This is a genomic window from Pseudomonas sp. FME51 (genome assembly GCF_014897305.1).
The window spans coordinates 1-51,754 of sequence record NZ_JABUYN010000019.1; the positions used below are offsets into that span (position 1 = coordinate 1).

At 59.3% G+C, this 51,754-nt stretch carries 21 protein-coding genes and 3 pseudogenes; 7 read left to right on the forward strand and 17 right to left on the reverse strand.

Going from position 1 to position 51,754, the window contains the following annotated elements:
- Both INT39_RS21185 and INT39_RS21190 read right to left on the reverse strand, forming a co-directional pair.
- A partial coding sequence (locus INT39_RS21185) for a non-ribosomal peptide synthetase (RefSeq protein ID WP_193075958.1) occupies nt 1-6,268 on the reverse strand: 6,268 nt, incomplete at its 3' end.
- A gap of 11 nt (nt 6,269-6,279) precedes the next feature.
- Entirely contained in the window at nt 6,280-17,328 is an 11,049-nt protein-coding gene (locus INT39_RS21190) for a non-ribosomal peptide synthetase (protein ID WP_193075959.1), read from the reverse strand.
- Nucleotides 17,329-17,473: 145 nt separating this feature from the next.
- Between INT39_RS21190 and INT39_RS21195 the strand changes: the two genes are divergently transcribed.
- Complete coding sequence (locus tag INT39_RS21195) at nt 17,474-18,427, forward strand: siderophore-interacting protein (RefSeq protein ID WP_193075960.1); 954 nt, start codon at nt 17,474-17,476, stop codon at nt 18,425-18,427.
- Nucleotides 18,428-18,558: 131 nt separating this feature from the next.
- On the opposite strand, the gene INT39_RS21200 is transcribed toward INT39_RS21195, so the two are convergent.
- The 12 genes from INT39_RS21200 to INT39_RS21255 form a co-directional block, all read right to left on the reverse strand.
- Nucleotides 18,559-19,968 carry an efflux transporter outer membrane subunit gene (locus INT39_RS21200; RefSeq protein WP_193075961.1) on the reverse strand — a complete coding sequence of 470 codons (1,410 nt, stop codon included), beginning with the start codon at nt 19,966-19,968 and terminating at the stop codon, nt 18,559-18,561.
- Nucleotides 19,969-19,983: 15 nt separating this feature from the next.
- Nucleotides 19,984-21,939 carry an ABC transporter permease gene (locus INT39_RS21205; protein WP_193075979.1) on the reverse strand — a complete coding sequence of 652 codons (1,956 nt, stop codon included), beginning with the start codon at nt 21,937-21,939 and terminating at the stop codon, nt 19,984-19,986.
- Nucleotides 21,933-23,063, reverse strand: coding sequence for an efflux RND transporter periplasmic adaptor subunit (locus INT39_RS21210; protein WP_193075962.1), 1,131 nt, complete (start codon nt 23,061-23,063; stop codon nt 21,933-21,935). Before INT39_RS21210 ends, INT39_RS21205 begins: the two co-directional genes overlap by 7 nt.
- Before the next feature lie 13 nt (nt 23,064-23,076).
- Nucleotides 23,077-23,436, reverse strand: coding sequence for a hypothetical protein (locus INT39_RS21215; protein WP_193075963.1), 360 nt, complete (start codon nt 23,434-23,436; stop codon nt 23,077-23,079).
- Nucleotides 23,433-24,239 (reverse strand): DUF3325 domain-containing protein, encoded by an 807-nt coding sequence (locus tag INT39_RS21220; protein ID WP_193075964.1) that lies wholly within the window; start codon nt 24,237-24,239, stop codon nt 23,433-23,435. The genes INT39_RS21215 and INT39_RS21220 overlap by 4 nt, the downstream gene beginning before the upstream one ends.
- On the reverse strand, nt 24,236-24,538 hold the full coding sequence (locus tag INT39_RS21225) for an iron transporter (RefSeq protein ID WP_193075965.1): 303 nt from the start codon (nt 24,536-24,538) through the stop codon (nt 24,236-24,238). The genes INT39_RS21220 and INT39_RS21225 overlap by 4 nt, the downstream gene beginning before the upstream one ends.
- Complete coding sequence (locus INT39_RS21230; protein WP_193075966.1) at nt 24,538-26,169, reverse strand: PepSY-associated TM helix domain-containing protein; 1,632 nt, start codon at nt 26,167-26,169, stop codon at nt 24,538-24,540. Before INT39_RS21230 ends, INT39_RS21225 begins: the two co-directional genes overlap by 1 nt.
- Nucleotides 26,170-26,293: 124 nt before the next feature.
- Entirely contained in the window at nt 26,294-27,286 is a 993-nt protein-coding gene (locus tag INT39_RS21235; RefSeq protein ID WP_193075967.1) for a TauD/TfdA family dioxygenase, read from the reverse strand.
- Between the two features lie 8 nt (nt 27,287-27,294).
- Nucleotides 27,295-28,056, reverse strand: a complete 762-nt coding sequence (locus INT39_RS21240; RefSeq protein WP_226944954.1) for an alpha/beta fold hydrolase — start codon at nt 28,054-28,056, stop codon at nt 27,295-27,297.
- A 5-nt stretch (nt 28,057-28,061) separates the two neighbouring features.
- On the reverse strand, nt 28,062-28,304 hold the full coding sequence (locus INT39_RS21245; protein WP_193075969.1) for an MbtH family protein: 243 nt from the start codon (nt 28,302-28,304) through the stop codon (nt 28,062-28,064).
- 65 nt (nt 28,305-28,369) lie between these two features.
- Nucleotides 28,370-29,779, reverse strand: coding sequence for an aspartate aminotransferase family protein (locus tag INT39_RS21250; RefSeq protein WP_193075970.1), 1,410 nt, complete (start codon nt 29,777-29,779; stop codon nt 28,370-28,372).
- Between the two features lie 55 nt (nt 29,780-29,834).
- Nucleotides 29,835-42,791, reverse strand: coding sequence for a non-ribosomal peptide synthase/polyketide synthase (locus tag INT39_RS21255; RefSeq protein WP_193075971.1), 12,957 nt, complete (start codon nt 42,789-42,791; stop codon nt 29,835-29,837).
- A 324-nt stretch (nt 42,792-43,115) separates the two neighbouring features.
- Here INT39_RS21255 and INT39_RS21260 point away from each other — a divergent pair, with 324 nt between their 5' ends.
- On the forward strand, nt 43,116-43,595 hold the full coding sequence (locus INT39_RS21260) for an RNA polymerase factor sigma-70 (RefSeq protein WP_413468959.1): 480 nt from the start codon (nt 43,116-43,118) through the stop codon (nt 43,593-43,595).
- Nucleotides 43,562-44,320, forward strand: a complete 759-nt coding sequence (locus tag INT39_RS21265; protein ID WP_193075973.1) for a 4'-phosphopantetheinyl transferase family protein — start codon at nt 43,562-43,564, stop codon at nt 44,318-44,320. Before INT39_RS21260 ends, INT39_RS21265 begins: the two co-directional genes overlap by 34 nt.
- An 11-nt stretch (nt 44,321-44,331) precedes the next feature.
- Here the strand turns inward: INT39_RS21265 and INT39_RS21270 are convergent.
- Nucleotides 44,332-44,697 (reverse strand): annotated as a pseudogene (locus tag INT39_RS21270) (conjugal transfer nickase/helicase domain-containing protein); the annotation flags it as partial.
- Between the two features lie 63 nt (nt 44,698-44,760).
- On the opposite strand from INT39_RS21270, the pseudogene INT39_RS21275 reads away from it, so the two are divergent.
- Nucleotides 44,761-45,913: pseudogene (locus INT39_RS21275) on the forward strand (IS3 family transposase).
- Between the two features lie 45 nt (nt 45,914-45,958).
- Nucleotides 45,959-49,186 carry a hypothetical protein gene (locus INT39_RS21280; RefSeq protein WP_193075975.1) on the forward strand — a complete coding sequence of 1,076 codons (3,228 nt, stop codon included), beginning with the start codon at nt 45,959-45,961 and terminating at the stop codon, nt 49,184-49,186.
- A 187-nt stretch (nt 49,187-49,373) separates the two neighbouring features.
- On the opposite strand, the pseudogene INT39_RS22605 reads toward INT39_RS21280, so the two are convergent.
- Nucleotides 49,374-49,535: pseudogene (locus tag INT39_RS22605) on the reverse strand (PLP-dependent aminotransferase family protein); the annotation flags it as partial.
- Nucleotides 49,536-49,588: 53 nt separating this feature from the next.
- Between INT39_RS22605 and INT39_RS21285 the strand changes: the two are divergent.
- Nucleotides 49,589-49,897 (forward strand): DUF1153 domain-containing protein, encoded by a 309-nt coding sequence (locus INT39_RS21285; protein ID WP_193075976.1) that lies wholly within the window; start codon nt 49,589-49,591, stop codon nt 49,895-49,897.
- A gap of 11 nt (nt 49,898-49,908) precedes the next feature.
- On the forward strand, nt 49,909-50,721 hold the full coding sequence (locus INT39_RS21290) for an IS3 family transposase (protein WP_193075977.1): 813 nt from the start codon (nt 49,909-49,911) through the stop codon (nt 50,719-50,721).
- Between the two features lie 201 nt (nt 50,722-50,922).
- On the opposite strand, the gene INT39_RS21295 is transcribed toward INT39_RS21290, so the two are convergent.
- Nucleotides 50,923-51,754 (reverse strand): hypothetical protein (locus INT39_RS21295; RefSeq protein WP_226944955.1); only part of this gene is annotated, 832 nt, incomplete at its 5' end.

A 51,754-nucleotide genomic window follows, 5' to 3' on the forward strand; every position in this document is an offset into this window, starting at 1 on the left:
GGATGGCCAGCAGACCAACCACCATCTCCAGGCTGCGCTCTACGGCGATGCCGACTAGTACGTCCGGGGCCACGCCCAACTCACGCAGCTTGTGTGCCAACTGGTTGGAGCGTTGATTCAACTGTTGATAGTTCAGCTCTTGAGTACCGAATACCACTGCTACTGCATCCGGTGTCTTCTCGGCCTGGGCTTCGATCAACTGGTGAATGCATCTGTCGCTGGGGTAATTCGCCTCGGTGCGGTTCCAGTCGTAGATAATCTGCTGTTGTTCTTCTGAGCTCAGCAGTGGTAGCTCACCAACACATTGCTGCGGTCTTTCTGTAAGGGACTGAAGCAGATTGCCAAAGTGCTCGGCGATCTTCTGGATCGTAGTTTGGCAGAAGTGTCTTTGATCGTAGCTGTAGTGAATCGACAGCTCACTACCCAAACCAATCGCCAGAGTCAGCGGATAGTTGGTCTGTTCCTGACTGGCTACCACTCCAAAGCGGAGCCCATCTGGCGCACCCTGCTGCAATGCCTCGGAAACCGGGTAATTCTCGAACACCAGAATACTGTCGAACAGGCTTTCGCCACCCAATCCAGCCCAGCGCTGCACTTCATACAGCGGCGTATGTTCGTGTTCACGTAGAGCCAGGTTTTGGGCCTGCACCTGATCAAGCCACTGAGTCACACTCTGCTGCGGTTTGGGGCTGGCGATGACTGGCAGGGTGTTGATAAACAGCCCCAGTTGCTGCTCCACATCTTTTAGTTCGGCGGGCCGGCCTGCCACTGTCGCACCGAAGGTTACGGTGTCCTGGCCAGTGTAGCGCTGCAGCAACAGGAACCAGGCAGCTTGTACCAAGGTGTTAACTGTTACCTTTTGCTGGCGTGCAAACTCGCTAAGCTGTCGGGTTTGCGATTGATCCAGCGCCTGATAATGGTCGCCGTAGCCAGTGCCAAGGTCTGCCTTGTTCTGACGGAGGGCCTGGGCCAGGCGGGTTGGCTCTTGCAGGTCACTGAGTTGGGTACGCCAGAAGGCTTCGGTTTGCACTTTGTCCTGGCGCTGCAGCCAGTCGATATAGTCACGGTAACGGCCAGCTTGGCTGCTGACAGGCGATCCCGCATAGATTTGTAATACCTCCCCCAGCAACTGCGAGTTGCTCCAGCCATCCATCAGGATATGGTGACTGGTATAGATCAGGTGGTGGCTGTTCTCGCCGGTGCGGATCACTGCGAGGCGCAACAGGGGATCCTTCAGCAGATCAAAACCTTTCTGCCGGTCGGCTTCTGCCCAGGTGTCCAGGCTGCTCTGAAGGTCAGACTGAGCATGCCAGTCCAGGCTGACGAAAGGGATATCGACCTGTCTGCGGATCACCTGCAGCGGTTGTTCGAACTGGGTAATAACGTTGGCGCGCAGTACTTCATGACGATCCACAGCGCTCTGCCAGGCCTGTTGGAAGCGCTCGACATCCAAGCCTTCAACACCCACCCGCATTTGGTTGATATAGTCGCCGCCGTCCTGTTCGTACAGGGCGTGGAACAGCATGCCTTGCTGCATCGGAGACAGTGGGTAGATATCCTCGATGTCCTTTGCAGCTATCGGCAGGATGTCCAGTTGTTCCTGGGTCAAGCCGGCCAGCGATACATCTGATGGAGTCAGGCCAGCACTGTCCCCCGCGACGCAATGCGCAATCAAGCTTTTCAGTTCTTCGGTGTATGAATCAGCCAAGCGCTGGATGGTTGCTTCCTTGAACATCTCGCAGCTGAAACTCCAGGATAGGTTCAGTTCGCCACCATAGACCTGGCCGTTGATCGACAGCCAGTTGCCCTGCGGAGCCTGCTCGCTTTGGCTTTGTCCGGAACTTTCTGCAGCTGGCGTCAGGAATGCGCTTTTGCTTCCTTCCTGCTCTGCAGCAAAACTGCCATCAAACTGCCCCAGGTAATTGAAGGTGATACGAGGCACAGGAAGGATGGTCATGGCCTGTTGCACTTGCTTGTCACCTAAATAACGCAAGGCACCAAAACCAATTCCTTTATCTGGAATTGCCCGCAGCTGTTCCTTGATTCGTTTGATCGAACCGTCCAGAGAATCTGCAGGGCTCAACTTCACCGGGAACATGCTGGTAAACCAGCCTACTGTTCTTGTCAGATCAATATCATCGAACAGGTCTTCTCGGCCATGGCCTTCCAGTTGGATCAGCACCTCATCGTTCTGTGTCCAGCGGGATATCACTCGGGCCAGCGCTGTCAGTAGCAGGTCGTTGATCTGGGTGCGGTAAGCTGATGGTGCGTGTTGTACCAGTTGGCGAGTCCAGGTCTGGCCCAGACGGGTCTGAGTACTGGCTGCGTATCGATTCTGTAACGAGCCTTCAGGGTTATCACAGGGCAGTTCGGCATTCACAGCGGCTAGCTGGCCTTGCCAATAGGCAAGCTCCTGCTGAAGTACTTCACTATTGGCATAGGTCTGCAGATGTTCAGCCCAATCCTTGGTTGAGCTGGTCTTGGCCGGCAGTTTGATTTCCTGACCAGACACCAACTGCTCATAAGCCGTTTGCAAATCCTCCAGCAGGATGCGCCAGGACACACCGTCTACCACCAGATGGTGAATTGCCAGTAACAGTCGCTGACTGCCATCGGCCAGTTTTGCCAGCACCGCCCGAACCAGCGGGCCATCCTGTAGGCTCAAACTGCTCTGAGCTTCGCTGCATAGGGCTTCCAGTTCTGCTTCATTCCGTACTTCGGACTGCCACAGAGTCGGTTTTTGCTCGGTAGTCGAGCGATAATGAGCGGTCCAGACCTGGTTGGCATCCTGGATAAAGCTCAGACGCAGTGCATCGTGGTGACTGATGAGTGCCTGAAGTGCCTGCTCAATGTGTACCGCGCTCAGTGCCTTACCCGGTTTGAGCAGCAATGCCTGGTTCCAGTGGTGGCGTTCGGGAATATCTTCTTCAAAGAAGTATTGCTGGATCGGTAGCAATAGCGTTTCACCTGTCACCGGTCCCTGATCAATGTGCAACACATCTGCTTCACCGTATTTCGCTACCGAAGCCAGACCCTGTACCGTTTGGTGCTGGAACAGTTCCTTGGGGGTAAAACGGATACCTGATTGCCGAGCACGGCTGACGACCTGGATCGAGATAATCGAGTCGCCGCCCAGCTCGAAGAAGTTATCGGTGAGACCGACCTTTTCCACCTTCAACACATCAGCCCAGATGGCGGCTATTTGCTGCTCAAGATCGCTCTGCGGTGCAACGTACTCTTGCTGCAACTGGCTGACATCCGGTATGGGTAGTGCCTTGCGATCCAGCTTGCCGTTGGGCGTCAGCGGCAGTTGCTCAATGAAAAGCAGATGGGCCGGGACCATATAGTCCGGCAAGGCTTCTTTCAGGTGGTCGCGCAGCGTAATGCGCAGGGCTGCCTGTTGCCCCGGGTCGTTCGACAAGTCGGTATCGGTAACCAAATAGCTAACCAACTGCTTGCCGCCTGGCCCGTCGATATCAATGACCACCGCCTCACAAACAGCCTTGTGCCCCTGCAATCTGGCCTCGATCTCGCCTAGCTCAATGCGGAAGCCACGGATCTTCACCTGGTGGTCGATACGACCGGCGTATTCGATCACGCCATCGTTGTGGTAACGAGCCAGATCGCCGGTGCGATAGAGGCGACCACCGCCCTGCCCACTATTGTCAAAGGGATCGGGAATGAAGCGCTCAGCGGTCAGTCCAGGTCGGTTCAGGTAGCCACGAGCTAGAAGTTCTCCCGCGACCAGAAGCTCCCCAGAACAACCAATCGGGCAAGCACCCATGTGCCCATCCACGATATGAACTCTGCCATTACTGATAGGCCGACCTATTGCAGGGACTTCATCGGGTGCACACACATGACAACATGTATCGATGGTAGCCTCGGTTGGGCCATACAGATTGACTAATGGTCCTTCCCAACTCGACGACAACTGCCGCACCAACCGCTCGCTTAACGCTTCGCCACCACAACACAGCAGTCTCAGGGACGCCATGCGCTGGCTACTGGCATACGGTAACAATGCCTGAAGTATAGAGGGGACCAGTTGCAAGATGGTTATCTTCTGCCGTTCTACTTCATCCCATACCCCCGACAGATCTTCCATCAGAGTGGGAGGCGCCATATGCAATTGTGCACCCGAGAGCAATGGCAACCAGAACTCCCACACCGCAGCATCGAAACTGAAAGCGGTCTTTTGCAAAACCCTATCTGATGCCTCGATTTCAAAGCGCTCCCGCATCCAGCACATATGGTTCAGCAATGAGCGCCGGCGCACTGCCACCCCTTTGGGTAGCCCTGTAGATCCAGAGGTGTAGATCACGTAGGCCAGGTTTTCTGGCTGGGTAAAGTTGCCAGGATTGGCTTGACTGTAGTTGTCCAGCCATTCGTTAACCGCGTCCAGATTCAGGCTTTGAACATTACTAGATACCGGCAGCTGGCCAGACAGACTCGATTGGGTCAGCAGCAGCTTGATCCCACTGTCTTCCATCATATGGGCCAGCCGGTCTTGCGGGTATTCCGGATCCAACGGCACATAGGCACCACCAGCCTTGAGAATCGCCAGCAGCCCAACCACCATTTCCAGGCTGCGCTCCACGGCGATGCCGACCAGTACATCCAGGCCTACGCCCAGTTCTCTGAGTTTGTGTGCCAACTGGTTGGAGCGTTGATTCAACTGTTGATAGGTCAGCTCTTGAGCACCGAATACCACCGCTACTGCATCCGGTGCTATCTCGGCCTGGGCTTCGATCAACTGGTGGATGCATTGGTCGCTTGGGTAACTGGCCTCGGTGCGGTTCCAGTCATGGAGAACCTTTTGCTGTTCCTCTGGGCTCAACAGCAGCAATTCAGCAATACGTTGTGAGGGTGTCTTGACTATGCCCTCCAGGAGATTGAGCCAGTGACTGGCCAGCCGTTCGATGGTCGACTTGTCGAACAGCGCCGTGGCATAGATCAGCGATGCACCAATACCTTGATCACTCTCATGGGTATCAAGAGTCAGATCGAACTGGGCTGTGCCCTGCTCCCAGAACAATCCCTCGACCGTCAGCCCCGGCAGTCCATGATTCCCACCTTTTACCTGGGCCTGATGATTGAACATCACCTGGAACAACGGACTGTGGCTGAGACTACGTTCCGGCTGCAGCGCCTCGACCAGCTGCTCGAAAGGCAGATCCTGATGAGCCTGTGCGCCCAATGCGGTTTGCTGCACCTGGTTGAGCAGATCGCTGAAAGTGGTGTGCAGATCGAACTCCGCCTTGAGCACCTGAGTGTTGACGAAGAAGCCGATCAGTCGCTCGGTTTCCACCCGGTTGCGGTTGGCGATCGGCACACCCACGCGGATATCGTCCTGTCCTGAGTAGCGATGCAGCAGGGTCTGGAAACTGGCCAACAGCAGCATGAACAGGGTCACGCCCTGTTGCTGGGCCAGTTGCTTCAGAGAGCAGGATAACTCTGGAGCTATCTCGATGGGAAAGCTCGCACCCACATGGTTTCGTACCGCCGACCGAGGATGATCGACAGGCAACTCAAGTACCGGCTGCTCGTCACCGAGTTGCTCTTTCCAGTAGGCCAACTGGTGCTCCTGCTCGCCCGCTTCCATCCACTGGCGTTGCCAGATAGCGTAGTCGGCGTACTGGATTGGCAGCTCCGGCAGACTGGTAGTGGCACCATTGCGATAGCCTTCATAAGACTGGATCAGCTCATCGACCATGATCGGCATCGACCAACCGTCGGAGACGATATGGTGCATTGTCAGCACCAGGACATGGTCATCCTCGGCTAGGCGCAACAATTTTACGCGAAGCAGTGGACCGTGCTCCAGGTCGAACGGCTTGGCGACCTCTTCCTCGACCCTGGACTGGATCAGCACTTCATCAGCCGCCTCCAGAGCTTCCTGAGCCAGCTCAAAGTCGATCTGTGGGTGAATGATCTGCAGCGCCTGCTCCCCGTCCTGACGGAAGGTGGTGCGCAGGGTCTCGTGACGCGCGACCAGGCTCTCGAAGCTCAAGCGCAGCGCCTCGATATCCAGCTCGCCCTTGAGCCGCAGCGCGGCTGGCATATTGTAGGCGGCACTTTCCGGCTCCAGCTGCCAGAGAAACCACTGGCGCTGTTGAGCATAGGACAAGGCCAGTGGCTCTCCCGGGTCTCTTGGCGAGATCGGCGCGACCCCGTACAAGTTGATGCCTTGGCGCTTGAGCAGAACTGCCAAAGCCTTACGTTCCTTGCTGGACAAGGACTTGACGGAGTCGAGCAACTCTTGCACTGGTTTATCTCCTATGAAGTCAGTTCATCGATTTCCTCTGAAGTAAGACGTTTAAGGGCCTCCAGCGATTTAGTCAGTTCCGCCTGTAACAGCTCTGTCTGGCTGGATTTATTTGCAAGAACTCTGGAAAAGTCGACCAGGCGGGGGGACTCGAACAGCTCCCGCAGGGTCACATCGACTCCTACCTGGTTCTGGAGTCGTACCACCGCTTGGGTAACTAGCAGGGAATGACCGCCCAGCTCGAAGAAGTTATCGTGCAGGCCGATCTTCTCCACCTTCAGCACATCGGCCCAGATAGCGGCAATCTGTTGTTCCAACTCGCTCTGCGGTGCGACATACTCCTGCTGCACCTGGCTGACGTCCGGTATGGGTAGGGCCTTGCGGTCCAGCTTGCCGTTGGGCGTCAACGGCATTTCCTCAAGGAAAACCAGATAGGTCGGAACCATGTAGTCTGGCAAGGTTTCCTTCAGGTGATCGCGCAAGCTGGTACGTAGATCAGCTTGCTGTTCCGGCTCGGCATCGGCCACCAGATAGGCCACCAGTTGCTTGCCGCTTGGCCCATCGATATCAATGACCACTGCTTCACGAACAGAATCATGCCCCTGCAGCCTGGACTCGATCTCGCCCAGTTCGATGCGGAAACCACGGATTTTCACTTGGTGGTCGATACGCCCCAGGTAATCCAACAGCCCGTCAGAACGAGCACGGGTCAGGTCACCACTGCGATACATCCGTCCCCCCTCCAAACCGAACGGGTCGGGAACGAAGCGCTCCGCCGTCAAGGCAGGTCGCGCCAGATAGCCACGAGCGACTCCCTCGCCACCCAGATAGAGCTCACCGGCGATGCCGACCGGCAACAGACCGAGATCGACACCCAGTACATACGCACAACGGTTGCCCACCAGCGTGCCGATAGGCGCATAGGCTGCTTCGCAAGCATCGCCTTCTCTGGTACTCCACAACAGCGGAGTCACCACCGTTTCGGTAGGCCCGTAGCCATTGAAAATGCGTTGCGGGCGCAATGCCTTCCACGCCAGTTCATAGGCTGCCTGGGGCACGGCATCCCCACCAAAGCAATACACCCGTACCGCGGGTGGATTCCCGGCAAGTTGCGCATGCTCAGCCAGTTGTTGCAGGTAAGCCGGTGGCAATGCCGTCACTGTCACCGCGCAGCGTTGCAGGACCTCGTACAATTCATCGGGACTCCATAATTCGTCGCCACGCAACAGCAGATGTGCCCCATGACTCAAGGTAGTCAGCCAGCGCTCGTGGGCACCGTCGAACGCCAGGGACATGAACTGCAACTCGCAATCGTTCGGGCTCATCTCATAGCGCTCGCCGATGGCCAAGCAGTGCATGAAAATCTGTCCATGGGCAACGGCCACTCCCTTGGGTTGCCCGGTGGAGCCGGAGGTATAGATCACGTAGGCCAGGTTCTCGGCGGACAGCGCCACCTGCGGATTGCTGAGCGGATAATCAGCCCAGAGTTCCCGTTGGTCAACCGCCAACGCCTGTATGCCATGGGGTAACGGCAGGCGATCGAGCAAGTCGCTCTGAGTCAGCACCAGGCCCGCAGCGCAGTCTTCCATCATGTACAGCAGGCGCTCCTGGGGATACGTCATGTCCAGCGGCACATAGACTCCACCAGCCTTGAGCACGGCCAGGAACGCAACAATAGTATCGAGCGAACGACCCAGCGCAACCGCCACCCGTGCTTCAGGCCCCACACCCAGCTCACACAGCCTGTGCGCCATCTGATTGGCACGCTGCTCAAGCTCGCGATAACTCAGTTTCTGTTCACCACACGTCACCGCAACGGCATCCGGCGTTTTCTCCGCCCAATGTTGAATCAACTCGTGGATCAACCTGTCCTGCGGATAAGCAGTATCGAGCTGACTCCAGGCAGCAACCATCTGCTGGCTTTGCATCTCATCCAGCAGCGACAGTCGTGCCAACGGCAGTTGAGCATTACCGATCACGGCCTGTAGAAGATTGCTGAAATGACCGGCGATGCGCTGTACGATTTCATCGCTGAAAGAACTGCGCTCGTAGTTGTAGTGAATGGTCAGCCCGCTGTCATCCACGACGATCCCCAAGCTCAGCGGATAGTTGGTCTGCTCGTGGTTGGCAAGGCCCGAGAACACCAGCCCCTGTGGTGTGCTCTGCTGGAGCGCCTCTGCGACCGGGTAGTTTTCAAAGACCAGCAGGGTGTCAAACAGGTCTTCGCCACCCCACCCGGCCCAGCGTTGAACCTCGTACAGTGGCGTATGTTCATGCTCGCGGAGCTGAAGGTTCTGCTCCTGAATCTGCTGAATCCACTCGGCCAGCGACTGATCGGGGCGCGAACGGGCCACCACCGGCAAGGTATTGATGAACAGGCCAATTTGCTTTTCTACCCCAGCCAGCTCTGTTGGCCGCCCCGCGACGGTCGCACCGAAGGCAACACATTCCTGGCCGGTATAGCGTTGCAGCAACAGTAGCCAGGTCGCCTGGACCAGAGAGTTGGTCGTTACCCGCAGTTGCCGGGCAAACTCAACCATGGCGTCGGTGAAGCGGGCATCCATATAGGATGAATGCGTAGCACGCCCACTTCGAGTTTCAGCGGCAGGCATGAGCGCATGGCTCAGGCGGGTCGGGCCAGCCAGTTCGCCCAATTGATCTTTCCAGAACGCCTCGCTGACCACCCCATCCTGGTGTTGTAGCCAGGCGATGTAATCCCGATAACTGCCGATCGCTGGCGGCACGGACTGACCCGAGTAGCGCTGCAGCACCTCGCCCAGCATCTGGGAGTTGCTCCAGCCGTCCATCAGAATGTGATGGCTGGTAAAAATCAGGTGATGGCAATGCTCCGATACACGAATAAGCGTCAGACGCAGCAGCGGCTCACCGAACAGATCAAAGCCTCTGCGCAGCTCTTTTTGCGCTCTTTCATCGAGCCTGCTTTCAAACCCGCTTATATCACGCCAGTCCTCAACTACGAATGGCAGTTGGACATGCCTGATTATGGCTTGCAGTGGTATCGCCAGGCTGGTGATGAAGTTGGCACGCAGCACCTCATGATTGTCGACCGTTGCCTGCCAGGCCTGGCGGAACCTTTCCACGTCCAGGCCTTCGACATCCACCCGCATTTGGTTGATGTAGTCACCGGCCTCCCGCTCGTACAGGCTGTGAAACAGCATTCCCTGCTGCATCGGTGACAGAGGATAGAGATCGGCGATCTGCGCTGAATCAACCGGCAGGCTATCCAGTTGTTCCTGGCTCAGTCCAGCCAGCGGGAAGTCCGATGGCGTCACGCCACGGTGCCGCTCGTCACAACAATGGGCAATTAGCGCCTTGAGCTCCTCGCCATAGGCCTGGGCCAGGTTGTGGATGGTTTGCTCGTCGAATAATTCACGGCTGAACGTCCAGTCCAGACTCAGTTCACCCTCATACACCTGACCGTTCAGGCTCAACAAAGCATCCAGTGGCGCCTCATCACTCTGCTCCAGCCCGCCACGCTCTTTGGCAGGCACGAACAGAGAGTTCTCGCCGTCAAAACTATCGTCGAAGCGCCCCAGGTAATTGAACACGATCTCACCCTGAGCCAAGTCACTCAGCGCCTGCTGCGTATCAGCGTTGCCCAGATAACGCAACAGCCCATAGCCGATGCCCTTGTTCGGAACAGCGCGCAACTGCTCCTTGATCCGCTTGATCGAAGCTGCCAGCTCTGGCTGCGGACTGAGCTTGACCGGGTACATGCTGGTGAACCAGCCCACGGTACGGGTCAGATCGAGATCATCGAATAACTCCTCGCGGCCATGCCCTTCCAGGCGGATCAATACCTCGGCCTGGCCGCTCCAGCGGCAGATTACTCTGGACAGTGCAGTCAGCAACAAGTCGTTGATCTGGGTACGGTAGGCCGCCGGTGCGTCCTGCAGGAGGCGGGAAGTCAACTCACGATCCAGACGTGTATTCGCGTAGGCGGCATGCTTGCGCTGGCATCCACCTGCAGCATGGTCACAAGGCAATGCATCCGAGACGTCATGCAACTGCTCCTGCCAGTACGGCAGCTCCGCTTCGCAGACGTCACTGGTCGCGTAGTCTTGCAGATGCTCGGCCCAAGCCTTGAACGAGCTGGTCTTGGCCGGCAGCTTGAGTGCCTGCCCGGCATGCAGTTGGCTATAAGCGGTCTGCAGATCCTCCAACAGCACCCGCCACGATACGCCGTCCACCACCAAGTGATGGATCACCAGCAGCAGACGCTGGCTACCATCGGCCATATCCGCCAATACGGCACGCAACAGCGGCCCTTGCTCCAGCGAAAGACTGCGTTGCGCTTCGTTACCCAGTCGCTGCAGCTCCTCGGCACCACTCACCGAACGAACCCATAGCACCTCACCCGACTCAACAGGCTGGTACTCAGCCTGCTGCTGCACGAAACGCAGGCGCAAGGCATCATGGTGGAGCATCAAGGCTTGCAAAGCGGTCTGCAATGGCTCCACTAACAACATCTGCCCCGGTTCCAGCAGTATCGACTGGTTCCAGTGATGAGGCTCGGGTATTACTGCTTCGAAGAACCATTGCTGTATCGGTACCAGCGGCAAAATACCGGTCACGGCTCCCTGGTCGATCACCAGTCCTCCGCTACGCTTCGCCACCAAGGCCAGAGCCTGTACCGTCTGGTGCTGGAACAGATCTTTGGGTGTCAGCTGGATACCAACCTGGCGGGCACGACTGACAACTTGCAGGGAAATGATCGAATCACCGCCCAGCTCGAAGAAGTTGTCGGTGAGACCGACTTTCTCCACCTTGAGTACATTAGCCCAGATGGTGGCGATCTCCCGTTCCAGTTCGGTTTGCGGGGCCAGGTAAGCCTGCTGCAGGCCGTCTTCCGGTGCGGGCAGCGCCTTGCGATCCAGCTTGCCGTTGGGGCTCAGTGGCATCGAGTCCAGGAAGATAAGGTGCGTCGGCACCATGTAGTCCGGCAGGCTGGCTTTGAGATGGTCACGAAAGGCTGTGCGCAGTTCGGCTTGCTGTTCCGATTCGACCTCAGTCACCAGATACGCAGCCAGCTGCTTGCCGTTTGGTCCGTCAATGTCGACCACCAGCGTGTCGCAAATCGCAGCATGCTCCTGCAGCTTGGCCTCGATCTCGCCCAGTTCGATACGGAAGCCACGAATCTTCACCTGATGGTCGATACGGCCTGCATATTCAATCACACCGTCATTGCGGTATCGGGCCAGGTCACCGGTACGGTACAAACGCCCCCCACCTTGTTCGCTGTTGTCAAAAGGATCAGGAACAAAGCGCTCGGCAGTCAGGGTTGGGCGTTTGAAGTAGCCTCGCGCCAAACACCCCGTACCCCCTATAAAAAGCTCCCCATCAACCCGGACAGGAGTAGGTGCAAGGCCGTCATCCAATATATGTACTGTTCTTCCTGCAAGCACATTGCCAATCGGCACTCCTGCTGCTGGCAGGCTATCCAGAGATATTGGAGTGCAGTCATACATTGTCGCCACAACAGTGGCTTCCGTCGGGCCATAGGTGTTCAGCAACCGAACATCTGCCATTCCTGATTCAAGCCAGGCCTTCAAGCCATCAAGGGGCAGTGCTTCACCGCCAACATGCACTTGCCGCAAGGATGCGCAAGGAGCCTCAGTTGCAGCATCCATGGCCATCAGCCGCCAATAAGCTGCTGGCAGGTCGGCCAAGGTGATGCCGTGCTTGCGGATATTTGTGTATAGCGCGGTACTGTCCCACAACTCTGTATCACGCAGAATGACTTGAGCCCCGACGCACAGTGCCGGATAGAGTTGTTCTACAAACCCATCGAAGCTGACGGTGGCAAACTGCAGCACTCGGTCGGCACACGACAGCCTGGAGTATTCGCAAGCAACGGCGCAAAAGGTAGCCAGCGCATCATGGTCAATGGCTACACCTTTTGGCTTGCCTGTAGAACCCGATGTGTACATCACATAAGCCAGGTTCTCAGGTTGCGTGATGTTGGCTGGGTCGGTTGTGCTGTAGCCTTCCAACCAACCACCATCCTGATCGATGTTCAGACTCTGAACATCAGCTGGTATCGGCAATTGTTCTTGCAGGTGGCTCTGAGTCAATAACAGCCGGATACCACTGTCTTCCATCATGTAGCTCAGCCGCTCTTGCGGATACTCAGGATCCAGCGGCACATAGGCACCACCCGCCTTGAGAATGCCGAGCAGGCCGATCACCATACCCATACTGCGCTCTACAGCGATGCCGACCAGTACATCCGGGCCCACTCCCAGCTCACGGAGTTTGTGAGCCAACTGGTTGGAGCGCTGGTTCAGCTCCTGATAGGTCAGTTGCTGGTCGCCAAACACTACCGCTACCGCAGACAATGCTTTTTCGGCCTGCTCCTCTATCAACTGATGGATGCGCTGCTCTTGTGGGAAAGCCGGCTCAGTACGATTCCACTCATAAACAACCCGCTGATACTCCGGCTCATCCAGCAGCGGCAGCTCGGAAACAGATTGCCGAGGTTGCTCAGCAACGACTTGCAACAGATTGAGCCAGTGCTGGGCCAGTTGCTCTATCCGCTCGGCCTCGAACAGGTCGGAGGCATAGCTGAAAAAGGCCGTTACACCCTCGGTGCCTTCCATGGTGTCCAGGGACAGGTCGAACTGGGCGCTGCGTTCCGGCAGCTCCACCTCCTCGACCCGCAACCCCCGCAAACTATCCGCCGATACCTGCTCGCCAACATCGCGCAGGTGGTTGTACATCACCTGGAACAGCGGGTTATACCCCAGGCCACGTTCAGGCCTGAGTTCCTCGACCAGGACATCGAAGGGAATATCCTTGTTGGCCTGGGCTTCCAGCGCCGTTTCCTTCACCGTATCGAGCAGTTGCGCAAAGCTCGTGACCGGATCTACGCCGATCCGCGCTACCACGGTATTGACGAAGAAGCCGATCAGCCCTTCCAGCTCCAGGCGGTTGCGGTTGGTGATGGGTACGCCGATATTGATCTTGTCCTTGCCGCTGTAGCGCGACAGCAGGATGGCGAAGGCGGCCAGGAAGACGTGGAACAGGGTGGCATTGGCTTCGACCGCTAGACGGCGCAGGTTTGCCGTCAGCTCATCGGGCAGGCGGATATCGATACGTCCGCCCTGGTAGCTCTGTACCTGCGGCCTGATGCGGTCGGCGGGCAGTTCGAGCACCTCGAAGTCATCTTCCAGTTTGGCTTTCCAGTAAGTGAGTTGGGTCTGCATCTGACCGTCTTCCAGACGCTGGCGTTGCCAGGCGGCATAGTCCGCGTACTGCACCGGCAAGGGCTGCAGCTGCTGTATCTGGCCAGCGGCCTGGGCGTTGTAGGCCGCAGCAAACTCGCGCACCATGACGCTCATCGACCAGCCGTCGGAGACGATATGGTGGAGTGTCACGGCCAGCAGGTGTTCATCTTCCCGGGTCTTGAACAGGCTGGTCCGGATCAGCGGGCCCTGTTCGAGATCGAAGGGCGTGAAGGCCTCCTCTTCCAGCTTCCGGGACAACAGCTGTTCATCCTGGCCGGTCAGATCCTCGTAGCCGATGGGCACGGTGGTCGCTGGCAATATCCGTTGCCAGGGCAGTCCGTTTTCCTCATGGAAGACGGTACGCAGCGACTCGTGGCGGGCGACCAGTGCATCCAGCGCCACCTGCAATGCCTGTCGGTCCAGGTTGCCTTGCATCCTCACCGCCAGTGGCGTGTTGTAGGCGGTGCTCTGCGGGTTGAGTTTCCAGAACAACCATTGCCGGTGCTGGGCATAGGAGACGGCCAGGGGTTGATCCCGCGCTACCCACTTGATCTCGGCATCCAGCTCCCGGTCACTGGCCTGTGCTGCTTCGGCGAAGCCTTGCAGATCCGCGGTATCGAATACAGCACGCAAGGGGATATCGGGGCCCAGACGCTTCCTCGCCCGGGAAATGACCTGGGTCGCCAACAGGGAATGCCCACCCAGCGCAAAGAAGTTGTCGGTGAGCCCTACCCGCTCCACCTGCAGCACTTCGGCCCAGATCTCGGCCAAGTGTTCTTGCAGGGGCGTGGTCGGTGCAACGTAGGCTGCCGCGCTGGCAACAGGCTCAGGCAGGGCCTTGAGGTCGACCTTGCCGTTGGCGGTTACCGGCAAGTGCTCCAGCAACAACAGGTACGAGGGCAGCATATGTTCCGGCAATGTCCGCTTCAGGGCGGCGCGCACGCCATCGAGGAATGCCGGCTGTGCCTGTTCCTCCAGCACCGCCGTCGGTACCAGATAGGCAGCCAGTTGCCTGGCCGACTCGTCACCCAGCACACGCACCAGCGCGTTGCTGATATCCGGCAACTGGCGCAGGCGGCTTTCGATCTCCGCCAGCTCGACACGGTAGCCACGGATCTTGACCTGGCCGTCCATGCGCCCGGCGAACAGCAGTTGCTCATCCCTATCGCGGCGTACCCAGTCGCCGGTGCGGTACATCCGGCTGCCGGGGATACCCTCAGGGTCGGGTACAAAGCATTCTGCGGTCAGTGCCGGTTGCCCCAGGTACCCCCGGGCCAGGCCCGTACCGGTGATATGCAGCTCGCCCCGGGCTGCTCCGGGTGCGGGTTGCAGGCAGCTGTCCAGCACCCGGACGCCTACGTTCTGCAATGGGCTGCCGAGCAGCGGTACTCCGCCCAGTTCTCCAGCCAGCGCACCCACGGTGGTTTCCGTGGGGCCGTAGTGGTTGAACACCGCCAGATCGGGTGCCAGGCTGGCGATCCTGGACAGCAGCCCGGGCGAACAGGCCTCGCCGCCGAGGATCAGGCATTGCCTGGGCAAGGCTGCCCGGCCCGCCGCCAGCATGGCCTCCAGGTGTGAGGGCACGATCTTCAAGGCATCCACTGCATGGTCGGTCATGCGCGCCGCGAAGGTCTCGGCATCGAGTACGGTTTCCTTGTGCAGCAGGTGCAGGGTTCGACCGGTACACAGGGCGCCGAAGAGCATGGTGTGGCCCAGATCCGCAGCGGGTGTGGTGACCATCGCCATGCTCTGGATTTTTTCCAGCGGCAGACGTCGGGATATGCCGCCGATGTAGTTGACCAGTGCCTTATGCGTGACCGCTACGCCTTTCGGGGTGCCGGTGGTGCCCGAGGTGTAGATGACGTAGGCGAGGTTGTCGGGGGCGATCTGTACAGGTAGCACCACATCCATGGGCGTGGGCGGCAAGGGCTGGTCCAGCTCGATCAGACGAATTGCCGACGGCAGGCTCACATCCTCGGAGGATCGCCCGATAACCAGCCTCACCTCGCTGTCTGCGAGCATGAACTCCAGTCGCTGCTGTGGCTGCCCTGGCTCCAGTGGCAGATAGGCCGCGCCAGCCTTGAGCACCCCGAGGATGCCGACCAGCATGGCAATGGAGCGATCCCCTACCACCCCGATCCGTTGCTCGGGCTGCACCCCGGCGGCCAGCAGTACCCGCGCCAGCTCGTCGGCCCGCTGGTTCAGTTGGGCGTAACTGATGGTTTCATTGCCACTGGTAGCAGCCAGTTGCTGCGGATACTTGCTGGCCGCCTGCTCAATCAGTTGGTGGACACCCGCAACCGGCAGCTCGGTGGAGCTGATATTGGGCTTGGGAGCAGGTTCGCGGCGTTCAAGTGGCAGTTCGCCAATGGTGCCGGCCGGCTGTGCTGCCAGACCCTCCAGCAGTTGCAGCCAGTTACGCCCCAGCTCGGCGATGGTTGCTTCCTCGAACACATCCCGTGCATAGGTGAACGCCGCATGCAGGTGCCCTGTGCTTTCCCAGGTATCCAGCGTCAGGTCGAAACGGGCTGTGACTCTTGCCGGCTCGAGCCGTGCCAGCGTCAGCCCGGAACGGGTTTGCAGCTCGCCGACGTCGGCGACGTTCGACTGGTGGTTGAACAGCACCTGGAACAGCGGGCTGTATGCGGTGCTGCGCTCCACATCCAGCGCCTCGACCAATTGCTCGAACGGCAGTTCCTGATGCGCCTGGGCGCCCAGCGCGGTCTCCCTGACGCGCTGTAGCAGTTCGGTACCCGTGAGCAGAGGATCGATTTCCGTATGCAGTACCTGGGTGTTGATAAAGCAGCCGATCAGCCCCTCCACCTCCGCCCGCTGGCGGTTGGCGATGGGCACGCCGACACGGATGGCAGTTTGCCCGCTGTAGCGGTGCAGCAACAGCTGGAAAGCCGCCAGCAGAACCATGAACAGGGTGACATTGTGCTGCCGGGCCATGCCATGCAGACGTTCGGCCAGACCGGTGTCGATCTGTAATGTATGACGGGCACCACGGTGGCTGGGCCGTACGGGATGCGGATGGTCGGTGGGCAGTGCCAGCGGCGTATGCTCGTCGCCCAGCTTGTCTCGCCAGTAGCTCAGTTGTCGCTCCTGCTCACCCGCTTCCAGCCAGCTGCGCTGCCACAGGGCATAGTCCCGGTACTGGATCGGCAGCGCCGGCAACTCGGCGGCTGCGCCGTCGCAGGCCGCATCATAGAGCCGCAGGAACTCCTCGATCAGCAGGTTCAGTGACCAGCCATCGGCGACGATATGGTGCAGCGTGAACAGCAGTGCATGCTCCTGCTCCGCCAGCTGCAGCAGGCGTATCCGCAACAGTGGCCCTTCGGCCAGGTCAAATGGGGCGGTGGCTTCTACCTCGGCCTGTGCCTTGAGCTGCGCTTCCCGCTCGCTCGATGGCAGTGCTGTCAGGTCTTCAATGCTGATGGCGACCGGGCTCGGCTCCAGTACCTGTTGGCAGACCTCCTCCCCTGACTGGCAGAAGCGCGTACGCAGGCTTTCATGGCGGGCGACCAGGCTATCGAATGCCTGTTGCAACGCATTCCGGTTAAGCTCCCCGTGCAGGCGCACCGCCATTGGCAGGTTGTAGGCCCCGCTCTGCGGGTCGAGTTGCCAGAGAAACCACATGCGCCGCTGCGCGTAGGACGGCCCGTCCCGGTCATCGGTCATGACCTGCGCCGGTATCGGCAACAGTGAGAAATCAATGCCCTCCTCGCGCACTCCTTCGAGAAACAACCTGCGTTTTTCCAGCGGCAGCTCGATAAAGCGGCGGGCCAGTTTCAGGGACTCTTCTGCGTTCATCTGGTGTCATCCGTATTCATGGGCGTGGAACGCCGGTTCGCGTCATACCTTGCAATACGAATGAGATGCATCAGGAATTAGGTGATTAAATCCATCGGCTGCCAGTTCGTCTCCTTGAAGACACTCCCACCACTGGAAGATACCCATGTTCATCGCCAATACGGTTCGTAACCTGGTTCGTCGCATCGGCCCGGCTCGCCCCAGCGCTTATCGCCTGTTCGATGTCACACTCAAGCAGCGTATTGAGCTCAGCCCGTCGCTGGCTCGCCTGGTCTTCACTGGCGCCGAGGTCAAACAGATACGCACCCTGGCGCCGGACCAACGCATCAAGGTGCTGTTCCCTACCCCAGACGGTAGTGCGCCGGCCCTGTCAAAGCAGGGAAACTGGCATACGGCCCTGCGTGCGCTGGACACGCCCCGGCGCCCGCCCATGCGCACCTACACCATCCGCGCCCTGCGGGCGGAACAGGGCGAGATCGATGTGGATTTTGTGCTGCATGGCGAGACTGGCCCTGCCTCCCGCTGGGCTACCCATGCCCAGCCCGGCGACCCGGTACAACTGGTGGCACCCAACGCCGCCTTCCCGGATGATCCCGGCGGTTACGAATGGAGACCACCGAGCGGTGTTCGTCATGTGCTGTTGATCGGCGACGAAACGGCTCTGCCGGCCATCGCCGGGATCATCGAGCAATTGGCCGAGCGCAAGGATGCGCCGGTGGTGCAGGCGTTTCTGGAGATTCCCACACCGGAGGACGCGCTGCCCCTGCGCTGCGGCCCGGCGACCCAGCTGCATTGGCTGCCCCGTGACAGATCGAACAGCGTGCATGGCCAGCGCATGCTCGAAGCCGCCCGCAAGATGGCCGTCCTGCCCGGCCTGGCACCACGGGAAAGCAACCGGACACCCTTGAATCAGGTGGATATCGACCGGGAGTTACCCTGGGAGCTGGCCAGGCCGATCGAAACGGGGTTCTACGCCTGGTTGGCTGGAGAGTCCGGAGCGGTGATGGCAATCCGTCGCTATCTGGTCGAGGAACAAGGCCTGGATCGCAACGCCTTGAGCATCATGGGTTACTGGCGGCATGGGAAGGTGTTGGGGTGAGAACCTAGCTTCGTAGAGTCGGTTGAAAGCGCTGTTTTACCTGAAGACCTGCCAGGCGCGCTACACCCCAAGGCACTCTTCCCGGGTCTGGTAAGTGCCTGCACTGGCCGGGTTTATGTTTGGGGCAGGATTCAGATCTGTGATGGCGATTCTGTCGGCGCTTGCGCCGTTTCGAAGCCATTCCGGCTTTGCCAGCCACCACCCAGCACGCGGAACAGGTCTACTCTGGCTTGCAGGCTTTCCAGTTTGAGGCGGGTGTGATTTTCTTCGGCGGCAAACAGGTCTTCCTGGGCGAGTAGCAGCGTGGTCAGTGGGTCGGCACCTGCTCGATAGCGGATTTCCGACAGTTCATAGGCGCGTTGTGCCAGCCGAAGCTGTCGCTCCTGTGCCTGTAGCTGTGCATCTATTCCAGTAATGGCGAACAGGGTGTGCCGGGTTTCGGTCAGGGCGTTGATGATGGACTGCTGGTAACCGGCCAGCAGCGCTTCCCGTCTGGCCCGGGCGACATCTACCCCGGCGGCCAGTGAGCCGTGGTTGAACAGGGGCGCGGTGAGCCCGGCCAGCAGACTGTAGATCGGTTTATCCAGCAACTGACGCACATGATCGCCGCCGGTTCCGGCCGTCATGGCCAGCTGCATGGACGGCAACAGGGCAGCCCGCGCCACGTCGATATCCGCGCTGGCTTCGCGCAGTGCGGCTTCTGCCTGGGCAATATCCGGCCGACGGAACAGCAGGTCCGCGGGAATACCCAGGGCGATATCGGGCAATTGCAACGCTGCCAGGGAGCGGGTGTGCAGCGCTGCTCCCTGATGACGACCCAGCAATACATTGAGGGCCACTTCGCTTTGCTGATACTCCTGCTGCTGGCTGGCGACAAGGCGTTCCTGACTGGCCAGGGCGTGCTGCTGGCGTACCACATCGAGCTCGTTCGCCGAACCTGCCTGGTACTGATAGTTGATTAGCTCCAGCAGGCTGCGCGCGCGTTGCAGGTTGCGGGTGGCGATATCCAGTTGCTCCCGACTGGCCACCCAGTGCAGCCATTGGGCGGCGACGCGGGCGGATAGGCTCAACTCAATGCTGTCCCGATCAAAGCGGCTTTGTTCAAGCGCCGCCAGTGCGCCCTGCTGGGTTGCCGCTATCGCCCCCCATAGATCGACCTCGTAGCTGAGCGCCAGGCCGGTGGTGTAACGGCGGCTGTCATCCCCATCACTGAATGAACCCTGCTGCCCAGCTTCCAGTTGCGCATCGACCGTTGGCCAGGATCGGGCTCCGGCCTGCAGCATGACGGCTTCGGCCTCGCGGATGCGCGCCACCGCTGTTCTGATATCGAAGTTCTGCTGATGTGCCTGTTCGATCAGTTGGCTCAGTTCCGCACTGCCGAACTGCTGCCACCATTGATAGGGGACGTCAGAGGAGGCCATACCTGGCGTCTGCCACTGTTCGGGCTCGACCGGCATGACGATCCCATGGTCTTCCGGCTCAGCCTGCCAGGCCGAGCACCCGGTCAATACCAGCAGGGCCGCTACAGTCAAATGCCGCATATTTCAATAATCTCCTCAATCCCCTGCCAGTGCCACGACCGGATCAAGCCGGGCGGCCTGTCTGGCTGGCATGAAACCGAACAGCAAGCCGGTGGCCAGGGCACAGAGAATGGCCCCGGCGAACGCCACCAGCGAGGGCGCCACCGCCACCTCGGCCAGGCGCAAACCGAGCAGGATAAGCAGACTCAGGCCGGCACCGGCCACACCACCGATTAACGAGATCAAGGCGGATTCGGTAATGAACTGGCGCTGGATATCCGTCTGCCGGGCGCCGGTAGCGACCCGGATACCGATTTCCCGGGTGCGCTCGCGGACGGTCATCAGCATGACGTTCATCACACCGATGCCGCCGACCACCAGCGAAATGGCCGCAATCAGGCCCAGCATCAGGGTCATGCTGTTACGCGTACTCATTTCAGCCTGCAGGCGCGCGCCGGCATTATTCACCCAGAAATCCTCACGTCCGTGGCGCTGCAGCAGCAGGTTTCTTATCTTGTCTTCGGCAGCCTTGACCCAGTGGCTGTTGACCACTTCAATGGTGGCGTAGCTTTCATCGCGCAGCTTCGGGAAGAGCCGTACCACGCCGGTCTGATGGGGCATGAACACTTGCCTGTCGGGGGAATTGTTACCCGAATCCGCGCCTTTTTCGCTCATTACCCCGACCACCTCATAGGGAGCGTCCTGCACCAGGACCTTGCTCCCCAGGGGGTTATCCCCATTGGGAAACAGGGTCTGCCAGACCTGATGTCCGAGCACCACCACTGGCGCTATCTCGCGGTTCTCTTCCGCGGTGTAAAAGCGCCCCAGTTGCACCGGCCAGCGGTGGATCTGCGGCATGATCTCCGAGGTGGCCAGTACCTCGTAGTGCTGACTGACCTCGCCATGCCGAATCAGCGCCGGATCACGCAGGATCGGCATGACCTGCAGCACTTCGGGCAAGGCCTCGATGGTGGCAAAGTCGTCCGAGGTCAATACACCGAGAGGCCCGCCGGTGACCGGCGAGCGTGAACCGACATAGATCATGTTCGGGCCCATGTTGTTCATCTGCCGGATGACCTGCTGCTTGGCACCCTCGCCCACCGCCAGCATGACAATGACCGACATCACGCCAATGATGATGCCCAGCAAGGTCAACAGGGTACGAAAACGGTTGGCCCACATGACCCGCCAGGCGGCACGACAGGCATCCAGCAGTTCACCCGGCAGTGACGGCGACTGCCCCGTCGCTGCCGAGGGCAAGGAGGCGGGCTGCGCTGCCCCGCTCTGCTCCTGTGGTTGGGCTGAACCGCTGTCGGCGATGATATTGCCATCACTCATTTCAACCACCCGACGCGCCTGGGCGGCCACCTTGTAGTCGTGGGTAATCAGGATAATGGTATGCCCCTGATCGGCCAGTTCGGTCAGCAGGGCCATGACCTCAGTGCCACTGGCCGAGTCCAGCGCCCCGGTAGGCTCATCGGCGAGGATAACGCTGCCGCCGTTGATCAGCGCCCGGGCAATGGATACCCGCTGCTGCTGGCCGCCGGACAGCTGATTAGGGCGGTTGTCCATACGCTCGGCCAGACCCAGCCGGCTTAGCAGGCGCGCCGAGCGTCGCCGACGCTCCTGCTCTGGAAGACCGGCATACACCGCCGGTATCTCGACATTCTCCCGGGCGCTTTCCGTTGCAATCAGATGGTACGCCTGAAACACAAAGCCGAACGCCTCGCGCCGCAGGGCGGCCAGTGCATCGTCATCCAGCGTGGCAACATCCTGGCCGGCAAACAGATACCGCCCGGATACCGGGCGATCCAGACAGCCGAGAATATGCATCAGGGTGGACTTGCCCGATCCCGATGCCCCGACGATGGCAATGAACTCACCCGCCTGGATGTCCAGATTGATGCCCTTGAGCACGTCAACCCGGGGCACGCCCTTGTCCCCGCCATAATGCTTGCGGATATCCCGTAATGAGATCAGTGCCGTCACCAGCTGTCTCTCCGGCGCGGATGCTGAATCGCCCGCACAATGAGGGTTTCCCCCTCATGCAGGCCATCGGTAATCTCCACATGAATGCGATCCAGCTGCCCCTGCCGGACGGCTCTGACCTCCGGTTGACCCGCCGCATTCAGCACATGCACAACCGGTTGCGCGTCCTCATAGTCAACCGTATTAACCGGCACGACCAGCACGTTATCCGCTTGGGCAATGATGAAATCCGCCTGGGCGGTCATGCCCGGCATCAGCGCGCCGTCCCGGTTATTCACATCGAAGAGCACGCTATACATCACTGCTTTGACCTGATCCTCCTCCGCACTGACCGGCGGTGCGGGCAACACTTGGGCTACCTGCCCCAACCAGTGCCGCCGGGTATTACCCAAGGTGGCAAAACGCACCTCCTGCCCGGCCCGAATCAGATGGATATCCGCTTCGGACACCTTGACCTGTACCCGCATGACCGAGAGATCCGCCAGCCGCAACAGCGGCGGGGTCTGATAGGTAGCGTTCAGCGTCTGGCCTTCGGTTACATCGACCGTCAGCACGGTACCGGACATGGGCGCATAGATACGCGTATAGCCCAGGGTGGCCTCGTCGGCCTTCAGCTCGGAGCTGGTCTGCTGGATAGAAGCCTGCAACTGCCTGACCCTTGCCTGGGCCACCGCATACTCGGCGTGGGCGGTCTGGGCCAACTCTGTCGATGTAGCATTCTGGGCCATGAGTTGCTGCTGACGCGCATCCTGCTGCTGGGCCAGCAACACCTGCGCCTGACGCTCCTGCAACTGCGCTTCGAGCATGGCCAGTTGCGCACGCCCGGCGTCCACCCTGGCCTGCAGAATGCTGGGATCGATTTCGGCCAGCAAGTCACCCCGTTTCACCTCATCACCCGGTGTCACAAACAGACGGGTGACTTGCCCGCTGACCTGCACCCCGACATCGACAAACTCACGTGGCTGCACCGTACCCACCGCGCTGACCGACGACTCGATATTTCCCTTGCTGACCTGTGCGGTCTGGTATTCGGTGACGGGCTGACTGCTCCACCACCAGAACCCGCCAATAAGGCCAGCAACCACAACCAACCCGCCTGCGTACAGCGCCCTGCGGCCATTACTCATGACAGTACCCGGCTTAGAATGTGTGGCCGATGGCAAACAACTGCCGGTTGATGCCGTCTATATCCTGCCAGTCCACTTCAAACACATGGCCGGGGCCGGCATCCATCAGCAGATAGAAAGGTTCATCGGGCAGCTTGAAGCGGAACACACCCTTCATATCCGATCGGCCCGATGACATGAGCGTGTTGTCGTAGGCGTACAAGCCCATGAGGATATCCGCTGCTATGGAGTCATCGTCATAGCGGGTCTGGCATTCGACCCAGTTGTCCGCTTGCACGGCGCAGCGCGACACCGGCACATGCGCCCAGGCAGCGGAGCTGGTCAGCACAGCACCAAGGAGGGTGAAACCTGCGATCACTTTATTCATATTCATGATTGTTTCCTTATGAATTCGGCCATGCCCGGTGAAACCTGTTCAAACTCCAGGCGCTGCTGGAATACTTCGCCTGTCTTGCCGACCACGGTCAGCCACAAGCCATCCTCCGGGGTGGCCCTGGGCGGTATCGCCAGTTCGATGTAGCGCTCCCGATTACCGAGAAAGCTCATTCCGGCAGAGCGCAGGGTGCGGGGTTCGCGGACTTTCAGGTAGGCAACGCGGATTTCCGCATTGCAGCTGTCGCAGAAGCGGATCAGGAACTCCTTGACTCCCAGTTGCAGGGCTTCCACCTCCGGCGCATCGGTATTTATCTCGGCCAGCGTATAGTCCCAGGGGCCTATGCGGCCGTGGTAGACATCCTCGCGCAGCAAGGGCTTTACCGGTACTTGCAGGTATTGCCAGCCGACGACTCCGAGCACCAGCAGCATGCAACCGGCAATGGCCGCCTGTCGCCACGGCTGTCTGGCCGGGGGCGGGGCTGTTTCCTCGTCCTTGGCCACCTTGCGGGGCGGACGCTGTTTGACTTCAGGCTGCCACGGCCAGTAAGGCAGATAAAACACCAACGCCACGCCTGCTACCGACAGCCAGCCCAGCCAGACCACCAGCCCGACATCAAAGGCCCAGTGCTGGATGGCCAACAAGGCGGCGAGCAACAGGACAAGCCAGCCGGCAACACGCAGGACATATTTCTGCCGAGCGCCCTGGGTCGCCTGGGTGACAAAGCTGAAGTGCTTGGGCATGGCCAGCATCAGGCAGATAAAGCCGGCCAGGCTGAGAACCGCTACATACAGCTGCGTCATACACCTGCCTCCGGCAACAGCATCCAGGCCAGCAGGCCGAACAGCGCGCTGCTGACAACCAGCGTCAGCCATATGGTGCGCAGGCTCTTGACGCTGAATACCCACATGATCAACACCGCATAGATGGCAAAGCTGAGCATGATCGACGACAGCACCGCCTGGGCCTGGGGAATGGGCCAGATCAGTGCCAGCACGATGCTGATGAGTGAAGTCAGCCCGTAGCAGGCCAGCGCCGCCAGCACCCGCGAGGCAACATGCAGACGGTACGCCATGGACAGGGAAGCCGTTGCCTTGGCCATTACACGACCTCCTGTGCGCTCAGTGCTGCCTGCCTGGTGCGCTTGTCGTTGACCGCCGCAACGGGCCAATGCTTGCTGACCTTGAGCGCGATCACTACGAAAGCCGCTGCCAGCCCGAACATGACCAGATCAAACCCAGCCAGCACCCAGTCACCCGCTGGCAGGGTCACGCCCAGGTGTTTATCCGTAGTCAGCCAATTGATCAGCGGCACCAGCACATAGGCCAATGCAGCAAAACAGGACAACTCGATCCAGGTTCGGCGGGTGTCATTACGCAGCCAGGCATATAGCAGCGCCTGCCCCCAGATAAAGAACAGCGCATTGGCCTCCCAGCCGGCGCGGCCCGCGATATCCACCGGCAGCAAACGATTGGCCCAGAAATAGAACGCCACGCCAGCGCACATGCCAACCAGGGTGCTGACATTCAGCGCATCCACCAGCCGCAGGCCAAAACCGGGGTTGGCGGCTTTCTTGCGGCGTTTGGAGGCCCACAGCACCAGCCCGGTGCCGATCATCGCGCAACCCAGCAGCCCGGAGACGAAATACAGCCAGCGCAGACCGATACCGGCAAATACCCCTTCATGCAGGTCAAAGAAAATGCCCTGGGTCTTCAGCGCGGCGGAGCGTTCAGTATCCGGCTCGTTGGCGAGCAAGGCACCCGTATGGGCATGGAAGGTGAGTTTTTCCGCGGCAACGGTGCCCAGGCTGCTGGGGCGCAGATGCTGAATCTCAACCCGGGGCTCCTCCCCGGCATCGTGCTGGATAAGAATGGAAGCAATATTCTCGCTGCCCCAGCGTGTTTCAGCCTCGGCCAGCATGGAAGATACGGATGCCCGGGGCCGCACCACCGGCAGGTGCTCATGCTCTTCCCGTTCAAACAGCTCATCGAAATAGCGGGTAGTTGCCATCTGGTCAGTGCCGTAGATCACATCCCGCACTGCCGGCATATAGCTGGTAGTGAAAAACAGAAAACCGCTGTAGGTGATCATCAGGAAGAACGGCAGGGCCATGACGCTGATGACGTTATGCGCATCCAGCCAACTGCGCTGGGTCTTGTTCGGGCGAAAGGTGAAGAAGTCCTTGAAGATCTTCTTGTGCACGATGACCCCGCTGATGATCGCCACCAGCATCAGCATGGTGCAGATACCCACCAGGCGGTAGGCCAGGAGCCTGTCCATATAGTGCAGCGCGTAGTGCATCCGGTATAGCAAGGCACCACCGCCGGTTTCCCGCACCTCGACCGGCTGCACTACCGCGCCGGTCTGTGGGTCGAGGGTTTCCGCGCCACGCAGGCCTCTTTCGTGACCTTCTTCGGGCAAGTCACTCCAACTGATGGAAAAGTCGCGGAACTCGCCCCGGTAGGGCTGAGGCCGATGCGGAAAGGTAATGCTCCAATGCTCCGCGTTCTGCGCCACCGCCTCCAGGCGGTTCATGGCCAGGTTGATCATCTGCGTCTTGTCAGCCACCGCCGCAGCTTGCTGCAGCGGCCGTTCCGGTTGCATCCAGCGGGTAATCTCATACTGAAAATAACCTGCCGTGCCGGTGACAAAGATAAAGAACAATATCCAGGCGGCAACCAGGCCGACCCAGGTGTGCAGCCAGGCCATGCTCTGGCGGAAACTTTCTTTCATATGATCCTCTGTCAGTCTTCTCTGTCATCAGGACATGTCAACGCAGTGGCAGCAGATGACGATGTGAACCGGGTAAGACGAATGAGAATCAGGAAACCAGAAGAGATAAAGATGGCCCGGGGTTTCACTGCGCATTCATTGGGCTTGCCGAATACCCATCGGCCATGGCCACTACCACTTTGCGTTTGCCGGTAAAAGGTGAGCGCGCATGGGCGGCCAGCATGTTATCGAGCATCAACACGTCGTCCTGCTGCCAGGGGAAACTGATGGTGCAGTCATCCAGCACACCGCGAATCTCATCGAGCAGGCCATCCTCGATCGGCGTTCCGTCGCCATAGTAGACATTGCGTGGCAGGTCTTCTTCGTCTACCACGTCGAGCAGGCTTTCACGCACCTCTGGCTGCAGGTTGGAAATATGAAACAGGTGGGCCTGGTTGAACCAGACCACATCCCGGGTCACCGGGTGACAGGCCACCGCCTGGCAGATCTGCCGGGTGCGCAACTCACCATCGTCCTTCCATTCGCACTGGATGGCATGGGCACGGCAGTAGGCTTCTACTGCCTGACGATCCTCGGTGTTGAACACCTGTTCCCAGGCGACATCCAGGCCATTGCCGTAGTTGCGCACATACATCAACCCTTTTGCCACGAACCGCTCACGGATGCGTGCTGGTACTCGCCGATAGATTTCCCGGCTGTCGGCAATGGGTGTTTCACCACCGGTCTCGGCCGGGATGACGCTGTAGAACCAGATCTTCATCGGCCACTCGAGCGTGTAAGCCTGCTCGTTATGCAGTGGAATGCTCTGGTGGGCTGGATACTCGGTCGAGGTATAGACCCCGCTGGTCACATTGCTGCGCGGCGTGGAGCCAAACTCGTAATTCAGCAGTGGATGGCCGAAGGCGGCGGCAAACTCCCGAAAAGCCTCAACTCCACCGACCCGGAAGCCGCGAAACAGAATGCCGCCACACTGGAGCAGATGCTGATCAACCCGTGGTTTCAGTTCGGCGAAGCTCTCCAGCAAGCTCAGCCCCGGCTCAGGTGCCTGCACCAGCATTGGCAGCTCACCCTTGCCTGCCAACAATGGCTGAATATCAAAGCTCAACAGCTCGCTCATGGTTTATCTCAACCCCCTACCGCCAGAGCGGTATGTGAATGTCGGCCATGCGCCCGGCGCAGGTGAACCGACAGGTTCTTTCTGATCAGGCTCAGCACTTTGCTTTCCTGCTCATGAAGGAAGAAATGCCCGCCGTCGATCATATCCAGCGAAAAACTGCGGCTGGTTTCCTCTTCCCAAGCCATCAGCTGCTCCATGCTGCTCTTGTCCTGCTTACCGCCCAGCACATGGATCGGTAGTTCCAGCCGCGGACGTATTCGATGCTGATAAAGACCACACATCAGAAAGTCGGCGCGCAGGATAGGCAGCGTCAACTCCATCAGCTCCCTATTGGCCAACACTTCCTCTGGCGTACCCTGCAAGTCGCGCAGCTCAGTGATCAGCTCCGCATCCTCCTTTGGCTGGGAGTAGTCCTTCTTGTAGTCCTCCCGGCGGGTCGGCCCGGCGGTACCCGAGGCAAATAGGGCCAAAGGCGCCGAACAGCCGAGCGTGCGCAGGGCGTGGGCCATTTCGTAGGCCATCAGCGCACCAAGGCTATGCCCGAACAGCGCATATGGTTCCTCCAGACGCGGTACCAGTTCCTCAGCTAACGCTCTGGCCAACGCATGCATATCAGTCTGCAGCGGCTCACCGAGGCGGGCACCCCGCCCCGGCAGCTCCACCGGCTTCACGTCCAGCCAGTCCGGCAGGCTCCGACGCCAACGGCTGTAGACCGTGGCGCTGGCACCCGAGTATGGCAGGCAGTAGAGGCTCAGTTTAGGCACGATCATCGACCTCAGTTCGCCGCAGCCGCTTCACGCTCTCTGGCCATTTCGTCCATCTTGAGACGCAGGCTCAGCGGACGCATATCAGTCCAGACCTCTTCGATATAGGCCAGACATTCCTTCTTGAAGCCGCTCTTGCCAGCCTTGCGCCAGCCCCTGGGGATTTCCTTGTAGTCCGGCCAGATGGAATACTGCTCTTCATGGTTGACGACGACCTGGAACAGGATGTCTTCACGATCAAATACTGAGGTCATGCTTTCTCTCCGTGGTGTGAACCCCGAGGGGCGTTATTCTGAAGACGTATCAGGTGCCGGGAAAATTAGCCTGCACCATGAAAATGGCGCACCGCCGCCGTTACCGCTCGGCTGAAGATCCTTCCCACTCGGTCTATTTCGCCATGGGTGATGATCAGCGGCGGCAGGAAGCGCACCACGCTGCCATGGCGGCCTCCCAGTTCGAGGATCAGGCCCCGCTTGAGGCATTCGCCCTGTATGGCTGCAGCCAACGTCGGGTGGTACGGTGGATGGCCAAGCGCATCCCGCTCTCCGGCCGGATCTACGATCTCCACACCGAGCATCAAGCCGCGTCCGCGCACATCGCCCAGCTGCGGATGGGCCTGCTGTATCTCTTGCAGGCGTTCACGCAGTTGTTGGCCGACCTGCTCCGCGTGCTGCGCCAGCTCATGCTGCTGGATATGCCGGATCACCGCCGAGCCGGCGGCCATGGCCATCTGATTGCCGCGGAAGGTACCGGCATGGGCGCCGGGCTCCCAGACATCCAGCCAGTCCTGATAGACCACCACCGACAATGGCAGGCTGCCACCGATGGCCTTGGACAGCACCACCACGTCCGGCACGATGCCGGCGTGTTCGAAGGCGAACAGCTTGCCGGTGCGGGCAAACCCGGTCTGTATCTCGTCGAGTATTAGCGCGATACCCAGCTTCGAGGTGATTTTGCGCAGGCCCCGCAACCAGGCATTCGCGGCAGGGATCACCCCCGCCTCCCCCTGCACTGCCTCGACGATGATTGCCGCCGGTGGCTGCACACCACTTTCCGGGTCGGTCAGCAGGTTCTGGATATAACGCAGGTTCACTTCGACGCCGGCCTGCCCGCCGAGGCCGAATGGGCATCGATAGTCATAGGGAAACGGCAGGAACTGCACCCCATGATTGAGCAGCGAGCCCAGCGGCGTCTTGGCCTTGAGGTTGCCCATCAGCGCCAGCGCGCCCTGGCTCATGCCATGGTAACCGCCCTGGAAGGACAGGATGGTGCTGCATCCGGAGGCGGTGCGTACCAGCTTGAGTGCTGCCTCCACCGCATCGGTCCCGGTGGGCCCGCAGAACTGGATCTTGGCCCTGGCCGCAAAGCTCGGCGGCAGTACCGCGTACAGGTCTTGGACAAACCTGTCCTTGACCGGCGTGGTGAGATCCAGGGTATGCAGCGGTAACTCATCATCCAGCACCTGCCGGATCGCCGCCAGCACCACCGGATGGTTGTGCCCCAGCGCCAGTGTGCCGGCACCGGCCAGGCAGTCGATGAACACCCGACCTTCGATATCTTCCACATGGATGCCACGGGCGCGTTTGAGTGCCAGTGGAATGCGCCGCGGATAACTGCGGGCATTCGACTCCTGTTGCCTCTGCCGGGCCAGCAACGGATTGTCGTCGAATCCGAAGAGGGGCAGCTCGTCCGCCGTGTCCGCCGGTTCTTTCACTATCGCGATGCTCATGATTCCACTCTCCGTGGCAAGCGTTGATTGGTAGTACTGCGCGTTGTGCACCCCATCACTGTGTCTCCAGCCGCGACATCAAGTCATCGAGACGGCTGGCCTTGTGTTCGGTCAGCGTGTTGTCTTCCAGCGACTCGATATGGCTGGCCAGCTCGCCCACCGTGCTGCACTCGAACATGGCTCGAAGCGGCACATCGCGCTGCAGGCTCTTCTGCAGCCGCGAAGCAATGCGGGTAGCCAGCAGCGAGTGCCCGCCCAGCTCGAAGAAGTTGTCATGTACGCCGACCCGCTCGACCTTCAGCACCTCGGCCCATATCGCCGCCAGGCTCTGCTCCAGCTCACTGCGCGGTGCCAGATAGGCCTGGGTGCATGCCACGCCCAGTTCGGGTTCGGGTAGCGCGCGACGATCGAGCTTGCCGTTGGCGTTGCGCGGCAACTGCTCCAGCAGCAGCCAATGCGCTGGCACCATGTAGTCCGGCAGTTCGGCACGCAGGCGTTGCCTGACAGACTCGATCCACTCACCGCTCGCCGCAGACGTTGCCGCCAGCGCCGCGTCATCGGCTACCAGGTAGCCCACCAGGTACTTGCCGTTGGCCCCTTCATGCACGCTCACCGCTGCTTCACAAAGATCATCCTGCATGTGCAGGCGCGCCTCGATCTCACCCAGCTCGATACGGAAACCACGAATCTTCACTTGATGGTCGACCCTGCCAACATACGCCAGCAGGCCATCGGGATGCCGTCGGGCCAGATCGCCGCTGCGGTACAGACGCTCGCCGGGCTGCGCGGCAAAGGGATCTGGCAGGTAGGCCTGGGCCGTGCGTGCCGGATCGCCAAGGTAACCGCGCCCCACACCGGTGCCGGCGACGTAGAGCTCGCCTTCCGCCCCCGTCGGTACCGGCTGCAGGTCGTCCCCCAGCAGGTACAGCCGGTTATTGTCGGTGGGCATGCCGATCGGCAGATAACTGCCCTCGGTGGAGGCCTGATCGACACGGAAGAAGGCCACATCGTCCGAGCACTCGGCCGGGCCATAGGCATTCACCAGCCCGATATCCGGATAGCGCTGCAGCCATTGCCGCGCCAGCTCCGGTGGCATGGCCTCGCCCGTCGGCAACATCCAGCGCAACCTGCCGAGATCGCCCTGCTCCTCGCCGAGCAGCCCCTGGATTACCGCAGGCACGCTCTCCAGCACGCTGATGCCACGCTCGCGCACCCATTGCATCAGCGCGTGCGGATCATGGGCAATTCTATTCGGCGCGATGTCCAGACTGGCACCAAACAGCGGCGCGGCAAGAAACTGCCAGACGGAGATGTCAAAGCATTGCGAGGCGGTCTGGGCAATGACGTCCGACTCACCCATCCCGAGGTAAGGAACCTTGGGCAACTGGTTATTGAGCATGCCGGCCTGCTCGACCATCACCCCCTTGGGCAATCCGGTGGAGCCGGAGGTATAGATCACATAAGCCAGACTGCTGGGCCCGCTGTAGATGCCAGGATTGGCCACTGGCCAGCCAGCTTCCTGTACATCTTCCCAGATCAACAGCTGTGGCTGGCAATCGAGTCCGTCCAGCAGCATGGGGGCCTGCGCCGCACATTCGGCGCTGCAGACCAACACCTGCGCCCGGCTCGCTGTCAGGATATGGCGCTGGCGTTCCAGCGGATGTCCGGGATCGAGCGGCAGATAGCCGGCGCCGGCCTTGAAACTACCGACCATCATGCCGAGCAGTGGCAGCCCTCGCTCGGCCAGCAGTGCCACAGGCTGGTCCGCCTGCACACCGGCAGCGAGCAGCGCATGCCCCAGACGGTTGGCATTGGTATTCAACTGAGCATAAGACCACTGCTCGCCCAGGCAGCGCGCGGCGATACGCTCCGGATGGGCTGTCACCCGCTGCTCGAACAGCCGCACATAGCCCTGCTCCAGCGGGTAGCTGCGGGCGCTGCGGTTGCAGCCCTCGATCAGGAACTCACGTTCCCCGGATGCCAGCAGCGGCAATTGATCCAGCTGGCCGTGGAAGCCGTCCACCAGCGCCAGCAACAGCCGCTTGAAATCACCGAGCAGGCGCTCCACCGTGGACTCATCAAAGTAGCGCTGATCGTAGGACAGGTGCAGCCCCAACTCGTCACCCGGGTAGCAGACCACCGTCAACGGGTAGTTGGTATGCGTGCGCCCCGACTCGGAACGTGCCTGCAACCCCTGGGCACGGGCCAGAACGGTGCTGTCCACCGGTGCATTCTCGAACACGAACAGGCTGTCGAACAACGGCTGGCCCTTGGGTAGCTCGCTGCATTCCTGGATCTGTACCAGTGGCAGGTGCTCGTACTCACGCAGCGCTAGGTTGCACTCCAGCAGGTCGCTCAGCCAGTCACGTACCGAGCCCGGCTGGCCAACATCGGGCAGCTGCAGGCGCAGCGGGATGCTGTTGATGAACAGGCCGACGGTATCCTGCAACTGCGGCATATCCAGTGGCCGACCAGCTACGGTCACGCCAAAGGTCAAATCACGCTCACCACTGTAACGGTGCAGTACCAGGGCCCAGGCAGCCTGGGCGAAGGTGTTGACCGTCAGTTGCTGATGCTGAGCCAGTTCGCGCAGGCGGGTACTCGCCTCCGTATCCAGCCGGGCATGCAGGTCGCCCACGCGCATGCCACCGGTGTGTTCACGCAGCAGCGGACGATCACTGGGAATGAAGGTGGGTCGCTCAAAGCCATGCAGATTGTTACGCCACCAGACGCGTGCGACATCCAGATCCTGACTCTGCAGCCAAGTCATATAGTCACGATAGCGCGGCGCAGTGGGCAGATTCGGTGAGCGGCCTTCTCCGAGGGCCGCATAGATCTCCATGAAGTCGCCCATCAGCAGGCCCCGGCACCAGGCATCAATGAGGATGTGGTGGTTACTCATCATGAACCAATAGCGCGCCTCCCCCAGGCGAATCAGGCGCAGGTGGAATGGTGGCTCATGCAGCAAGTCGAAACCGGCTTCGCGCTCGGCACGGTGCAGGGCTTGCAGACGTTTTTCATGGTCCTCTTCGGGCAGCGTGCTCCAGTCCAGATGATCGATGCGCAGTGCCCCCGGCTTGTGCACGATCTGCAACATGCGCTCGCCAGCGTCCCAGCAGAACGACGCCCGTAATGCCTCGTGGCGTGCCACCACGGCTTGCCAAGCCTGATCAAAACGCTCCCGATCAAGCTCGCTGTTGATCCGGTAGCGATCCTGCATATAGTAGATACCCGTACCCGGCTCCAATAAGGTATGCAGCAACAGGCCTTCCTGCATCGGACTCAGGGGGTAGACATCTTCTATATCTGCCGCAGGTACGGGCAAGGCGTCCAGCTGGGCCTGGCTGAGGTCGGCCAACGGGAAGTCCGAGGGAGTAACGCCACCAGCACCTTCGCTCAGACAGTGCCCCACCAACTGGTGCAACTCCTCGGCCAGAGATTCGGCCAGCGCACTCACGGTGTTTTCATCATAGCGGCCCATGCCGTAGGTCCAGCGCATGCGCAATTCGCCGCTATACACTTGGGCGTCCAGCGTCAGCCAGTTGGGCAACGGCGCGTCCTGGGCATGGGCTGCACCAGTGTCGGCGTCGAGCGGCTGGAACAGCGCGTCGTCGGTGAACTGCTGATCGAACTGACCCAGGTAGTTGAAGGTAATCCGCGCCTGCGGCAATGCGCGCATCGCAGCCTGGCTGATGGCATCACCCAGGTAGCGCAGTACACCGTAGCCAAGTCCCTTGTGCGGCACGCTGCGCAGCTGTTCCTTGATCGCCTTGATGGCCTGTGCCGGATCAGCCGCCGGGCGCAGACACAGCGGGTAGGCACTGGTGAACCAGCCTACCGTGCGGGTCAGGTCGATGTCATCGAACAGCAGCTCTCGACCATGCCCTTCCAACTGCACCAGCACAGAATTATGCCCACTCCAGCGGCACAGCACACGAGCTAGGGCGGTCAGCAACAGTTCATCGATCCGCGCGCGATAGGCCGTCGGCGCCTGCTGCAGCAGTTGTCGGGTGAGTTCAGCGTCGAGTACCAGATTGACGCTGCGCGCTTCACAATAGCGCTCATCTGTAACGACGCGATCACAGGGTAACTCCGAGTCAGCCTCTGCCAGATGCGCTTGCCACCAGGCCAGCTCCTCACGCAGCGGCTCACTGGCAGCATACTGTTCCAGACGTACAGCCCAGTCGCGTAGCGCATGCGTTCGTGCAGGCAGCACCGGTGCCTGACCTGCAGCCAGTTGCCGGTACAGCGCCTGCAGATCCTCCAGCAGCACCCGCCAGGATACGCCGTCGACCGCCAGGTGATGAATAGTCAACAGCAGTTGCTGGCTGCCCTGCTCCGCTTCGACCAGTACCGCGCGCATCAGCGGACCACGAACCAGATCAAGGCTACGCTGGGCCTCCTTGAAATGCGCCAGGCAGTCCTCCGCACTGGCTTGCCAGAGCAGCGCTTCGTCAGCCATGTTGATGGGTCGGTATTCTGCCTGCCAGTTGCCGTCAATCCGACGGAAAGCCAGGCGCAGAGCGTCATGGTGCACGCTCAGGCAGCGCAGCGCGCGCGCGAGCAGCGTTGCGTCCAACCGTTCACGCGGAGCCAGCAGTAGCGACTGATTCCAGTGCCGAGGATCAATCAGGCCCTGCTCGAAGAACCAGCGCTGGATAGGTGTGAGCACGGTGGCACCATGCTGCGGTTGCTGATCCGCGCTGGTTGCCAGCGCTTTACCTGCTGCAGCGGCCAGGGCACGCACACTCTGGTGCTGGAACAGGTCACGCGGGCTGAAGTGGATGCCCGCCTGACGCGCCCGGCTGACCAATTGGATAGACAGGATCGAGTCACCGCCCAGCTCAAAGAAGTTGTCATCCAAGCCAACCCGTTCGACGTTCAGCACTTCACCCCAGATCCTGGCCAGCGCCTGTTCACGTTCGTCGCGTGGAGCCTGATAGACCTGTCGCTGCTCGGTATCCGGCGCTGGCAAGGCGCGGCGATCCAGCTTGCCATTGGGCGTCAGCGGCAGGCGATCAAGCAGTATCAGGTGCGCCGGTACCATATAGTCCGGTAGCTGCGTACGCAGCTGCGCCCTGAGCGACTCACGCAGGTCTGTGTCCCCTGCCGGTGTTCTGTCGGTATCCAGCCTAGCCAGATAGGCAGTCAATTGCGTACCGGCAGGCGTATCCACGGCCAGTACCACCGCATCGGCCACTGCCACATGCTCGCGCAGACAGGCTTCGATCTCACCCAGTTCGATGCGGAAGCCGCGCACCTTCACCTGTTGATCAATACGCCCGAGGTACTCCAGCGGGCCATTACCCTGCTCATCAAGGTCACGTTGGCATACTCGGTCTCCGGTGCGATACAACCGCCCTCCGGCACGGTCAAACGGGTCGGGCACAAAACGTTCGGCGGTCAGGCCAGGACGCTGGTGATAACCACGCGCCAACCCCGCCCCGCCCAGATACAGCTCGCCGGCAGCACCGACTGGCAGCGGGGCCAGATCGGCATCGAGAATGCAGCCCCTACGCCCGCCGACCAGGCTGCCGATGGGTATGCTTGCACCCGCCGTAGGCAACTGCTCCGGCACCTGGTAGGCCATTGGCATGACCACAGTTTCAGTTGGCCCATAGGCATTGAACAGATAGGCTGGTGCAAAGGCGGCACGAATCCGCTGCACATGCTCGAAGGTCAGCGCCTCCCCACCGGTAATGCACATGCGTACCGGCAGCGAATCAGCCTGTGTCCCCAGCCATTGGGCCAGCTGACTGCCGTAACTGGGCGTAAAGCCCAGAATGCTCACCTGATGCTGGCGAATCAGCCCGCAGATCGACTCCGCATCCCACTGCCCCTGAGCCCGCAGTACCACGTGGGCGCCACACAGCAGTGCTGCAAACAGGCGTTCGGTAGCCGCATCGAAGTTGATTGAATAAAAGTGCAGCTCGCAGTCGTCGGCACGCATGCCGAAGCGCTCAATTACGGCGCGGCAGTGCATGGCGATCTCAGCGTGGGATACCGCCACTCCCTTGGGCTTCCCGGTGGAGCCGGAGGTGTAGATCAGGTAGGCCAGATGCTGTGGCAGACTGCTGCACACCGCCTCGCCAGTGTCATAACCTTCCAGCGCCCGCCATTCCTGCTCCAGGCACCATCGCCCTACTCCGCTGGGCAATTCGCCCAGGGCCTCGAATAGTGCTTCATGACTGAGCAGCAGACCGATGCCACTGTCCTCGATCATGTAATGCAGGCGTTCCAGCGGGTATTCAGGATCCAGCGGTACATAAGCACCGCCTGCCTTGAGGATCGCCAGAATGGCAACGACCATCTCCAGAGAGCGCTCCAGCGCCAGGCCAACACGTACCTCAGGCCCGACGCCACGTTCACGCAGAACATAGGCCAAGCGGTTGGCCTGCCTGTTGAGTTCGCCATAGCTCAGGGTCTGCCCGGCAAATGTCAGCGCCGGCGCATCCGGTGTCGCCGCCGCCTGGCGGGCGAACAGCTCATGCAGGCAGGCATCCAGCGGATACTCCCCGGCTGCCTCAACCAGAGTGACGGGCTCGCTTTCGGCCAGCATCGACAGTTCGCAGAGCCTTTGCTGCGGTGCTTCAATCATGCAGGTCAGCAGGCGCACCCAGTGCTCTGCCATACGTGCAATACGCGGCTCGTCGAACAGGTCGGTACTGTAGGTCAGGCAGCATCCCAGGCGCTGGTCAACGTCGGTCACCTCCAAGTAGAGGTCGAACTTGGTCGCCCGTGCGTCGTTGACCAGGTATTCGACGGTCATTCCAGCCAACTGCCGGGTCTGCTGGAAGGCCCAACGCTGCACGTTGCACATCACCTGGAACAAAGGATGGTGCGCCGCACTGCGTTTCGGCTGCAAGGCTTCCACCAACTCATCGAACGGCAGATCCTGATGGGCCTGTGCTTCAATGACAGTGTCGCGCATCTGCTCGAGCAGTTCGGAGACACTCATTTGCCCGTCCAGCCGGCAGCGCACGACCTGGGTATTGAGAAACGCACCGATCAGCCCCTCACTTTCCGGACGGATACGGTTGGCCACTGGCGCGCCAATGCGCAGATCGCCCTGACCACTGTAGCGATACAGCAAGGTCGCCAGGGTAGCGGTCGCGGTCATGAACAGGGTCAGCCCGTGGGCTGCGTTGAAATCCCGCACCCGTGCGGCCAGCTCAGGGGCCAGCTCGAAACGGTACAACCCGCCTCCATGGGTCTGCACCGGCGGCCGTGGTCGGTCACTGGGCAGTTCCAGCAGGGGATGCTCCTCACCCAACTGACCACGCCAGTAATCCAGTTGACGTTGGCGCTCGCCAGCATCCAGCCAGCGGCGCTGCCACTGGCTGTAGTCCAGGTACTGTACCGGCAGCGGTTCCAGCGGCAACTCGCCCCCTTCCAGCAGCGCTTCGTAGAGCGTGCCCAGCTCGCTGGCAAACACGTCCATTGCCCAGCCTTCAGTGATGATGTGGTGCAGGGTCAGCAGCAGATAGTGTTCCTGCTCACCGGCCCTGACCAGGCAGGCACGCAGTAGCGGTCCGCATTCCAGATCAAAGGGATCGTGTGCATGCTCATCGGCCACCGCCTGCAAACGCGCCTCTCGCTCGCTTGCAGACAGTCTGGACATATCCAGCTGTTGCATACGCACATCGGACTGCCCACTCACCCGCTGCCAGGGTTTGCCATCACTACTGGGGAAAGTGGTGCGCAGGGTCTCATGGCGCTGGATCAATGCCTGCAGAGCGGCTTCAAAGCACTGCGCATCCAGTGGGCCGTTCAGTCTCGCCATGCCGCCTACGTTATAGGCCGGGCTCTCCCGATCAAGCTGCCAGAGAAACCACATGCGCTGCTGGGAATGCGACAGCGGGATACGCTGATCACGGTCGACGCGCTCGATCACACCCCAGGTGTCACGTGCGCCCTGAACCTGAAGCCGGGTCACCTCGGCGGCGAACCTGTCCAGACGGCTGGCCTCGAACAGACTGCGTAGCGGCAGGTCAATATCGAACGCCTGGCGTACCCGTGAGACGATGCGGGTGGCCAGCAACGAATGCCCGCCCAGCTCGAAGAAGTCATCTGCCATACCGACACGTGGCAGGCCCAGTACCTCCTGCCAGATAGCTGCCAGACGCTGTTCGTGTTCAGTGACCGGGGCAACGTATACGCGCATCCGCCAGTCCGGCTCGGGCAGGGCCCTGCGGTCCAGTTTGCCACTTGGCGTCAGCGGCATCGCATCAAGGCGCACGAACTGGGCCGGTATCATGTAGTCAGGCAGGTTGACGGCCAGCGCTCGCCTGAGCCGCTCGTTCAGGCTGGCATCCTCCTCCGTACTGTCGCAGATCAGGTAAGCGACCAGTTGCGAACCACCCGCACCCTCGCGCAGCAGGACCGCAGCCTGGCGCACCGCCGGTTGCGCCAGCAACTGCGCGCGTATTTCCTCCAGTTCGATACGGAAGCCGCGCAGCTTGACCTGCTCGTCGATGCGACCGAGAAACTCCAGGACGCCGTCACCGCACCAGCGCGCTAGGTCGCCAGTGCGATACAGTCGCGTGCCATCCTCATCCGGCACGAAACGCTCGGCGGTCAGCGCCGGTCGTTCTAGGTAGCCCCGTGCCAACCCGCTGCCACCAAGCCACAGTTCGGCCACCGCGCCGGCGGCTGCCAACTCCAGCTCGCTGTCGCGCAGTTCACAGAGCACATTGGCCAGCGGTCGGCCGATCGGCACCCGCGCGCGCTCCTCAGCCTTGCAACGCCAATGGGTGACGTTGATTGCCGTCTCGGTCGGTCCGTAGCGGTTGTGCAGCGCCACCTGCGGCAGCCGCTCGTGCACGCGCCGGCACAGTTCGCCGGACAGTACTTCGCCGCCAGAGAACAGGTGTTTCAGGCTGTGGCACTCCCCGGCGATCTCTTCCTCAATGAACAGCTGCAACAGTGGCGGTACGAAATGCAGACAGGTCACCCCGTGCATCCGGACCAGCTCCGCCAGACGGCGTGGATCGCGATGCTCACCGTCGGCGGCCAGCACCAGGCCGCTGCCGGCAATCAACGGCAGGAAGCATTCCCAGACCGATACGTCGAAACCGAGCGGCGCTTTCTGCAGCAGAACATCCGAGGTATCCAACGCGTATTCCCGGCGCATCCAGTGCAGCCGCTCGCTGAGCGCGCCATGGCAGACACCGACGCCCTTGGGTCTGCCGGTGGAGCCGGAGGTGTAGATCACGTAGGCCAGGTTGTCGGCATCCAGCGCCAAGGCGGGCGGCGTTTGCGGGTAGTCGCTGGCCTCCAGCTCTTCCAATGCCAACGCCGTCAGTTCAGGCGGCAGCTCCAGTCCCTCCAGCACCCTACGGTGTCCCAGCAGCAGCTGCATGCCGCTATCCTCGATCATCCAGGCCAGGCGTTCGCTCGGGTAATCGGCATCCAGCGGCACATAGGCCCCGCCGGCCTTGACCACGGCCAGCAACGCCAGCGTCAGCTCCACGCCACGCCCGGCCAGCAGACCAACCCTCGTCTCCGGCCCGACATCCAGCGCACGCAGGCGATGGGCCAGACGGTTGCTGCGGCGCTCCAGCTCGGCGTAATCCAGGATGGTCTCGCCAGCAATCAGCGCGATGGCTCCCGGCGTCGCGCCCGCCTGAGCGCTGAGCAGCTCCGGCAGCAGAACCTTGGCCGGCTCTTCCGGTCGCCGCCCCCATTCGTCCAGCTGTTGGCGCTCCATGTCATCGAGCAGGGGCAGTTCGCCGATGGCACGCTCCGGGCTCTCGCCGAGCAACTCCAGCAGACGTACGAAATGCGTAGCGAGGCGCTCGATGGTGGCGCGCTCGAAAAGCTCGCTGGCGTAGTCGAAGGCCAGGCGGATACGTCCCTGGTGATATTCCTCGCTGTGCAGTTGCAGGTCGAACTTGGCCTCGCGGCTATTCCAGGGCAGCTCTTCGGCGTGCAGGCCCGGCAGGCGGCGCAGCGCCTCCAGGCTGCGCTGCTGGTGATTGAACATCACCTCGAACAGCGGCGTGCCGCCCAACGCCTCAACCACCTGTTCAAACGGCAGATCCTGGTTGGCCTGCGCGCCCTCGACCGTGCGTCGGGCGGCCTCCAGCACATCGACGAACGACTGGCGCGAATCTAGCTGCCCACGCAGCACCTGGGTGTTGATGAAGAAACCAACCAGCCCCTGTACCTCCCACCGCTGCCGGTTCGCATTGGGCACACCCAAGCGGATGTCGGCCTGACCGGTGTAGCGGTGCAACAGGGTCTGGAATGCCGCCAGCAGTACCGCAAATAGCGTCGCCCCCTGGGTCTTGGCCAGGCTTTGCAAGCGCTCACCGAGCTGCTTGTCTAGGCGCAGCGCAAGGCGCTCAGCGGGCGAGTCCTTGCCGCTACGCGGCCGGTCCAGCGGCAGCGCAAGGGGTTCACGCTCACCGTCCAGCTCGGCGCGCCAGTAGTCCAGCTGCGCCGCGTAGCGATCGCCATTGTCCTGCTGCCAGGCCGAATAGTCGGCGTACTGGATCGGCAGGTCCGCCAGCGCTGGCGCCTGGCCCTGGACATGAGCGGCATAGAGCCGGGCGAACTCATCAAGCAGCAGCCCCAGCGACCAGCCGTCAGCAACGATATGGTGCAAGGTCACCAGCAGCAGGTGTTCCTGCTCGTCCAGGTTCACCAAGCGCACGCGCAGCAGCGGCCCGTGTTCCAGGTCGAAGTGAGCGTGGGCTTCCTCTTCGCGGATCGCCTGCGCTCTTTCCACGCGCTGCGTTTCCGGCAACGCGCAGAGATCATCACGCAGCAGGGTCCAGTCGCCGGCCGCGCCGATACGCTGAAAACCGATGCCATCTTCTGCGAAGAAGGTGGTGCGCAGCGACTCGTGACGCTCGACCAGTGTCGCAAAGCTGCGCTGCAGCGCCTGCTCGTCCAGTTCACCACGCAGACGCAAGCCACCGGGAATGTTGTAGGCAACACTGTGCGGTTCCAGCTGCCAGAGAAACCACAGGCGATTCTGCGCTGCCGACTGCGGCAGCCTGCGATCGCGTGGCATGCGCGGAATAGCGGAAACGGGCACCTCACCCAAGGCCAGCAGGCGCTCTACCGCCTCGACAAAACCATTCAGCGTCGGCGCCTGATACAGGGTGCGCAACTCAAGCTCGACGCCGAGTGTGTCGCGCAATTCGGCGATCATCTGGATAGCCTGGATGGAGTTGCCGCCCAGGGCGAAGAAGTGACTGTCGGCCGCCAGACGTTCGATCTTCAGGCATTCGCGCCAAAGCCCGGCGATGCACCCTTCAACGGTGTTGACGGTGCCGAGTAGCGGCGTGGCCGCCGCCTTCTCATCAGGATACAGAGCCAGCGTTTCCAGCTCACCAGCCTCCAGCAGGCTCCGACAGGCCGAGCGTTGAAGCTTGCCACTGGAGGTTTTCGGCAGAGTGCCGGGTGCCAGCAGTGCAATAACGCTGGGCGCCTCGTTGTGGGCCATGGATACGACTTCGCGGATACGTTGGATCAGCTCTTCGAGCGGCACCTGCCTGGCGACCCTGCGTCCGATTTCGGCCGCGATACCCAGCGCTTCTCGCCCTTCTTGCACCACTGGGAACGCCGCCACCCGGCCACTGCGAACCTCCTCAACCTGTTCCTCGACGCTGCGCTCTATGTCCTGAGGGTAGAGGTTCTGGCCACGGATAATCAGTAAATCCTTGAGCCGCCCGGTGACGAACAGCTCACCGGCATGGAGAAAGCCCATATCACCTGTACGCAGCCACGTGCGGCCATCACGTTCAACGAAGGTATCCGCGCTCGCCTGCGGGTTGCGCCAGTAACCTTGCGCAATGCTCGGACCACTCGACCAGATCTCACCTACCCGACCGTCGGCCAGCGCCTCCCTGGTTTGTGGATCGACAATCAGCAACGGATGCTGTGGCTGTTCCCAGCCACAGCTCATCAGTATGGAGCCCTCGCCGGGTTCCACGCGGTTGACGGCAAGCGCAGCGGCGTCAACCGACAAGGCGGGAATACCCTGCGCCGGTCGGCCACCAGTGACAAACAGCGTTGCCTCGGCCAGACCGTAGCTGGCCAGGTAGGACTCCGAGCTGAAACCACAGGACGCAAACCTTGAAGCGAATGCTTGCAGACTATCCTGACGGATAGGCTCTGAACCGGAGAAGGCGACCCGCCAACAGGATAGGTCAAGCCCGGCCAACTTGCTCTCGGCAATACGCTCCTGACACAGGCGGTAGGCGAAATCCGGACCGCCACTGACGGTGCCCCGATAGCGGCTGATTGCCTCCAGCCAGCGCACAGGCCGCCCAAGGAAATATTGCGGTGACATCAGCACCACCGGCACACCGCTGTAGATCCCCTGCAACAGCCCACCGATCAGTCCCATGTCGTGGTACAACGGCAGCCAACTGACAATCACGTCATCTTCGCCAATCCCGTAACCCTGGCGGATCAACCATTCGTTGGCTTCCAGATTGGCGTGGCTGACCTGCACCCCCTTCGGCATCGCAGTGGAGCCCGAGGTGTACTGTAAAAAAGCGACCGCATCGGCTGGTACCTGAGGCCCTTGCCACCCACCACCCAGAGCTGGATCCAGTTGGTCCACCGCCAACAGTGTCGGCAGCCTGCTGCCCAAGGTTGCTTCCAGCTCCTGCAATGAATCGGTCAACCCGGCGGTGGTGAGAATCACCCCTGGCTCAGCATCGTCGACGATCGACACCAGGCGCTTGAGGTGCTGTGCCTGGTTGGTCTCCGGCGGATAGGCCGGTACCGCTATCACCCCGGCATACTGGCAGGCAAAGAACGCCGCCACATAGTCCGGGCCGCTGGGGAATAACAGAACGGCCCTATCACCCGGTGCGGCTCGCTGCGCCAGTGCTGCAGCCATGATCCGCACCCGCTGGTCCAGTTGACGGTAGCTCAGCACCTCTTCGTCATCACTGCCAAGAAAGCGTAGCGCCAACCGATCCGGTTGCATGGCAGCCCGACGCATCAGGGCCGCAGCCATGGAAACCGGGCGTTCGAAGGTATCCGTCATATCTGCACCTATTCGATTATCCGCACCAGGCGGGTCATTGGGATGCGTGGCAATCCCGTTTCATAGGGTCAATGACGGATAGCTGCAGAAGAAAATTAGTGGCAGCGCTGCCCTAGCCCGGCAGCAGACTCTCCATTCTCTACTACTTTGCCTTCAGTCAAAAGATAATCATTAGCATTTGACATATATTCTTACACTGCTATTTTCTATGCGCGGTGCACAAACCCCTTCACCCAAGTCACATACTGTATAGGTAGAGCCATGCAGGAATATGGAGTCGCAGAAAGCAGCACAGAAGAACACCTTTCACTCCTACAAGCGCTAATGGATAACCGCTCCATCCTGGTCAAGACGGCCGCCCGTATTACCGGTTGTCACAGCCGAGCCGAGGATATCGTCCAGGATGCCTTTCTCAGGTTGGCCGGTATGCCGAAGCTCGCCCTACCACTGAAAGCCAGAGGTAACTACGTCTTCAGAATCGTCCGCAACCTGGCCATTGACAGTTACCGCAAACAGGCAATGGAGCAGAAATACAGTGGCAGTGAAGATGAAGGGTTGAACATCGCGACTCACGACGACACTCCCGAATCCATCAGTATCTACCAGCAAACCCTGAATATCATCGATACCGCCCTGAACGAGTTACCACCACGGACGCAATATGCATTCAAGAGATATCGCGTCTACGGCATACAGCAAAAGGACATCGCCAAGGAGCTGGGAGTCTCCCCCACCCTGGTGAACTTCATGATCCGTGACGCGCTGGTGCATTGCCGCAAGACAATGAAGATGTCCCAGAATTGAAACTCGATCATTGCAAAATGACACCCGTCCTGAGGTTCTGCGAACCGCCAGCACTTGAAAAGCATTTATCGATTCCCGGGTGTGTTGTCATCGGTGCCCGCTTCGATTACAGCCTGTTGAGCCCGACTTGCCTGGCCCAGAGCGAGATAGAACTCCCCCCCAGCATCCAGCGATCAACATCCAAACGGCAGGCCGAGTTCCTGGCTGGTCGGCTATGTGCCAGAAAGGCGCTGGAAATGCTGACCGGCATATCAACTGTGCCTGGCCAAAGGGCAGACCGATCGCCCCACTGGCCTGCTTCAGTCTCTGGCTCAATCACCCACAACCAGCACCGCGCCCTGGCCGTCGTCGGGCGACAGGAATGCATCCGGAGCCTGGGCATTGATATAGAGACACCCCTTGACCCAACACAAAGCGACGAACTCGCTCCGATCATCCTGGGAAAAACAGAGCGCGATCGTTTTTTACACCTGCCACAAGCTCAGCGCTCATGGCTGCTGACCCTGACCTTTTCATTGAAGGAAAGCCTGTACAAGGCCCTCTACCCCTTGACCAAGACGCAATTCTACTTCGAGCATGCCGAGCTGCTCGACTGGTCACCGAACGGCCATGCCAGGTTACAGCTGCTCTGTGACTTATCTGACGAGTTCAGAGCGAACACCGAGATCAGCGGTCGTTTCTATATGCTTGGCGATGACCTGGTCAGCTATATCACTATTCCATGACATCCGCAGCCTCAGCTCAAGCGCAGATAGGGGTTGTTCGGTGGGACTTCGTCAAAGAGTTGCCTGGGATCTACCAATAGGTAGCCATGCAACCGCCGGGATTTGCGAGGCCCTGTCACCTCGCAGGTCCAGATATTCAGTCCGCTGGACTGCTTACGGTGCAACAACAATTTCTCAAAGCGTTTTTGCACCCATTGCCAACCTTGCATCTGCTCCTGCCTAGCGAGCCTGGCAATGGCGGGATGCTCCTGGGCATAACGCTGGAACAAGCCTGGGCTGACAAGATACACAGTATCCGCCACGGTATGTACGAGCGCCTTGGCGTCGTTGATGATGAGCCGCCGCGCCAGTATGTTGTGCTTGAGCCATAGCATGAAGGGGTTCTACCCCGCTTCCACGGACACTTTCAAGTAGACTCATGTGGAGTCATAGGAGTGTTCATGTCCAAGCGCAAACAATATAGCCCGGAGTTCAAACGGGAGGCCGTAGAACTGGCCCGTCGCTCAGGCACCAGTTGTCGTCAGATAGCTCAAGAGATCGGGGTGGCGCCAAGCTTGCTAAATCGCTGGGTGCGTGAGGCGCGAGCAGCTGAGAAGCCTTTTCCCGGCACAGGCAACCCGCGAGATGAAGAACTTGCCCGCCTCAAGCGCGAGCTGGCCCGAGTGACGAAGGAACGTGATTTTTTAAAAGACGCGGCAGCGTACTTTGCCAGGGAATCATCGAACGGTACTCGGTGATCCAGCGCTGCCGCAACGAGTACCCAGTCCGACTGATGTGCCGTTGTTTGAAGGTGTCTGCCAGTGGCTATTACGACTGGCAAGATCGTGAGCCAAGCCCACGCGCTCAGGATAATGCGCGCCTGATAAAGCGTATTCGTGAGATCCATGAGGATAGCCGCGGTGCAATAGGTGCGCCTCGCATGCACGAGGATCTCCTATTCGAAGGTGAAACCGCCAGCCTGAACCGTGTTGCTCGCTTGATGGCCGCAGAGCAAATTCAAGGTTGGCCGCGCAGGAAGAGACGTGGCTTTGGCCGAGTAACGTCTGGCCGCCCAGCAGGTGTGGAAAATCTTCTGGAACGCGACTTCAATGCCTTGGAGCCGGAGCGCAAATGGGTCACGGATATCACGGAGATAGCCACGCTGGAGGGCAAGCTCTTCCTGTGTGTAGTGCTGGATCTGTACAGCAAGCTAGTGATTGGCTGGTCGATGCATCATCGCCAAGATAGGCAGATGGTCATCCGGGCAGTGGAGATGGCGATTTGGCAGCGTCAGGGTAACTGGTCGGTCATTTTACATTCTGACAGGGGAAGCCAATTTACCAGCGTCGACTATCAGCGCTTTCTGAGCCGAAACACGCTGGTTTGCAGCATGAGTGCCGTTGGCCATTGTGGCGATAACGCGGCTTGTGAGGGCTTCTTCGGCCAACTCAAGCGCGAGCATGTTGCTCATCAATCGTACCGGACACTTGATGAAGCGCGAGCGGATCTGTTCGACTATATTGAGCGGTTTCATAACCCACGAATGCGTCGTAGAGTTGCTCAGCAAGATCTGAAGTTTTCGGCTCTTTAAAACCGTCCGTGGAAGCGGGGTAGAACCCCGTAGCCGGGCGATGCCATTGATCATTTCAGGAGTGGATGATGGAAAAGGAACAGTCGGCTACCAAGATCGCTAGCCCTAAGCCGCAAGACATCCTGCGAGCGAGACGTCCGGAGCAGTTCTCGGACTCTGTAAAACTACAAGAATCGACCATCGACCGCTCCATGTTGGAGTACCACTTTGAGACTCTGAACAATCGAAGCCAAGAGCTTCAGTTCGAGATATTCATACGGAAGCTTTGCGAGCGGGAAATCTGCCCCAATCTGGTTCCCCAGACCGGGCCAACAGCAGGTGGCGACGGCAAAACCGACACAGAAACTTACCCTGTCGCCAACCAGATCGCCTTCTTCTGGGGGGTAAACGAGGCCCCGGAGTCCGAGCGATGGGCATTCGGTGTCAGCACCCAGAAAGATTGGAGGGCGAAATGCAGAAAGGATGTCGAGAGCATCATGTCGACAGGGCGTGGCTACGTCCAAATCTTCTGTGTCACCAGCCGTTTCATCAAGAACAGCTCCAGAGCAGAGCTCCAAGACGAGCTTTCCGAAAAGTATGACGTCAAGGTCACTATCCTCGATCGAACCTGGCTGCTTGATAAAACGCTGCAATCCAAGAATCAGCACCTCGCCATCGATCACCTAGGTCTTACAGGCAGCATTGAGAGCAAAATTCAGATCGGCCCATTCGACGCTGACAAGCAGATCCAGCTAGCAGAGATCGAACACCAAATCGACCAAATTGAAGATCCAGGCCGTTTGACCATCTCCCAGGTCGACCTCTACACCAAGCGTGCCATCATATATAAAGAGCTTGAGCGGGATGCCGCTGCTGTACAGCATCAGTTCGATATCGGCGTACGGACAGCGAAAAAATTTGGCACCCCGAGACAGCATTTTGATGCCCTTTATCAGCTGACATGGGCCGCGTACTGGTGGCTGGAGAATGCCGAACTCTTTGAGGAAACCTTTGAGAAAGCACTTGGCGTGGCCCAAGAAACCAACAACGTTGAGGTATGGGAGAAAGTCGTAACGTTGTTCAACCTAGTGGTCACCACTCATCGAGACGGCAAGTGCACCCTCGATGTGGTTTCCCTGGAGGCTACCATTCGAGAGAAGTTGAACTCGATAGCCGAAGACGCGGATATGATTAGCGGCGCATTGCAAGCCAAGACTTCTTTGGCGTTTTTAGACCTGTTGACGGCTGAAAGTGAGGGTCAAGTCAACACTACCTTTAACACCCTGAGCACTATAGTCGACAGCGCCCATAAGCTGATTGGCTATCCTATGGCTCGCCTCGTCAATTTGTTGGAAACTCTCGATGTGGCCTTTGGAGATCTCAAGGCCTACGAGGATCTGATGGATAAGGTCATTGACGATGCCGGTGCACGGGAAAACAGCCGGATAAAGGCAGATAAGTACCTGAGGCGCGGAGCGCTGGGCAGCGACAAAAAGGATTACTACAGGGCTATCAAGTGCTTCGGGTTGTCCCTCTATGGGCTTTATAACAGTGAAAGCAAGGGGGAAATGTTCGCTGCCCTTTATATGCTGTCCCATGCGTACGAGAAACAGGGGCTGCTCTGGGCTGCGCGAGGAGCAGCGATGATGGCGGCTCACCTTGTCACCGCTGATGCGTTGAAGGAACAAAGAAGCAGTGACAAGCAAGCCGCTATTTACCAACGACTCATGTGGATTGAAGGTCAGCTAGGTCGCTTGGGCCAGTCGCTGACTTGGTATCACCTGGCTCACCTCATCTCTCCAATGCTGGATGAAAACCCTTGGACAGATAGTCAAAAGATCAATTATGAATGTTTGATTGGTAAGCTATTTCTCAATGCCAATTTTTCAGATATTGAGAGACTGGCGTGGCTGCCGGATAAACTGAATCAAATGGATCTAGGGCTCAGTGCTGACGCGCTATTGGTTTGCCTGGGCCATGAAGATAAAACAGGGCCTGAGGGTGAGCCCATTGACCTTCAATTTATGAACATGTGGCGCAGCATTGATATGGGAGCCCCGGTGGCTCCGCTCGACCTTTATCTAGACCGCTGGACGACCATAAGCTCCTACATTCTGGGTTGTAAGGTATCTGTTTCCTTCCCAGTGAAGTCCCCCTGCATTGAGCTGGCGCAGCAATTGCTGGCTGTACTGGAAAGCTTCTGCGCACCGATGATGTCAGACCATGCAGCGGCTACAGTGCCTGCCGTGAATATTGATATCTCATTGGAAGATGAGGATGACTTCATACTCCAGCACAGATTCGATACTGCTGCGCAGGTGATTTCTGCTGAGATCCGCTGCTCGCCATTCAGTACCGCGAATTTAACCGATGAGCAAAGAAGTTCGATCCAGCAATTTTATAGTGAATTCTGCCTTCACTTTGTCTCCATTATTTGCCCGCAAATTGGCTGGTCGGAATTGGAGAAAATGCTTCGAGAGGATAAAGCCCTAGAGCGTGCAGTTATCTTTAATTGTAATATAGGCTTAGACGGCTATTTCAGGGGGCATGGTGCTGTCCCAGGGATTGCGTATCATCAAGATGCGTTCCTCGAATTACACAAGCCAACTCGGCGCGTGACTTGGTTTGAACATCACAACATTGAACCTATGGATTCGCGCCCTAAATCGAATATGCGCGAGGAACGTCTAAAACATCCGTTTCAGTTTTCAGCAATGAAACATAGAGAGCTTAAAGTCGTTTCTCTCATTCAAGCGAGTCTGTGGGATCAAGCCGGCTGGAAGGGCTTAGGCTTTCAAACATGTGAAGCGGAAATTCCTTTGCTGATATTTGGCTTCGAGCACGCCGCTGTTGGGACTAAAATATTCGAGAATATCGCAAAAACTATCGGGGATAAGGATCCCAATAACACTTTGCGCATCGCATTGATACGTGGTATTAGAAGGCAGAATCCTGCGCATTATCGTGTGGCTGTTACAAGCAATATTGATCGGTCTGATGATGGGATTTCGAAAGTCCAAGCGGCTCTTTCTAGAGTTCATACTATGACGCCAAGCTCTTCTGTAAATATTGACAGATTTTTGAAAGATTACGAGGTGCACAGGAAGTGTCATGTTGCCACGGTGAATGCTGAAGGAAAGCTCGTTAACCATTTATTAACTTCTGGGGTTGTTGTCATGCATGCCTGGGAGATCGATGAAAACGACCAGGAAATTTCGGCTATCAAGCCTGACGACGATATCCTTATTCCGGCAGACATGGAAAACCCTCCAATCAGCCGTGCGTTGGCGAAGATTCGTTCATTTGAAGTCAGATAACGGTTAGTCACCTGCCCCAGAGATCCCATCAACGGCGCCTGGGGAGCTTTGTGCCTTTGCGACGAACGACGCATTCGGCTGAAGTCAGATTGGTCCGAGCATCCGCTTTTGGCCGAAACGTGACGGTTGGAACCGTCGCCTATCGGCCAAAAGTAGCCATTTGTGTAGGTCATGTTTGGCTAGGAAGTCACGAATAAAAGCCGACAACCGACGCCACCTGCTGCAGGGCGGACTCCAACGACCGCATGTCGACCGAGCCGAGTGCCAGCCGGATCGCGTGGGGCACATGTAGCGAAGTGGCGAAGGGCTCTGCCGTAGAAACGGATATCTGCTCCTGCATAAGTGTAATGACCCAGTGAAAACCTGCACATGCTAAAGTCGCTTCAGAAATTGGAGTGAAGCATGACGCAAGAACCCGACATCAAGCGCTGGACAGCCAAACGCAAAGCGGAGCTGATCAAGCAGATTAACCGAGGGCAGACTACAGTGCCCGAGGCTGCGCGCCACTACGATCTCACCCAGCAGGAGATCGAGAAGTGGATGGACGATGCCGAAGCCGGGATGGAAAACGCCCTTAAGGCCAATCCCAAGGATATCGCCGAGCAGTATGAAACCCAGCTGCGCGAACTCCGGGAAGCCTATGGCGAGGCCATGCTGGAGCTCAAGTTCCGAAAAAAGTTGCAGCGCCATCTCGACTCGACCGACGATTGATCGATCAGGCCATGGCCGAGATGGCTACCCAAGGCGATGTCGTGACGGTGGTGCAGGCCTGCCGCTGGGCCGGTGTGTCCCGCCGCAGTTATTACTATCGGCCTACCAAAGCCAAACCCAGGGTCAATGTACACTTGGCGGCGCGGGTAAAGCGGGTGATCACCGATCTGCCGTATGCTGGCTACCGTACCGTTGCCTGGCTGTTGGGTGAGAACAAGAACACCATCCAGCGCCTGTTCCAGATCAAGGGCTGGCAGGTGCGCAAGCGCCGCAGTGGAGCCCGCCCCCGGGTGCAGGCATTACCTTCGGTGGCCTCACGCCCGAATGAGCGCTGGGCAACAGACATTGCACGTGTCTGGTGTGGTCCGGTTCACCGCTGGTGCGCCCTGACCATCGTTATGGACTGCCATACCCGAGAGGCACTTGGCTGGCGGTTGAGCCCCAGCGGCAACGCCAAGGCAGCTGAAGCAGCACTGGAGGAGGCGCTCATTACCCGGTACGGCACGCTGGGCAGGGCTCAGGATCCGATCACGCTGCGTAGTGACAACGGCCTGGTATTTACCTCTCGGCATTACACTCGGACGGTGTACCAATACGGTCTGAAACAGGAGTTCATCCGTCCCCACACCCCGCAGCAGAACGGGATGGTTGAGCGACTGATCCGAACTGTGAAAGAGCAGTGTCTCTGGCTTCATAACTTCCAGACACTGGATGAAGCCAGGCAAACCTTGAGGGCGTGGTTCAAGTACTACAACGAGCAGCGCCCTCATCAGGCACTGGGGATGAAAACACCCAGTACGATTTACCAACAATTAGCGGCTTGAGTGTGCAAATTCCGCTGGGTCATTACATAAACGTAACAGCTGAGTTTAAAGCAGCATAATAGGCGGTCCGTTTATGTCTCACTTATTTAAACCGCCTCCGACACGCCAAGAAACAATATCCACACAAAATGCTAAAGGCGTCCGAACATTTACAGCCATCCACGTTAGGCCTGCACATTTCATGCAAACATTAAAAATCAATTAACGAGCAAACCCCAACTCTATGGATGACATAAACTTAGCAACAAAATCACTAGTTGTAGAAGAACCCCAAGCCTCTGCATCACCAACAACATGCTTACAAAGGAAAGCTACTATCGCGTCTGCTTTAGCTTTAGATTTGATCACCTCGCCTTCAGGTGTCACGCCGCCTTCTATCATCAATTCTAGCTTATGAGCCAATAACTTCCTAAAAATATGAGCAGCCGCATAATCTTTCCCGCCAGCGTATTCCTTGGCTCTGCGCGCAAGAATTTTATTAGCACTGAATGCAACAATCCAAATAACTTTGTGACACCCACTTAAATCAAAACTCCTGCCCATCTTATTCAACTCAAAATCCAAAGCAAAATCATAATGGACGGGGATCTTTAATTTTTTAGCAACATATCTAACTTTAGAAACAACCTCTTCATAGCGTATCGCCTCAATAATCTGTAAAAACCTTTCGCAATCTTCCATGGACAACCCCCCTCCTTTAATATCGGCCAACATCTCCTCTTTCCAAGTCATAAGTGACATTCCAGTTTCAGGCACCCTCAACTTAACACCCGTCAAAAACTTAAACGCCCGAACAGCCTTGAAATCCTCAAACAGACTTTCAGGAATGTATTCTTTTCTGTAAGACCATATAAACTTGCACCTTTTTTTCAGATCAAGCAAATCCTCACCATAAACCTCCTGATAAAGATACCCCTTAGAAGCAACAGAACTCAACTCTAAGGAAAACTTCTCAGCGAGCAAATCGAATGAATAACTACTGAATCGCACCGGGTTTCGTGGAGGCCTCAACTCTTGAGAGAATGAGGCATGA

Excerpts from the sequence above, each read along its gene's own strand:
- INT39_RS21190 (WP_193075959.1), bottom strand. The coding sequence starts at position 17,328 with ATGAACGCAGAAGAGTCCCTGAAACTGGCCCGCCGCTTTATCGAGCTG.
- INT39_RS21195 (WP_193075960.1), top strand. The coding sequence starts at position 17,474 with ATGTTCATCGCCAATACGGTTCGTAACCTGGTTCGTCGCATCGGCCCG.
- INT39_RS21200 (WP_193075961.1), bottom strand. The coding sequence starts at position 19,968 with ATGCGGCATTTGACTGTAGCGGCCCTGCTGGTATTGACCGGGTGCTCG.
- INT39_RS21210 (WP_193075962.1), bottom strand. The coding sequence starts at position 23,063 with ATGAGTAATGGCCGCAGGGCGCTGTACGCAGGCGGGTTGGTTGTGGTT.
- INT39_RS21215 (WP_193075963.1), bottom strand. The coding sequence starts at position 23,436 with ATGAATATGAATAAAGTGATCGCAGGTTTCACCCTCCTTGGTGCTGTG.
- INT39_RS21220 (WP_193075964.1), bottom strand. The coding sequence starts at position 24,239 with ATGACGCAGCTGTATGTAGCGGTTCTCAGCCTGGCCGGCTTTATCTGC.
- INT39_RS21225 (WP_193075965.1), bottom strand. The coding sequence starts at position 24,538 with ATGGCCAAGGCAACGGCTTCCCTGTCCATGGCGTACCGTCTGCATGTT.
- INT39_RS21230 (WP_193075966.1), bottom strand. The coding sequence starts at position 26,169 with ATGAAAGAAAGTTTCCGCCAGAGCATGGCCTGGCTGCACACCTGGGTC.
- INT39_RS21235 (WP_193075967.1), bottom strand. The coding sequence starts at position 27,286 with ATGAGCGAGCTGTTGAGCTTTGATATTCAGCCATTGTTGGCAGGCAAG.
- INT39_RS21240 (WP_226944954.1), bottom strand. The coding sequence starts at position 28,056 with ATGATCGTGCCTAAACTGAGCCTCTACTGCCTGCCATACTCGGGTGCC.
- INT39_RS21245 (WP_193075969.1), bottom strand. The coding sequence starts at position 28,304 with ATGACCTCAGTATTTGATCGTGAAGACATCCTGTTCCAGGTCGTCGTC.
- INT39_RS21250 (WP_193075970.1), bottom strand. The coding sequence starts at position 29,779 with ATGAGCATCGCGATAGTGAAAGAACCGGCGGACACGGCGGACGAGCTG.
- INT39_RS21255 (WP_193075971.1), bottom strand. The coding sequence starts at position 42,791 with ATGACGGATACCTTCGAACGCCCGGTTTCCATGGCTGCGGCCCTGATG.
- INT39_RS21260 (WP_413468959.1), top strand. The coding sequence starts at position 43,116 with ATGGATAACCGCTCCATCCTGGTCAAGACGGCCGCCCGTATTACCGGT.
- INT39_RS21280 (WP_193075975.1), top strand. The coding sequence starts at position 45,959 with ATGGAAAAGGAACAGTCGGCTACCAAGATCGCTAGCCCTAAGCCGCAA.
- INT39_RS21285 (WP_193075976.1), top strand. The coding sequence starts at position 49,589 with ATGACGCAAGAACCCGACATCAAGCGCTGGACAGCCAAACGCAAAGCG.
- INT39_RS21290 (WP_193075977.1), top strand. The coding sequence starts at position 49,909 with ATGGCCGAGATGGCTACCCAAGGCGATGTCGTGACGGTGGTGCAGGCC.